The sequence below is a fragment of the Intrasporangium oryzae NRRL B-24470 genome, assembly GCF_000576595.1.
Taxonomy (GTDB): Bacteria; Actinomycetota; Actinomycetes; order Actinomycetales; family Dermatophilaceae; genus Intrasporangium_C; species Intrasporangium_C oryzae.
On record NZ_AWSA01000009.1, the window covers coordinates 1 to 56,061 of the forward strand.

Here is a 56,061-nt window from a genome sequence, read left to right on the forward strand (position 1 = left end):
CCGTCACACCCGCGGCGTCCGTCGTCAGCTCGCCCATCTCACTCCATCCCGGACTGCTCCCCGGCCGGCGCCCCGGCGTGCGGTCTCATCGTGCATTCGGTCCCTTTCGGGGGGACCAGTCTCGCCTATCCTGCAGGGGATGGCCCGACTGCTGCTGCTGACCAACGCGCTCGCACCCAGCGCCGAGGTCCTGCCTGCCCTCGGCCTCCTCAGCCACACCGTCCGGATCCTGCCCGCCGAGGCGACCGCGCTCGTCGACGCGCCCGAGTGCGACGTCATCGTCGTCGACGCGCGTCGCGAGCTCGCGAGCGCCCGGTCCCTCTGCCGGGTGCTGCGCACGACCGGCCTCGCGACACCGCTCCTTGCCGTCCTCACCGAGGGCGGCCTCGCCGGCCTCACCTCCGAGTGGGGACTCGACGACGTCCTGCTCGACTCCGCCGGCCCTGCCGAGGTCGACGCCCGGCTCCGGCTCGCGATGACGCGGGGCCAGGCCGAGTCGGCCGACCTCGACCTGCCGATCACCTCCGGTGAGCTCGTCATCGACGAGGCGAGCTACTCGGCGAAGTTCAGGGGGACCCCCCTCGACCTCACCTACAAGGAGTTCGAGCTGCTCAAGTACCTCGCGCAGCACCCGGGCCGGGTCTTCACCCGCGCCCAGCTGCTCCAGGAGGTCTGGGGCTACGACTACTACGGCGGCACGCGCACCGTCGACGTCCACGTGCGGCGACTCCGGGCCAAGCTCGGCCCCGACCACGAGTCGCTCATCGGGACGGTCCGCAACGTCGGCTACCGCCTCGTGCCCGACCGCCCGGAGCCCCTGCCCACCGGTTCCTGACCCCACCCGGCCACGCGCCGAGCGCACGTATGCCGCTGGGGCGGGCCCAGCGGCATACGTGCTCGTGAGTCTGGCGGTCGGTGACCGCTCAGGTCACTGCTTGGTGATGCGGTCGAGCGGGCCCGGGGTGTAGCCCCCCTGGCCGTCGAGGCTCGTCAGGTACGCCGCGAAGGCGTCGATGTCGAGACCGCCGAAGTACTTGCCCGTGCCGCTGCGGAAGGCCGGGAAGTTGTCGCCGCCGTCGGAGAGGAAGTTGTTCGTGACGATGCGGTACGTCGCCGCCTTGTCGATCGGCGTGCCGTTCAGGGCCACCGTGCCGTCGACGACGCTCGACCCGTTGTGGGTGTAGGTGAAGCCCCTGCTGATCTGCAGCACCTTGACCGAGGACGCGTTGGGCCCGCTCCACTGCTGGTTGAGGACGTCGTAGATCTGCTGGCCCGTCAGGGTCATCGAGACGAGGTAGTTGTTGAACGGCTGGACGGTGAACGCCTCGCCGAAGGTGACGTCACCCGGCGCCTCGAAGTACGGCGAGAACGCGTAGCTGAGGTCGGCGCGGATGCCACCGGGGTTCATGAACGCGATGACGGGCGTCTGGCCTCCGGTGACGACCGAGGGGTCGGCGAGCTGGGCGTCGGCGATGAGGTCACCGAGCTGCGACTCACCGGCGGCGCTCTGGGCGCGCGTCACGTCGGCTGTGATGTGGCCGATCACCTTCTCGGCGACCTTCTTGACGAGCCGGTTGTAGAGCGTGATGAGCGACGTCTGGTCGGGGTCCTTCGGGACGTCCTGCGTGACGATGCGGTTGGCCGAGGTGGCGTACGGGTCGGCCACGGCCGGGCGCACGAGGTCGTTGGTGCGACGGTCGAACGTCACGTCGGTCTCGGTGTAGAGCCGCCCGAAGGACGACGCCGAGGTCACGAGCCGCGGCTTGCCGGCCGGGTCGGGGATGTTGCAGACGTACGGCTGGTGCGTGTGTCCCGAGATGACCATGTCGATGGCCGGGCTGAGGTTGCGCGCGATCGGCAGGATCGGCGAGTCGGCGGCGAGCGCGCCGCTCTTGCAGGCGACGTCGTAAGGGCCGGCCGGCGGCGTGCCGCCCTGGTGGATGAGGACGACGATCGCGTCGACACCCTGCTCCTTGAGCACGGGGACGAGGGCGTTGGCCGTCGCGACCTCGTCCTCGAACTCGAGGCCGGCGACGCCCGACGCGGTGACGATCGAGGGGGTGTCCTTGAGCGTCATGCCGATGAAGCCGACCTTGGCGCCGTTGAAGTTCTTGATGGCGTAGGACGGGAGGATCGTCTTGCCGGTCGACTTCTCGACCACGTTGGCGGCGAGGTACTGGAACGTCGCTCCGGTGAACGTGTGGTCGGCGCAGGAGTTCTGGTTGTTGACGCCGTCGGGGCCGTCGTCGATGCAGCCGCCGGACTGGAGGCGCTGGAGCTCCCTGTAGCCCTCGTCGAACTCGTGGTTGCCGACCGCGGTGATGTCGAGGCCGAGCGAGTTGAGCGACTCGACCGTCGGCTCGTCGTGGAACGCGGCCGAGAGGAGCGGGGAGGCGCCGACCATGTCGCCGGCCGCGACGGTCACGGTGTACGGGTGGCCCACGCGGGCCTGCTTGAGGTGCGTTGCGAGGTACTCGACGCCACCGGCGAGCTTGTAGTTGATCAGCTCGGTCCTGTTGCCGTCCTTGTCGATGTCGTCGACGTCGACGTAGGGCGTCACCGTGATGCGGCCGCTCGACCCGGTGGGGGCCTCGAGGTTTCCGTGGAAGTCGTTGAACGACAGGATCTGGATGCCGAGCGTCGGCCCGGGCGGCGTCTTCTTGTCCTGGCTGACGGCCATGGCGGGCGCGGCGACCGCGGCAGCCGCGCACAGCCCGGCGACGGCGACGCCGGCGAGGCGTCTGGTGGATCGAGACATGGTCTCCCTCTGCTTCGTGGGTTGCTGTGGACGCCCCCGAGCGCCCTCTGCGGAGGCTAGCCGCTCGCGGCGACGTTCGGGTGGCTCACAGGGTGCTTGTGGTGAAATCTCGGTATGCCGTGCCCGAACATCGTCCGTCGCGACGCGACGAGCCCCCTCACCGCGGCCGAGGCCGAGGCGGTGCTCGCCCTCGCGGCCCGCTCCGAGGAGGCGGACGGCGGCGCGCCCCTGTCGGAGCAGTTCCGCCTCTCGGTCCGCGCCCGCGATGTCGACGGCGTGGTCCACGTCCTCGCGTTCGACGAGAAGGGTCCGTATGCCGCTGGGCCGGCTCTCCTCGGCTACGCGCAGTCCCGCGCCGGCGCCGGGGGCGAACCCCCGTCCGGTGAGCTCGTCGTCGCACCCGACGCCCGGCGCCGAGGGGTCGGCCGGGCGCTCGTCGAAGCGCTGCCCGAGCAGGTCCGACTGTGGAGCCACGCACGCGGAGCGGCCGGCGAGGGCGCGGCCCGGTTCGCCGAGGCCCTCGGGCTGCGGCCGGTGCGGTCCCTCCACGTCATGGGCCGGTCGCTCCGGTCCGGCCCCGAGTGGGGGCCTGCCATCCTGCCCGCCGACCTCGTGGCCCGGCACTTCGAGGTGGGGCGCGACGAGGACGCCTGGGTGCAGGTCAACGCCGCGGCCTTCGCCCACCACCCCGAGCAGGGGTCGCTGCGTCGGGCCGACCTGGAGCAGCGGATGGCCGAGCCGTGGTGGGACCCGGACGGGTTCATCCTCGTCGTCGAGGCGGCCGACCCCGCCCGCATCGCCGCCTTCCACTGGACGAAGGTCGACCCGCCGGAGGGCGACGTCGGCGAGGTCTACGTCGTCGGGGTCGCCCCGGCCCAGCAGGGCCGGGGGCTCGGCACCGCGGTCACGGTGCTCGGGCTCGACCATCTCGCCCGGCGGGGCCTGCGTGAGGTCGTCCTCTACGTCGACGAGGAGAACACCGCCGCCGTCCACACCTACTCCCGGCTCGGCTTCGAGGACGTCGAGGTGCACCGCCAGTACGCCCGCTGACCGCCGAGGTGAGGAGTCCCTCCAGGACTGCCCGCGACGGCCGTCCGGGTGTCACGATGGGCCTATGAGCACCGGCAGCCTCGAACGCACCGACCTGGACGAGCGCAACCAGCCCGGAAAGGGGGCCGAGTCCGGCGAGGGCGCCGAGGCCCCGGAAGCCGTGGGCGAGTCGGCCGAGGTCAGCTCGTTCACGAGCACGGTGCCGTCGCGGCGGATCCCGGCCCGCGCCCCCAACGGGCGCTTCGTCGGGCCGGGCAGCCAGCTGCCACCCGAGGCCGACGACCTGCCGACCGACCGCTACCTCGAGCGCGAGCTGTCGTGGCTGCAGTTCAACGAGCGCGTCATGCAGCTCGCCATGGACCCGACGATCCCGCTCCTCGAGCGCGCCCGGTTCCTCGCCATCTTCGCAAGCAACCTCGACGAGTACTTCATGGTCCGCGTCGCCGGCCTCAAGCGCCGCATCGCGACCGGACTCGCCGTGCGGACGGCAGCGGGGCTCGAGCCCCGCGAGCTCATCGAGCGCGTCGCCCGGCTCGCCCACGAGCTGATGAACCAGCACGCCGCGATCTTCCAGCACGAGGTCCGTCCCGCCCTCGAGGAGCAGGGCATCACCATCGTCCGCTGGGACGAGCTCGACGAGGAGGACCAGGAGCCGCTCCACTACTTCTTCGCCGAGCGCGTCTTCCCGGTCCTCACCCCGCTCGCGGTCGACCCGGCGCACCCCTTCCCCTACATCTCGGGGCTCTCGCTCAACCTCGCCGTCCTCCTGCAGAACCCCAAGACCGGGTCGGAGCACTTCGCCCGCGTCAAGGTGCCACCGAGCCTCCCGCGCTTCATCCGCGTCGACGAGTACCTGCTCGACATCCCGCTCGACGCGCCCCTCGACGCCGTGCTCGACAAGGACCGCGAGCGCCGCCGCTTCGTGCCGCTCGAGGACATCATCGCCTCGCACCTCGACCAGCTCTTCCCGGGGATGCTCGTGCGCGAGCACTTCAGCTTCCGCGTCACCCGCAACGAGGACGTCGAGGTGGAGGAGGACGACACCGAGAACCTCCTCACGGCCCTCGAGAAGGAGCTGACGCGCCGCCGGTTCGGCCCGCCGATCCGCCTCGAGGTCGAGGACGACATCGACTCGAAGGTCCTCGACATGCTGAGCCGCGAGCTGCAGATCAGCGACCGCGAGGTCTACCGGCTGCCGACCCCGCTCGACCTGCGAGGCCTGTTCACGATCGCCGACGTCGACCGCTCCGACCTCGCCTTTCCCACCTTCTTCCCGCGCACCCACCCCGACTTCGCGCCGACCGAGAGCGCCAAGCCGATCGACCTGCTCGCCGCGGTGCGCCAGAAGGACGTTCTCGTCCAGCACCCCTACAACTCGTTCTCGACGTCGGTGCAGGCCTTCATCGAGCAGGCGGCGGCCGACCCCAACGTCCTCGCGATCAAGCAGACGCTCTACCGGACCTCGGGCGACTCGCCGATCATCGACGCGCTCATCGACGCCGCCGAGGCCGGCAAGCAGGTCCTCGCCGTCGTCGAGATCAAGGCCCGGTTCGACGAGGTCAACAACATCTCGTGGGCGCGCAAGCTGGAGGAGGCGGGCGTCCACGTCGTCTACGGCGTCGTCGGCCTCAAGACCCACGCCAAGCTGTGCCTCGTCGTGCGCCAGGAGTCCGACGGCCTCGTGCGGTACTGCCACATCGGCACCGGCAACTACAACCCCAAGACCGCGCGCGTCTACGAGGACTTCGGCCTCTTCACGTGCGACCCGCAGGTCGGCGAGGACCTGTCGCGCCTCTTCAACCTCCTGTCGGGCTTCGCCCCCCGGAGCAGGTTCAAGCGGCTCCTCGTCGCCCCGCGGTCGGTCCGATCGGGCCTCGTCGAGCTCATCGAGGAGGAGGTCGCCCTCCACGAGGCGCGCGGCGAGGCCGGGCCTCCCGGGCGGATCGTGTTCAAGGCCAACTCCATCGTCGACGAGGAGCTCATCGACGCCCTCTACCGGGCGAGCATCGCCGGGGTCCACGTCGACATCTGGGTGCGCGGCATCTGCGCCGTCCGCCCGGGCGTCACGGGCCTCAGCGAGCACATCCGCGTGCGCTCCGTCCTCGGCCGCTTCCTCGAGCACTCGCGGGTGTTCTGGTTCGACCACGGTGGAGACCCGCAGGTCTACATCGGCAGCGCCGACCTGATGCACCGTAACCTCGACCGCCGCGTCGAGGCGCTCGTGCGGATCACCGACCCCGGTCACCTCGAGGAGCTGCGTGACCTCATCGACCTCGGCTTCGCCGAGACGACGTCGCGCTGGGACCTCGGGTCGGACGGCCGGTGGGTCCGCCACCACCAGACCGAGCTCGGCGAGCCCCTCGACGACCTCCAGGTCAAGCTCATGGAGCGGCACGACAAGAGGCGGCGCAAGGCACGCCGGCGCTGAGCTGCGGGGGACGGACCGGGTCCGTTTCCGGCAGACTGGCGCGCGTGGCCTCCCTCATCCCCGCAGCGGGCACCCTCCCCTGGCGTCGCCGCGGCGGTCAGCTGGAGGTCGCGCTCGTCCACCGGCCGAAGTACGACGACTGGTCGTGGGCCAAGGGCAAGCTCGACCCGGGCGAGGCGCCGTGCATCGCTGCCGTGCGGGAGACGTCGGAGGAGACCGGGCTGGACGTGCGCCTCGGCCCGCCGCTCCCCCTGTCCGAGTACCCCGTCCTCGATGCCGTGGGTGCGCCCGCGACGAAGCAGGTCCACTACTGGGCCGCGACCGTGACGGGCGGCTCGGGTCGGCTCGAGCACGAGATCGACGAGGTGGTCTGGGCCGACGTGCCGACGGCGAACGCCCGCCTCGACTACGCCCGCGACCGCGAGCAGCTCCTCGCCCTCGTCCGGGCCGAACGCGAGGGCGACCTCGACACCTGGCCGCTCGCGCTCGTGCGGCACGCGAAGGCGCAGCCCCGATCCCGCTGGACGGGTGACGACCGTCTGCGTCCGCTCGACGCGGTCGGACGCGCCCAGGCCGCGACCGTCGCGAAGGTGCTCGCGGCATACGGCGTGACGCGGGTCGTGTCCTCGACGTCGACGCGCTGCGTCACGACCGTCGAGCCGTATGCCGTCCGGCGCGGCGCGCGCCTCGTCACCCGCGCCAGCCTGTCCGAGGAGGGCTTCGCCGAAGACTCCTCGGGTGCTCCGCGGCAGGTCGAGAAGCTGCTCCGACGCGGCGAGCCGGCGGCCCTGTGCAGCCACGGGCCGGTCCTGCCGACACTGCTCGACACGCTGGCCGAACGGGTCCCGGCCGACCACCTCCGCGCCGAATGGCTCACCGAGCAGCTGCGGACGGCCGCCGACTCGGCCCTGCGCAAGGGCGAGGTCCTCGTGTGCCACCTCACCGGTCGCGGGGCCGAGGCCCGCGTCGTCCACCTCGAGCGCGTCGACACCTGACCATCCGGGCCCCAAGTCGTCGCCACCCGTTCACCTGGAGTTAACCGCACGGGGCGAAGTGGTCACCCTGCCCTCCTATGTTCGCGGTGGATGAACCATCCAGACGCGTCGCCGGACCCGCCGGCGACACCAAACGGTCCCACCCCCATCGAGAGGGAACACGCTCGTGTCTGTTTCGCGTATCGGCGCCATCGGCGCCATCGCCCTGTCCGGTGCCCTCGCGCTGTCCGCCTGCGCGTCCGAGAACCCCGCACCGGCCGCATCTGCCTCCAGCGGCGGCACCTCCGGGGCCTCGGCCGCCGACTGCTTCAGCGGCGACCTCAAGGCAGAGGGCTCCACGGCCCAGAAGAACGCCATCGACGAGGCCATCAAGGCCTACCAGACGGCCTGCGCCAACGCCAACATCGACTACCAGCCCACCGGTTCCGGTGCGGGCATCAAGCAGTTCATCGCCAAGCAGGTCGACTTCGCGGGCTCCGACTCCGCGCTCAAGACCGTTCCCAAGGACGGCAAGGTCGAGGCCACCGACGCCAAGAACGCCTGTGGCTCCGATGCCTGGAACCTGCCCATGGTCACCGGCCCGATCGCCATCGCCTACAACGTCAAGGGCGTTGACAAGCTCGTCCTCAACGCCGAGGTCGCCGCGAAGATCTTCGACGGCAAGATCACGACGTGGAACGACCCGGCCATCGCCGCGCTCAACAAGGGCGTCACGCTCCCGGCCACGCCCATCAAGGTCTTCTTCCGCTCGGACGAGTCCGGCACGACGGAGAACTTCACGAAGTACCTCCACGCCGCGGCTCCCAGCGCCTGGACGTACGACCCCGCCAAGAAGTGGACCGGCCAGGGCGAGGGCAAGGAGAAGTCCGCCGGTGTCGCCACCGCCACAAAGGGTCAGGACGGCGGCATCACGTACGTCGAGCTGAGCTACGCGCAGCAGAACCAGCTGCCGATGGCCCAGATCGACAACGGCTCCGGCCCCGTCGAGCTGACCCCGGAGGCCGCCGGCAAGACGATCGCCACGGCGAAGCAGACCGGCACCGGCAACGACCTCGCCCTCAAGATCGACTACGCGACGAAGGAGGCCGGGGCCTACCCGATCGTCCTCGTCACCTACGAGATCGTCTGCTCGAAGTACGCTGATGCCGAGACGGGCAAGAAGGTCAAGTCCTTCCTCAAGAGCTTCTCCTCGGACGCAGTCCAGAAGAGCCTCACGAGCCTGGGCTACGCGCCGCTCCCGACCGAGGTTGCCACCAAGGTCCAGAGCGCGGTCAACGCGATCTCCTGACCATCGGGAAAGGGGCGGGCGCCGCACCCGGCGTCCGCCCCTTCCCTGCTCCACCTGAACCCACTGGAAGGGGCCCTCACGTGTCCACCGTGACCGGTGTGTCCGCCACCGACGATCCCCCCGGCCCCGACGGCAGGACACCGCTTCGGGGCGTTTCCGCGTCAACCGGCCGCCTCGGCGACCGGCTCTTCGGCGGGGCTGCGACGGTCTCCGGGGTCATCGTCATCGCGACGGTCACCCTCATCGCCGTCTTCCTCATCGTCCAGGCCGTACCCGCCCTTCGGGACAACCAGGCGAGCTTCTTCACCTCACGCGAGTGGGCCCCCGGCGGGGACACGCCGCGCTTCGGCATCGTCGAGTTCCTGTGGACGACCGTCGCCGCCTCGACCATGGCCATGATCATCGCCGTGCCGTTCGGCGTCGCCGTGGCGCTCTTCCTCACGCAGTACGCCCCGCTGTGGATGCGCGGCCCCGCCGCGGCGCTCGTCGACCTGCTCGCGGCCGTGCCCTCGATCGTCTACGGCCTCTGGGGCCTGATCACGTTCGCACCGTTCTTCAAGCCGATCCAGGGGTGGCTGGAGAACACGCTGGGCTGGATTCCGCTCTTCTCCCCGACTGGCATCTCCGGTGGAACCATCCTCTTCATCGGCCTCGTCCTCTCGATCATGGTCCTGCCGATCGTCACCGCGCTCTCGCGCGAGGTCTTCGCGCAGACGCCGCTCGCCCACAAGGAGGGCGCCCTCGCGCTCGGTGCGACGCGCTGGGAGATGATCCGCACGGCTGTCCTGCCCTTCGGCCGCCCCGGCGTCATCTCGGCCGCCATGCTCGCTCTCGGCCGGGCCCTCGGCGAGACGATCGCCGTCACCTTCCTCGTCTCGTCGCTGCCCGACGGCGCGGCATGGACCTGGTCGCTCTTCAACGGTGGTGAGACCTTCGCCTCGAAGATCGCGAACAACGCCGCGGAGTTCAGCAACCCCAACAAGACGGGGGCCTACATCGCCGCCGGGCTGGTGCTCTTCGTGCTGACCTTCATCGTCAACAGCATCGCCCGCATCGTCATCGAGCGCAGGAAGGCCTTCACCGAATGAGCGCGCTCAAGACCGACCAGCGGGTGCCCGAGGACGAGAACATGACCGGCGACAGCCCCACCTCACCGCCGCCAAGCAACCGATCGGGCAACGAAGCGCTGCGCGAGATGAGCAACCCGCACCGCGGCCGCGCGATCAAGGACCTCATCGCCAGGATCGCGATGTGGGTGTCGTTCTTCGTCGCGATGGTGCCCCTCGCCTGGATTCTCTGGACGGTTGTGAGCAAGGGGATCCACCTGCTCCTCTCGGCGACGTGGTGGACGGGCAACCAGCGCAACATCAACTCGAGCGACGTCGGCGGCGGGGCGCGCCACGCCATCGAGGGCACCTTGATGATGGCCGGCGTCACGGCGCTCATCGCCGTGCCGATCGGCATCTTGACCGCCGTCTACCTCGTGGAGTACGGCAGGGGCGGCCTGGCCCGGGCGATCAGCTTCATGGTCGACATCCTCTCGGGCGTGCCGTCCATCGTCGCGGCCCTCTTCATCTACGCCGTCTGGGTGACGACCTTCGGGCTCGACCGGTCCGGCTTCGCGGCGGCCCTCGCCCTCGTCCTGCTCATGATCCCCGTCATCGTCCGCTCGACGGAAGAGATGCTCAAGCTCGTGCCCAACGAGCTGCGTGAGGCGGCCTACGCCCTCGGTGTCCCCAAGTGGGTGACGATCGTCAAGATCGTCCTGCGGACCGCCTTCTCGGGCATCGTCACGGGCGTCCTGCTGGGCCTGGCCCGCATCATGGGCGAGACGGCTCCGCTGCTGATCCTCGCCCCGTACACGAAGAACTTCCAGCATGACCTCTTCAACGGCAACTTCCCGACGTTGCCGATGATGATCAACCAGGACCGCGGCGACTTCGCCCTCGCCAGCGCTGCGGCGCGCATGTGGGGCACCGCCCTGACGCTGATTCTCCTCGTCCTCCTCCTCAACATCATCGGCCGGGTCATCGCGCACTTCGGCTCGGTCAAGAAGTAAGAAAGCGAACCACTCGACGATGGCAAAGCGAATCGACGTCTCCGACCTCAACGTCTACTACGGCGCCTTCAAGGCGGTCGAGGGTGTCTCGATGACCGTCGAGCCGCGCTCGGTGACGGCCTTCATCGGGCCCTCGGGCTGCGGCAAGTCGACGTTCCTGCGCACCCTCAACCGGATGCACGAGGTCATCCCCGGCGGTCGCGTCGAGGGCAAGGTCATGCTCGACGACCAGGACCTCTACGCCCCGTCGATGGACCCCGTGATGGTGCGACGGACGATCGGCATGGTCTTCCAGCGTCCCAACCCCTTCCCGACGATGTCGATCTACGACAACGTCGCTGCCGGTCTGCGCCTCAACGGCGTCAGGAACAAGAAGACCCTCGACGGCATCGTCGAGCAGTCCCTCAAGGGCGCCAACCTCTGGAACGAGGTCAAGGACCGACTGTCCAAGCCGGGCGCTGGCCTCTCCGGCGGACAGCAGCAGCGCCTTTGCATCGCCCGCGCGATCGCCGTGCAGCCGCAGGTCCTCCTCATGGACGAGCCGTGCTCCGCGCTCGACCCGATCTCGACGCTCGCGATCGAGGACCTCATCAACGAGCTGAAGTCGGACTACACGATCGTCATCGTGACGCACAACATGCAGCAGGCGGCACGGGTCTCCGACCGGACCGCCTTCTTCAACCTCAAGGCGACGGGCGAGCCCGGTCGTCTCATCGAGATCGACGAGACGACGAAGATCTTCAACAACCCCAACGAACAGTCGACCGAGGACTACATCTCGGGTCGATTCGGCTGACCGGTTCCCCCATGGACGACGACGCGAAGGGGATTCTCCCGTCTGGGACGGGAGGAGCCCCTTCGTGCGTGGCCGTGCCTCGTATGCCGCCGGGCCGGCTCGTCAGTGCCGGCTTCGCCGGCTCGTCAGTGGAAGAGCAGGGTGGCCCACCAGGCGATCGCCGCGACGAGCGCCGCGCCGGGGAAGGTGAGGACCCAGGCGCCGACGATGTTTCCGGCGACACTCCAGCGCACCGCCGAGAGGCGCTTCGTCGCGCCGACGCCCATGATCGCCGAGGTGATCGTGTGCGTCGTCGAGATCGGCGCGCCGAAGGCGAGGCCGGCGACGTAGAGGATCGACGCCGCGGTCGTCTCGGACGCGAAGCCCTGGGGCGGGGTGAGGTCGATGATGCGGCGCCCGAGGGTGCGCATGATGCGCCACCCGCCGGCATACGTGCCGAGGGAGATGACGATCGCCGAGAGGACGAGGACCCACACCGGGATCGAGTCGCCCGTGTGGTAGCCCGATATGTTGAGGGCGAGCACGACGACACCGGCCGTCTTGGCGGCGTCCTGCAGGCCGTGGCCGAAGGCCATCGCCGCGGCCGAGGCCGTCTGCGAGAGCCGGAAGCCGCGGGTGACCCGGCCCGGGTGGGAGTGCCGGAAGATCCACAGGATGGCCAGCATGATGAGGTAGCCGAGGATGATGCCGATGACCGGCGAGAGCACCATCGGGATGACGACCTTGGTCCAGATGACCTCCCACTGGACGGCGACGCCGGCCACGAGGGCGGCACCGCCGAGCCCGCCGATGAGGGCGTGCGAGGAGGAGGACGGCAGGCCGAACCACCAGGTCAGCAGGTTCCAGCCGATCGCGCCCACCAGGGCACAGGCGACGAGCCAGAGGCCGCTCGCGCCGGACGGCTGCTCGATGATGCCGGAGCCGATCGTCTTGGCGACCTTGCCGCCGAAGAACGCACCGGCGAGGTTGGCCACGGCAGCCATGGCGAGGGCGACCCGAGGCGTCAGCGCGCGCGTCGAGACCGAGGTCGCGATCGCGTTGGCTGCGTCGTGGAAGCCGTTGGTGTAGTTGAAGCCCATCGCCAACGCGATGACGAGGGCGACGGGGAGGACGTCCATCACCGGTCAGGACTCCTTGACGGCGATGCCCTCAACCGTGTGGGCCACCTTCTCGAACGAGTCAGCGGCGTTCTCGAAGCCGTCGATGATGCTCTTGACCTTGATCACGTGGAGGGCGTCCGTCGCGTTGTTGAACAGGTCGGCCATCATCGTCCGGTGGAGGGAGTCGGCCTGGTTCTCGAGGCGGTTGATCTCGATCCAGTAGTTCGAGAGGTCCTTGAGCGAACGCAGCTTGGGCATCGCCTCGGCGGTGACCTCGGCCATGCGGGCGAGGATCTCGAACTGGTCGGCCAGGCCCTTGGGCAGCTCGCCGATGCGGTAGAGCACGATGAGGTCGGCCGCTTCCTCGATGAGGTCCATGCAGTCGTCGAGGCGCGCGGCGAGGTCGTGGATGTCCTCGCGGTCGAACGGCGTGATGAACGAGCTGTTCACCTTGTTGATGAGCTCGTGCGTCGCGTCGTCCGCGGAGTGCTCGAGGTCTCGGAGGCGGTCGGCCACGGCCTGGCGGCCTGAGGGCTCGACCTCGAGGAAGCGGGTCAGCTCACGCGTCGCGTCGACGAGAAGGCCGGCGGTGGTGGCGAAGAGGGAGAAGAAACTGGTGTCCTGGGGCGTGAGGCGAAAACCCACGGGGCTGCTCCGAACGATCGACAGTTGGTCGGGACGATGCTACGGCTTCGCAGGCGCACGGATGGAACCGAAGGGATCCGACGAGATGGGCATTTCGGACAAAGAGTGACGCGGTTCACATCCAGCGCGCCGAATCGGGTCTTGACAGCCCAGGGCACGACGTTCAGATGTCGTAGGCGGAGCCGCCGGACCCCTCACCGTGCGCGACACCGCCATCGACACCGAGCAGGGCGTCAACCTCGGCAGGGGTGAAGTGCCGGGGGCTCGAGGAGGCGGCGACGACGAGGTCGCTCACCAGCTCGATCTCGTCGCGAAGGTCGCTGTCGAGCAGGTCCTCTGATCGGAGTTGCTCGGTCGTCATGATCCCAATCTAGGCCGGGAGCGGGCTCCGCGTGACGCTAAGGGCCCAACGTGACCGAGTTTTCCCCGCCCGGAGGCGCGGGGCATCATGGACGCATGTCCCTGCACGACGGGCCGGACGACGGCCCCCGCTGGACGTTCCTCGAGCGCGGCAGCTTCCTCATCGGCTGTTGCGAGGTCTGCGGGTACACCACCGCGGCACGCCGGGCCCGCTACACCGCCGAGTCCGACCTGGCCACGCACGACCTGACCTGCGTGGCACCGGACGACCTGGCAGCGGACGAACTGGCAACGGACGACCTCGTGGTGGAAGTCGTGGCGGAGGTCGTGGTGGCAGATGGCGTCGCGGGCGGCTCGTTGCCCACGCCCACCGCGCGAGAAGTCTGACGTCGGGCCGGGAGCGCCTCTCGGCACAGGGCCGCTCGGAGCGGCTGAATTTGGGACCCGGGGCTACCGCGGCCCGACGCGCCCTCAAGGATAGGTGCCCGGAGCGGGATCGCCAAAGGCTGCGGCCGCCCGCCAGGCCCCTTTGAGCGCAGATCCGGCCCGTATGCCGCCGGGCCGCGCTGGGTGCCCTGGCGAGGCTGGGTGCCGGCTCGGCGGCATACGCCCCGGTGTGGTGTCAGTCGAGCCCGCCCGATCGCCACAGGCGCGCGCAGGCGCTGAGGTCGTCGGCCATGGTGAGGACGTTGGCGGCCTGCTCGGCGCTCGCGTCGCCGACGGAGACGTCGGCGCGCCCCGCGGAGACGACGCGGCAGAAGGCGGCGGCACGCTCGAGCGCGACGGACAGGTCACCCTCGAAGACGCCGCGAAGGATCTCGTCGACGAGTCGGCCCATCTCCTCCGGCGAGGGCGGGTCGGCGGCTCCGGCGATGGCATGGTTGGGGCCGGTGAAGCGGATGCCGGCGGCGTACTCCCGGCTCGCCTCCTCCGGCGCGCGGCGGACCCATTCACGCAGCACGTAGAGGCGCCAGAGGGCGCCGGGCAGGCTCCGGGCCGGACGCTGCGACCACAGCTCGGCGAGGGTCGACAGGCCGATGTCGTCGACGAGGGCGACGAGGCGCGTCGTCAGCTCGGGGTCGGCAGAGGCGCGACCGGCGTGGACGAGGGCGGCGGCGGTCTCGTGTGCGACGTGGATCTCCTCGGTCGGGTCGTAGGCGCCCCCGTGCGCCTCGAGGGCCGACGGGCTGAAGAAGGCCGGCCGCCGGTGGTGGGGGCGCTCGCTCTCGCTCATCCCCGCAGGCTAACCCGAGACGCGGACAGCGGAGCGGCATGCGACGCCGGCGCCGAGGCCGCCGGCGGCGTCACCCTGCGGATCATCTGGCAGATCAGCTTGCAGGAGGTGTCGCTGGAGCAACCACGCGCGCCAGATGATCCGCACGTTGATCAGGGCCTAGCGCGATCCGCTCGAGGGTGACCGACTGGGGCTTGCGCGCCACGGCCCCGTCCGAGGGTCCGCAGCATCCGGATCCGGTGGCGGCCCCGGCCGCGAGCTCCTCGTCGGACAGGGCGTTGCTCGAGGAGCACACGCCGGTCTCCGGGAGGACGAGCCGGACCTCGTCCGCGGCCGCGTCGTCGCCCGCGAGGTGGGCAGCGATCGACCGGACCTGCTCGTTCCCCGTCGTGATGAGGAACGTCGGGGCGCGGCCGTAGGACTTCATCCCGACGACGTAGAAGTCGGGCTCGTTGTCGTGGGCCAGCTCGCGCCAGCCGTGCGGTGGGACGGTGCCGCAGGAGTGGAAGGCCGGGTCGACGAGCGGACCCAGCGCCCGCGGCGCCTCGAGGCCCGGGTGCAGGTCGAGCTGGAGCTCGGCGGTGACCGTGAGGTCCGGACGGAAGCCCGTCGCCGCCACGACCTGGTGGATCCCGTCGATGACGCGCTCCCCCTCGGGGGTATCGCCGATGACGGCGACCGACTTGGAGTCCTGCGCCACGTGGAGCTCCCGGGTCGAGAAGCCCGTGACGAGCTCGAGCGCGCCCGAACCGACGAGGTCCTCCAGGTCGGAACCGAGCCGACCGCGGTCGGCAAGCTGGTCGGACGCGCCACCGCCGAAGACGCGACGGGCGTTGCTGCCCCGGATGGCCCAGACGATGCGCGTGCCCGGCACTTCGCGGGCCAGCTGGGCGAGAGCCACGAGGGTGTTGGCGGCGGAGTGGCCCATCCCGACGACGAGGGTCGTGCGGCCGGCGAAGCGCTCCCGATCGCGGCCGAGGACGTCCGGCAACGGGCCGACGACCAGTCCGGCCCGGCGGGCCCGCTCCTCCCCGAGCGGGGGAAGACCCGCCGAACCGAGCGGGTTGTGCTGTGCCCACGTCCCGGAGGCGTCGATGACGGCTCGCGCGCGCAGGTCCTCGACGGGCCCGTCCCGACGCTCGATGCGCACGAGGAAGGGGCGCTCGGCGCGTCCGACCGTCCGCGAACGGTCGAGCCCGTCACGCGACACCGCGATGACGCGGGCGCCCGTACGGAGGGCGTCGCCGAGGGCGTCGGCGAGCGGACGGAGATACTGCTCGACGATCTCCGAACCGGTCGGGGACTGCCGCCCGGTCGGGCGGGCCCAGCCGGTCGGCTCGAGCAGCCTCTCGGCGGCGGCGTCGACGATGTACTCCCAGGGCGTGAAGGTGCGGATGTGCCCCCACTCGCTCATGGCGGCGCCGACACGCTCCCCTGCCTCGAGGACGACGACGGGTATGCCGTGCTCGCGGAGGTGCGCTGCCGCGGCGAGCCCGACCGGGCCGGCCCCGATGACGACGACGGGCCAGTTGTCCCGGTCGTTCACGCTGTCACTCGTCGGTTCGGCTGCGTGGTCTGGTGCTATGGACATCTCTGGATCTCCTCCGTCTCGGGCCGCCGACGCCGCGGCGGAACAGCATCGCATGTTTCGACGTTCATCAAAGCAGAACCTCGAAAGCCGTGGAAGCATTCCTTCGAAGTTCTTCGAACTTTGGTTCCGAGAGAGGTAGCGTGAGCGCGATGACCACCACGAGCCCGACCCAGCTGACCATCCTGTCGGCGTGCTGCTCCCCTGCCGAGCCGGCCGTGGCCGACGAGTCGGCGGAGGCGCTCGCGTCGCTGTTCAAGGCCCTCGCCGACCCGGCCCGGGTCAAGATCATGTCGATGCTGCTCAACGCCGACGAGGTCTGCGCGTGCGACATCGCCACGGCCATCGGCAAGAGCCAGGCGACGGCCTCGCACCACCTCGGCCTCCTCCGAAAGGCCGGCCTCGTGACGGGCGACAAGCGCGGCACGTGGGTCTACTACCGCGCGATCCCGGAGCGGCTCGCCTCGATCAGCGCGGCTCTGACCACGGACCTCTGACCACGGACCGCTGAGCAGAGCCCGCGTCAGACCGTGACGACCTGGACGTCGAGCGACTCGATGAGCTCGACGACGCGACGCCTGATCTCGTCGCGGATCGTGCGCACGGCCCCGACCCCCTGACCTGCGGGGTCGTCGAGCTCCCAGTCCTCGTAGCGCTTCCCCGGGAAGATCGGGCACGTGTCGCCACAGCCCATCGTGATGACGACGTCGGACTCCTTGACCGCCTCGGTCGTGAGGATCTTCGGCGTCTCGGCGGCGATGTCGATGCCCTCCTCGGCCATGGCGGCGACCGCGGACGGGTTCACCTGGTCGGCAGGCGCCGAGCCGGCGGACCGGACCTCCACCGCCCCGCCGGAGAGCCGCGCCAGGTAGGCGGCGGCCATCTGGGAGCGTCCGGCGTTGTGGACGCAGACGAAGAGGACGGACGGACGGTCGCTCATGCGGGACTCCTGGTGATGAGGGGGAGCGTGCGGGAGGTCGGTACGGCGTGGGACGGGGTGAGCGGCATACGAGGAGGTCTCACACGCCGGCATCGCTGAGCGATGCGCTCGGGCGTGGCCTCGCGGGTTGCTGGGTCAGGGCGGACAGGGCCGCCGCGCCGACGGGCTCACTGGCCAGCAGCGGCACGACGGCGACACGCGGGCAGAGCTCGGCGACCCGGGCGAGCGAGTCGTGCTCCGCCGCCGCCCGAGCCCGGAGGAACGCCGAGCCCGGGCGCGCGGCGGCGAGGCTGGCGTTGACGACCCAGGCATACGGGGTGATCCCGGCGCGCGCCAGGTCGTCCTGGAGCTCCTCGGCCTCGAGCACCGGCGTCGTCTCGGGGAGGGTGACGAGGACGACCTTGGTCTGGTGCGGGTCCTGCAGGCGCATCAGCGGCGTGGTGAAACGCGCGCCCTCGCTCATCTGGCGGGTGATCTCGCGATGGTAGGAGCCCGTGGCGTCGAGGAGCAGGAGCGTGTGCCCGGTCGGGGCCGTGTCGAGGACGACGAACTTCCTGCGCGACTGGAACACGACGTGCGAGAACTGCTGGAAGACGGCGACCTCGTCGGTGCACGGTGACTTGAGGTCCTCGGCGAGGACGGCACGGCCCGCCTCGTCGAGGGACCGGCCCTTGCCCGCCATGACGCGCTCGCGGTACTCCGTGATGGCCTCCGCCGGGTCGATGCGCGACACCGTGAGCCGTTCGACGTCGGCCCGCACCGTCTCGGCGAGGTGCGCTGCCGGGTCGGTCGTCGTGAGCAGCACGTCGTGACCGCGCTGGGCGAGCTCGAGGGCGATGGCGGCCGCGATCGTGGTCTTGCCGACACCCCCCTTGCCCATGCACATGACGAGACCCGGACCATCGGCCTCGATGTCGTCGACGAGGGCGCGGAGGCCGATGAAGTCCCTGGGGACCGTCGCCTCACCTGCCGGCTGCTCGCCGCCGGCGAGTGCCGCCGCGTCGAGGAGGGCCAGCAGCGCGGGGACTCCGACGGTGTTGACGGGCAGCAGGGGGATCGTCGTGCGTGGCAGTTCGCGCAGGCGAGGAGCCATGTCCGGCAGGGCTGCCCGCTCGCGCTCCTCGAGGGCGGCAGCGAGCGGATCGGGCCCGACGTCGTGCGGGAGCCGTCCGTTGACGACGAGATGAGCGTCGCTCATCCCGAGCTCGAGCAGCTCGTCGTAGGTCCGCGCCGCCTCCGCGAGCGACGAACGCTGGGGGCGCGTGACGATGACGAGACGGGTGCGGCTCGGGTCGGTCAGGGCGTCCAGCGCTCCGGCATAGTCGTGGCGGAGGCGGTCGAGCCCGGCCACCGGCCCGAGGCACGACACGTCGCCCTTGCCGTCGGAGAGGTATGCCGTCCACTCCCCCGGCAGCCGGAGGAGCCGGATCGTGTGCCCGGTCGGGGCGGTGTCGAAAAGGACGTGGTCGTACGCGGCAGTGAGGGAGTCGTCCGCGAGCAGGGACGTGAACTCGCTGAAGGAGGCGATCTCGGTCGTGCAGGCCCCCGAGAGCTGTTCGGTCATCGCCGCGACCTCCTCGGCGGGGAGGAGGTCACGCACGGGGTCGATGGCCTGCGCCCGGTAGGCCTCGGCGGCCAGCTGGGGGTCGATCTCGAGGGCGAACAGCCCAGGGACGTCCGGCACAGGCACGATCGTGTTGCCGATGGTGACCCCGAAGACCTGGCCGACGTTGGAGGCGGGGTCGGTGCTGGCGAGGAGCACACGCTTGCCGTCGGCGGCGAGCCTGACGGCGGTGGCACAGGCCAGGGACGTCTTGCCGACGCCCCCCTTGCCGGTGAAGAACACGAACCGGGGAAGGTCCGCGAGGAAGGTGGCGCCGGTCATCGCCGTCGACCCCCGGTCATCGCCGTCGACCACCTGTGACGGCGGACGCCGGCCCGGCCTCGTGCGGAAAGCGCCCCCGCAGCGCGAGGCTGACGTAGACGAGCCCGACGAGGACGGGCACCTCGATGAGCGGGCCGACGACGCCCGCGAGGGCCTGGCCGGAGGCGACGCCGAAGGTCGCGATGGCCACGGCGATGGCGAGCTCGAAGTTGTTGCCAGCGGCCGTGAAGGCCAGCGTCGTCGTCCGCTCGTAGGTCATGCCGAGGGCCTTGCCGAGGAAGAACCCGCCGCCCCACATGAGGGCGAAGTAGGCGAGGAGCGGGAGGGCGATCCTGGCCACGTCGAGAGGGTTGGAGGTGATGGCGTCGCCCTGGAGCGCGAAGAGGATGACGATCGTGAAGAGCAGACCGTAGAGCGCCCACGGCCCGACCCGGGGAAGGAAGCGCGTCTCGTACCACTCCCGCCCCTTGGCCCTCTCGCCGAACGTCCGCGAGAGGTAGCCGGCGAGCAGCGGGATCCCGAGGAAGATGACGACGGACTTCGCGATCTGCCACGGGGACACGGCGAGGGCCGCCTGCTCGAGCCCCAGCCAGCCGGGCAGGACCGAGAGGTAGAACCAGCCGAGGGCGGCGAAGGCGACCACCTGGAAGACCGAGTTGAGCGCGACGAGCACCGCGGCCGCCTCACGGTCGCCGCACGCGAGGTCGTTCCAGATGATGACCATGGCGATGCAGCGGGCGAGCCCGACGATGATGAGGCCGGCGCGGTAGGCGGGCAGGTCGGGCAGGAAGATCCATGCGAGCGCGAACATGAGCGCGGGCCCGACGATCCAGTTGAGCACGAGCGAGCTGGCGAGCATCCGCGTGTCGGCGGTTACCGTGTCGAGCCGGTCGTAGCGGACCTTCGCGAGGACGGGGTACATCATGACGAGCAGCCCGAGCGCGATCGGCAGCGAGACGCCGTCCACCTCGACGGCCCCGAGGGCGTCGCCGAGGCCGGGGACGACCCGCCCCAGGAGCAGACCGGCCACCATCGCGAGGCCGATCCAGACCGGGAGGAAGCGGTCGAGCGTCGAGAGCTGCCCGACGACGTGGGCCGTATCGGGCCCATCGGGCCGTATGCCGCTCGGCCGGCCGACGTCTGCGTGCTGGCTCATGCTGGGGCCTACCTCACTGCGCTGCTCGGTTCCGCCTGTCGTTCCTCCTCAACCCTGTCAGCATGAATCGATGTGTGTCAATATTGAGGGAGATCGATGAAACGCGACGTGACGGACGAGACACCGGGAGGTGAACGGCAGATGACCGAGCTGACCCTGCAGGCGGCCTCCCTGCTCGAGGACGCGATCGGCAAGTGCTGCGGGGCGCCGGTCCGAGCCCCGCTCGACCGGGCCGAGGCCGTCGAGCTGGCCGGGCTCCTCAAGGCGGTGGCCGACCCCGCGCGCCTCCAGCTCATCAGCATCCTGCGCACGGAAGTCGACTGCACCGCCTGCGTGAACGACCTCGTACCCCTCGTCGGCCTGTCGCAGCCGACCGTGTCCCACCATCTCAAGGTGCTGACCGACGCGGGCATCCTGGCCCGCGAGCGCCGCGGGACCCAGGCGCGCTTCACCCTCGTGCCGGAGCGGCTGGCCCAGATCGGCCAGATCTTCGCCTGAACTCAAACAGCTCGGCCGACGACCTCTGGTCCCGAACGAGCGACAGCCCCCGCCTGCTGAGGCGGGGGCTGCCGTGGATCGGGCGGGCGCCCTCACGGGCCGGCGTCGTGACCTCAGGCGAGCGTGAGGAAGAGCTTCTCCATGGCCGCGCGGGCGTCCTCGTCGACCCCGTCGGGGCCCATGAGGCACTCCCGCAGTCCGGACGAGACGATGGCGAAGCCGGCCTTGTCGAGGGCCCGGTTGACGGCCGAGAGCTGCGTGACGACGTCGGTGCAGTCACGCCCCTCCTCGAGCAGGCGGATGACGCCCCCGATCTGGCCCTGGGCGCGCCGGAGCCGGTTGATGACCGGCTTCATGTCGTCGGGATCGAGCGTGACCATAGGAGTCCTTCGGTGATCGGGTAAGGGTTGGGGGACGCCTCAGCGCGCTGCCGGCGCGCCCTGCTGCTGGCCCGCGATCTGGGAGCGGATGTCGTCCATGTCGAGCCCCCGCACGCCGGCGATGACCTGCTCGAGCGCCGCGGCCGGGAGGGCGCCGGGCTGGCTGAAGACGAGGATGCCGTCGCGGAAGGCCATGAGCGTCGGGATCGAGGTGATCCGCGCGGCCGAGGCGAGCGCCTGCTCGGCCTCGGTGTCGACCTTGCCGAAGACGATGTCGGGGTGCTCCTCGCTCGACGCCTCGTAGACGGGGGCGAACATCCGGCACGGGCCGCACCAGGAGGCCCAGAAGTCGACGAGCACGATGTCGTTGCTCGTGATGGTGGACTCGAAGTCCGAGGCGGTCAGGTTGCGCGTGGTCATTGCAGGTCTCCTTCGTCGGGTTCAGACTATACCCACTGGGGTATGCAACCACCGAACCCTCGCGAGCATTCCCCCGGCTCCACGGCATACCTCATGGGGTATGACGACGGCTCTCAACGTGCTGCTGCTCACGGATTGGCGGGAACAGATGGTCTCGGGTTACCGTTGCTCCAGCCAGATACCCCCATGGGTATCCTGACCGAGTCACCGAGCAACGAAGGAAGGCCCATGACCCACGCATCGATCGCCCAGCTCGCCGCCGCCCGCGCCGACGGCGCCGTCGTCATCGACGTCCGCGAACCGGGCGAGTACGTCGGCGGGCACGTCCCCGGCGCGATCCTCATGCCGATGGCCCAGCTGCCCTCGCGCGTCGCCGAGCTCGACCGGACCCGTCCCGTCTGGGTCATCTGCGCCAGCGGCAACCGGAGCCAGGCCATGGCGTCGTACCTCGCCCACGCCGGGTTCGACGCCCGGACGGTCGACGGCGGCACGTCGGAGTGGATCCGCAGCGGCCACCCCGTCGTGACCGGCCTGCGTGCCGACGCCGCCTGACCCCACCTCCCGGCTCCCCTCCCGGCTCGACTCCCCGCTGAAAGGACCGATCTCGATGGTCACCATCGTCTCGATCGACACCCCGTCGCTCGGCGACCGCAGCTACCTCGCCCACGACCGGAAGGTCGCGCTCGTCGTCGACCCGCAGCGCGACATCGACCGGGTCCTGGCCGTCGCTCGACAGGCCGGGGTGACGATCACCCACGTCTTCGAGACCCACATCCACAACGACTACGTGACCGGTGGGCTCGCCCTCGCGAAGGCCACGGGAGCGGCATACCACGTGAACGCCGACGACTCGGTGAGCTTCGAGCGCACCCCGGTCCGCGACGGAGACGTCATCGACGTCTCGCCCACCCTTCGGGTGCGCGTCCTGGCGACGCCCGGCCACACGTACACGCACCTGGCGTATGCCGTCGAGTCCGACCCGGGCGACGGTTTCGAGGCGGTCGGGGTCTTCACCGGCGGCTCGCTCCTCTTCGGCGCGACCGGTCGGCCCGACCTGCTCGGGGCCGCGCACACGCACGACCTCGTGCACCACCAGTTCGCGTCCGCCCGGCGGCTCGCTGACGAGCTCCCCGAGCAGGCCCGGGTCCTGCCGACGCACGGCTTCGGCAGCTTCTGCTCGGCAGGCTCGACCGGCGAGGCCACGGCCTCGACCATCGGCCGGGAGAGGATCGCCAACCCCGCCCTGACCCAGGACGAGGAGCGCTGGGTCGCCGAGACGCTCGCGGGCCTCGAGGCCTACCCGGCCTACTACGCGCACATGGCCCCGGCCAACACCGCCGGGCCGGACGCCCCCGACCTCAGCGCACCGGAGCACGCCGACCAGCGCGTCCTCGCGCGGCGGATCGCCGCGGGCGAGTGGGTCGTCGACCTGCGCAACCGGACCGCCTTCGCGGCCGGGCACGTCACCGGCACCCTCAACTTCGGCCTCGACGGCCAGTTCGCTACCTACCTGGGCTGGCTCATCCCGTGGGGGACCCCCCTGACCCTCCTCGGCGAGTCGGCCGAACAGGTCGCGGAGGCCCAGCGCGAGCTCGTCCGGATCGGCATCGACCAGCTCGAGGGCGCGGCCACCGGCACGCCGGACGCGTGGACGGATGCGCCTCTGCGGAGCTTCGAGCGGGCCCGGTTCGCCGATCTCGCCCAGGTCCGCCACCACCGTCCCGTCGTCGTCCTCGACGTCCGGCGCGCCTCCGAGTATGCCGCTGGGCACATCGAGGGGTCCGTCAACGTCCCCATCCACGAGCTTCTCGAGCGAGTCGGCGACGTGCCGGCCGGCGAGGTCTGGGTCCACTGCGCCGCGGGCTACCGCGCCTCGGTCGCAGCCTCCGTCCTGGCCGCGCGCGGCATTCATGTCGTCGCCGTCGACGACGCGTTCGACGAGCACGCCGCAGCCTCCGGGCTGCCCATCACCGTCGCCGCCTGACCACCCGGCCAGTCCGCGAACGACCAACACCCCACCCCCAGCGTCGGCCCGTGCCGACACCACCAGAAGGAGAAACACCATGTGCCGTCCCGCCAACTGCAGGACCTGCGGCAAGACCACGTGGGCCGGCTGCGGCCAGCACGTCGACCAGGTCATGCGCGGCGTGCCGCAGTCGCAGCGCTGCCCTGGCCACACCAAGGACGCCGGCGCCCCCGCCTCCGGTGGCCTCTTCGGCCGCATCTTCGGCCGCGGCTGACGGCCCCTCGAGCTCGGGTCGCCCCACCCCCCTGATGGGTGGCCCGAACGCGCCGGCCGCGCTCAACCCCCTGTAGCAGCGCGGCCGGCCCCCCGCCGGGGGTCCGCACCAGACCCCCTTCGGCCGGATCCCCGGCGGGACCTTCCCGTGCATCCCTTGCCCCCCGCGCGCGCCGCGCGCGCCGCGCGCGCCGCGTGGGGGCGCGCCCGCGCAGAGTCCAACCGAGGAGACCCACGTGCTGCTGCTCGCCATCCCGCTCGGGGTGCTCATCGGGCTGTCCCTCGGCGCGCTCGGCGGCGGCGGCTCGATCCTCACCGTCCCGGCCCTGGTCTACGCCCTCGACCAAGACCCGCGGACCGCGACGACGAGTTCGCTCCTCATCGTCGGCGTCACCTCGCTCATCGCCCTGTTGCCGCATGCGCGTGCGCGTCGGGTCCGCTTCGGGCAGGGCCTGCTCTTCGGGGCGCTCGGCACCGCAGGCTCGTTCGTCGGCTCGGCGCTCTCGTCCCGGGTCGCGCCCGCGGTGCTGCTCACCGCCTTCTCCGTGCTCATGCTGCTCGTCGCGTCCCTCATGATCCGCCGGGCGTTGCGGCCTGCCCTCCCGGGTCTCGAGCTCGACCCCACGGTCGACCCGATGCTGACCCTGCGGCCGTTCGCGTGCGCCTGCCCCCGGGTGGCGAAGGTGGTGGTCACCGCGACGGCGGTCGGGCTGCTCACCGGGTTCTTCGGCGTCGGCGGCGGCTTCGCGCTCGTGCCCGCCCTCGTGCTCGCGCTCGGGTTCCCGATGCCGATCGCCGTCGGGACCTCACTGCTCGTCATCGCCGTGAACAGCGCGACGGCCCTCGCCGCCCGGATCGGCTCCGGCGGCACCCACCTCGACTGGGCGCTGATCGGCACCTTCACGGTGGCCGCCGTGGCAGGCAGCCTCGTCGGGGGACGGATCGCCTCGCGCGCGAACCCGCGCCACCTGGCCATGGCCTTCTCAGTGCTGCTCGTCGCGGTCGCGCTCTACACGGCCGCGCGCAGCATCCCCGCCCTCATCTGAGCGCGCGCGGAAGGCGCCGGTGGGGCCCACACAGCAGGCGGGCCGCACAGTTGGCGTCAGCCGTGGGCCCTCAGCCGGCCTCGCGGAGCCGGTCCGCCTCGGCCCGGGCCTCGGCGGCGAGACGCTCGGCCTCGGCCGCGCGACGGTCAGCCTCGGCGACGGCATCAGGCACCTCCGCGGCGGGCGACTTCGACGTCGAGCCGTCCTTCTTCATCTCGTCGACCTCGGACTTGAAGATGCGCACCGAGCGTCCGACGCTGCGGGCCATGTCAGGCATGCGCTTCCAGCCGAACAGCAGGACGACGACGATCGCGATGAGGATGAGCTCCTGTGCACCCAGATCGGCCATGTGTACTCCTCACTCAGGACCGGACATCGACCGCTGGAGGCAGCGGTGGGTCAACGGCACCGTAAGACCCTCGGATGTGAGTCCGCTGGGACCCGTCTGGGTGGCGCCGGATGCGCAGGCGGCCGGGTTGCGGAGTGCCGTGGCGAGGCCCTGCCAGCTCCCGCGGGACCGGGGGCCTGAGCGGCACGTCGTCTGCGGCATACTGACGCTCAGGATTCCGGCATCAGCCGTCGGGGGCTCTCCAGGCTCCCGGCCTCCGATGGAGGGATCCACGGGCCTCTAGCTCAGTCGGTAGAGCATCGGACTTTTAATCCGCCGGTCGTCGGTTCGAGCCCGACGGGGCCCACCACCCGTTTGCGCAGGTCAGCGCCGGTTTTGCGCGACCGGAGAACCTATCCCGAGGGGGCGCATGGGGGCGCTGTGGCACATTTGTGGCACAGCGCGATCGCGGAGGGTGCGCCACTGGTTGCGGTTTCCGGTGGCGCAAGCCTCGGAAGCTGCCCCTCGACGGCTCACCTGGGGCCCCGGGGCCGCCTGAACCGCGCGGGCTCTCCCCCGTCGTCAAAGGCGACAGAACCCCGATCCAGCGTCGATCGCGTCAGACGCCAGTCTGCCCGGATCTGATCAGCTGAGACCTTGGGCGAGCAGTGTGCCCATGGCGTCGCCCACAGCGTCGAGGTCGTCCCCGAACAGGCCGGCGTAGACATCCAGGGTCATGGCTGCCGAGGCGTGCCCGAGCATCCGTTGAACCGCCTTGACGTTGGCCCCGGCCGCAATGGCCAGAGAGGCAGCCGTATGGCGCAGGTCGTGCGGAGAGACGCCGTCCAGGCCTGCTGCGCGGCAGGCCGGCTCGAACACGCGGGCTCGCCAGTTGCCGAGCCGGAGCACGCCGCCACCTGGAGCCGTGAAGATGAGGTCCTCCGGGCCCTTGGTGCGGACGACGTGGGCGATCCGCTCGGCCAATGGGCCGGCCACCGGAACAGAACGGGACTGGTGTGTCTTGGGGGTCGACCACACGATCTTGCCGCTCACCTCCGTGCACGACTCCGCAACCTGAAGGCGACGTCGGTCTGCATCGAACCGCTTGACCTTGAGGGCAGCGAACTCTCCAAACCGGAGACCGGTGAAAGCCAGTGTCAAGACGTTGGCGAGGATGCCGAGCTCGCGGTAGGCGACCCGCATCAGGGGGCCGACCTCCGGGAAGGGCCGGACGAGGGAGCGGCCGGGGTCGCCGGTGCCGTCGGTTGGGGTCGGCGGGTTCAGCGCCATGTCTCGGTGCTCTCTGGTGCGAGTCCCCGCCGGCGTGCCTCGGCCAGCGCGTCGGCGGCTCGAGCGGCCGGGGCGGGGGCGGTGCGGCGGGCGGTGGCCAGCTGCTCGCGGGCCCGGGCTTGGTCGGTCAGCAGGCGCCGGCCTTGCTTGCCGTCGATGCACCGTTTGAGGCGGGCGATGATCGGTCGGCCGTTCTCGGCTACGACAAGGGCGTGACGGTCGGGGATCTGGCGGATCTCCTCGGGGCGCAGGATCGGGATGTCCTCGCCGGAGGTGGACCGTCCGCCCCCGTTGCCGCTGCTGCCGCTCTGCCAGGTGGTGCGCCTGACGCGGGTGGTGCCGACGAGGTCGGAGACCTCCTGGTTGAAGGCGACGTCCTTGGAGCCGCCGAAGATGACCAGCACGTTGCTCAGGCCGAACAGGGCCCTGGCTTCCTGCTCGCCGAAGATCGCGGCGAGCTGCCGCCAGGTCTGCGCGGCGTAGATGAACGAGATGCCCAGCGCGCGTTCGTTGGCCATCCGGGTGCGCAGCGTCGGCAGCGGCGCGGTCGAGGGCAGTTCGTCGAGGCAGGCGAGCATCGGCGGGCAGAGCCGCCCCCACGGGGACTGGTTGGCCTGGGCGAGGGCGGTGTCGAGGACGTGCTCCGCCAGCGCCGTCATCAGCGGGGAAGCGGACGCGTAGGGGTCTTCGCGGCCGAGCAGGTAGATGGTGCCGCGGGCCTCGATAAGCTGGCTGATGTCGGTGGCCGGGTGGCCCGACCGGGGGACGCAGCGGCGGCGGATGTCCTCTTGGAAGAAGAGGCTCATCGCCTGCTGGACGGTGGTGATCGTGTTCCCGGCGGTCCGGTCGTCGCCGTGCAGGGCGCCATGGAGCAGGCCGTGCCAGAACGGTGCCGCGTGCGGGTGCTCACGCAGGATCTCGGACGGCTGCGCGGAGGCGTGCGGGTTCGCGACCCAGCGCAGCACGTCCTCAAGCGTCCGGCCGGTCAGGGCTGCAGCGTGAAAGTAGGCCTGCAGTACCTTCGCCGCCTCAGCCGCGTAGAACCTGGCCGCGTCATCGCCCTGGCCGACCTGCACGGCGCCCTTGACCGTGCCGGCGGTAAACGCCTTCGCACGCCGCTCGGCCACCATCGGGTCCACGCACCCGTCGATCGGGTCCCACACCAGCTCCGGCACCCCGGGCGCGAGGCCGAACGGGTCGAGCACCACACACGGCCGGCCCTCGCCGGAGCGGTCAGCGAGGGTCAGGAGCAGGTCGTCGAGCTTCGTGAGGGTGACCAGCGCAGCGCCGGGCGCGGCGAGCAGTGCCGGGGTGAGCAGATCGAGGGTCTTGCCCGAGCCCTGCGGACCGATGACCCCCGCGGTGCGATCCCACGGCACCCACAGGTCGCCACCGCGCGGTTCGTGGGCCCGTCCGAGCGGCCAGCCGATCGCGGCCGGGTCGATCCGTCGGACCAGGGTGACGGACTTCATGCTCGCCTCCGGCCCTTGCCGTACAGGTCGGGGCGGACGATCGCCGCGTGGCGGCGCAGCCGGGACCGGCCGAGCAGCCGCTCCGCCTCTTTCCGGGTCGCCACGCCCTGCACCCTCGTGGGGCCCCAGAGTCGAAGGCCGGCCCTGATCCCGGCGACGATCAGCCCCAGGACGACCAGCTCGACGGCGGCGATGCACACCCACAGCACGGTGGCCGGCGCAACCGTTGGGTGCGTCGCCGTCAAGCCAGCACTCGCGTCACCCTCAAGAAGACCGGGGAGGCTGATGAACAGGTCCGCCCGGTCCGGGAACTCCCACCAGCCGGCGCTGAGCAGGTTGGCGATCCCGCGGCCGAGGTGGGCGCCCACCACGAAGAGGAGAAGCGCTCCCACGACGATCGCGAGCGGAACCTCCCACGGGGTGGGGTGAGGATCGTGTCGACGAGCGCGTTGCATGGCCAAGCTCCCTTCCGTTCTTCTCCCCGGAAGGGGCGGCACACGCGGCCACGGTCACCCGACAAGCGAGCAAAGCAGCCTTGTCACCGGCAGGCCAGACTCAGCAATGCGGTCGATACGGGTGGCGGGGCGAAGCGGTCCTACCGTGCGGGTCGCAGCAGCGCCCCGTCCAGCCACTGCGTCACGACGACGGGGCTGCCCTGGTCGTCCACGACATAGGTCACGAGAGCCGACCACCCCTCGCTGCCCCGGCGCCACTCGATCACCAGCCCGGCATGAACGGCCTCATCGCCGGTGGCGCTGTCCACCCAGCAGTGCCTGGCCCGCTGGGCTCGGCCCGCGACCTCGGGCTGGGCTTGGCCCGCGGGCTTGGGCGGGGCTCCGGGCCCAGCAACGGGCCGATCCTTCGGGGGCACTCCTCCTCCTGACGGAGGTGTCGTGCCGCCGAGCGGCACGACGAGGCGTGGGTCGCCTACCAATGCGCCCAGCAGGTGCGGTCCGCCTACCACCAGACCAGCCACGCCGACGGGTGCAAGGTCGCCGAGAAGATCCTCGCCTCGTTCGCCTCGTGCCCGATCCCGGAGATCGCCCGCCTCGGCCGCCCGTTGTCCCAGTGGCGTGAGGCGTTCCCGGCCTACTTCACCACCGACGGCGCCAACAATGGCGGCACCGAAGCCATCAACGGCCTGATTGAGCTCCACCGACGCGTCGCCCGAGGCTTCCGCAACCGCGAGAACTACCGGCTCCGAATGCTCCTCATCGGCGGAGGGCTCAGCCTGTGACCCACCTCAGGTACGAAGAGCCGCTAAACCCGAGAACGGGAGGGAGGGGCCGAACAGGCTAACCGCCGGCCTGAACTCCGAGAACGGGCACCAACTTCAGGTGGGCCTACGGCTACAGCGACGTGGCCCGGGCGCTGATACCCGCCGATAGGGGCCCCACACAATGTAGGGTCCCCCTGCGCGGCGGTTTTATAGCGTGGTCATTCATCGAATGCGGCCCGCGCCAAGCCTTGTGACTAGCGACGACCCCTCAACAGAGGTGAAGGTCCATAAACAAATGGAGCGCTAGCTGCATCGCGAGACTTGGCCCTGGTCCCACAAATCAGGTCCCGCGGTGGCGCCAGGATAACGGGGTGCCGTCAACGCGAACCGCTAGTGGCGAGTGTGCAGGCATCGTCGCATGTACGTTGCTCCTGCCCCATGCACTAGATCACCCCGGAGTTCACGATCCGCATTAACTCTCCTCAAGGGACTCAGCGATGGCGGATACTCCGCGGGCAACCCTCCCATTCGGCCGCTTTCGAGAACCATACCCCCCCAGCAGGGCGAGAGCATGCGACTGACCCATTTCAGTCACGACCGGCGCCCACAGATAGGCGACGACCCGGAAATCCACAATCTCCGCCTGAACGTTCGTTATCGCGATTTTTCGGGTTCGCGTGAACCCGTGAATCGTAATCTCTTTCCCAACAACCACGACGCGCATGAGAAAGGTTCTGTACGCGCCGATGAAGAGCCCGAACCCAATAATGGCATAAGTGGCTGCTTCGCCAACTGACGGCCCACCCGGCGACCCCGCGATCAAAAGGAAAGAGGTGAAGGCCAGACCTCCAATCACCTGCATTGCCGCAGCGAAGTACAGCCACGGAGATCTTAGAACTATCCTTCGCGGGAAGGCTTTCGCAGTCTCGCTCACCAACCGAACCGCTCCCTAATCCTATTGGGATAGTGCCGATACTTCCATGCCGTATAGATTAGGCCGGCCTTGGTGCTCGCCGCAGCGTGCAATCTGAACGCGCCGGACATATCTTTCCACCCTTGGGAGACGGCTTTTCGACTGAAGCCGCTCATCCAGGCCCAACCAACCCTGCCGTACTGAAGGACGCGTAGCATCTGCCCCCCGCCGAAGGAGACTGCACTCATGATGCCGTCCTCTGCGATGCCTCGCCAATTCCGACTCCAACCACCGTTCGATTTGGCAGTCTGCTGGGAGCGGATCACCCATGCGGCTGCGGTCATCGCACCACACGCAGCCCATCCGACTGCGGGAATGATGCACGTGCCAAAGGCGAATCCTGTGGCAATCGCCCCTCGGTGGTTGTACGCCCACCTCGCCCCGCGCTTGATTCCGTTCCATGCGGCGCTCCCCCACCATTTGCCGTTCAGGTCGAACTGGTTGACCGGGTCGAAGGGGTAGGCGTAGGCGTTTGCGGACCCGCTTGGGACGGGGTCGGTCGAGGTGAAGAGGCCTCTCGCGTTGTTGTAGAGGCGGACGCCCATCAGGGTGAGGCCCGCAGTCCCGCTGCTGGTGGAGCGTTGTTTGGCTCCGAGCCAGCCGTAGCCGAGTGGGCCGTCGACCTGGTCGGTGGCGGTGGTGCTGGCGGGGTTGCCGTACTCGTCGTAGCTGGCCCACCCGCTGACGGACACCGCTGGGGTGCTGCTGGCCTGGCCCGGGTCGATCGTGACGGTGGTGCAGGTGTCTCCGTGGGAGTCGGCGAGGGACAGGCTGGTGGTGCCGTCCTGCCCGATCGTGGCCGACAGGTCGCCTCCGATCGATGCGGCGAAGCGGGTGACGGTCGGGTCCTGAGCGCCAGGTGGCGTGGTCTCGGTCCAGGCGGGGTTGTCGCCCTCGTCCGTGTAGCGGCGCACCGTCGTCGTGGTGCCGGCAGAGCTGCCGGCGCCAACGGTGGTGGTTTGGGTCGCCCGTCGGCCGGCCGCGTCGAGGGTGAACGTCGTGTTGGTGTCGCCCTGGGTGATGCTGCGGGGCAGGTCGTTGTCGTAGTAGCCGAGGGTGATGTCTCCCTTGGTCGTGTCGGGGGCGTCCGCGGACGGGAGTGTGGTCTGGCGGCCGAACAGGTCGTAGGCGTAGGTGCCGGCGCCGTTTCGTCCGGTGGTGGGCCGGTCGGCGGTGTCCCATCCGGTCGTGGCCGTGGTGGTGGTGGTCCCGGTGCTGGTGCAGTCGCCGTCTGAGTGCACCGTGACCGCTTGGCTGGTTGGCGGCCGTTCGCGTCGAACGCGTAGGTGCGCTCGGTGCAGGTGCTGGCCAGCGAGGCGGTGTCCGGGGTGGGGGTGGACTCGGCGCTGCGGGCGTAGGTGAGCCGTCCCGCCGGGTCGTACCGGTACTCACGGGCGTAGCTGGAGCCTTGGCCGACGGCATCAGCGGTCCAGGGTGCGACATCTTCGATGCTGGCGACGCCGGTGCCGTTGTCGAACGCGGCGCCGGTGCCGGTCTCCAGCAGCCGCGCCCGGCCGGTGATGTCGTTGACCGTGCTCCAGGACATCCATGGCTGGTCTTGTTGCGGCGTGCCGGGGGTGTATACGGTCTCGCCGGTGTCGGGGTCGGTGGAAGCAGTGACCGGAGTGACCTGCCCGAGGTAGGTCAGGCCGACCGGTTCCCCGCCCTCGTCGTAGCTGGTTACCTGGGTGATCCCGCCGGGCATGCCCTGGCGGGTCAGTTGACCGTCGGCGTCGTAGCCAGCGGCGTAGGTCAGCGCTCCTCCAGTTCCGGGCCGGGACACGGTCAGGGAGGTGACCAGGCCGCGGCGCTCGAGCTTGCCGGCTGCGTCGGTCCCGTCGTAGCCGTAGCTGCGGCTGCCCTTGGCGTCGGTGACCGTGTCCACCTTGCCGGCGGGGTTGTAGCTGGTCGTGACCGGCCCGGCGTCGCCGGTGACGGTGGTGGGGCGTGCCCATCGGTCGTAGTTGTAGGTGGTGCGCCCGGCGGTGTCGGCGTCGGTGCCGGAGCTGTTGAGCGCGCCGGTGTAGTCGACGAGGCCGTTGGGCCGGTACTTGGTGTAGCTGCCGGGTCGAGGGGTGGAGCCGGTCAGGCCCGTGGCAGTCAGCCTCGTCGAGACGGGCCGCTCGGCCGCGTCGTAGGTCGTGGTCGTGGTGCGGGTCGCGCCGCCTGAGGCCTCAACGACGGTGGATGGGTGCAGCCACATCGTGTACGTGGTGGTCTCGTCGGGCAGGCTCGGGCCCTGGTCAGGGGCGGCGGCCGGGTAGGTGCGGCAGGTCAGCCCCGCCCACTCCGGGTGTTCCCCGCAGTCGGTGTTCGGTGCGGACTGCGCGGCGGCCGTGTAGTAGGCGGTCTTGGTGGTGCCCGCGTCGGCGCCGCTGGAGAGGGGCTGGCGCTTCTCGATGACGCGCCCGAGGGTGTCGTAGCGCGTCGTGGCGGTGATCGCCCCGCTGCTGGACGTGGTGTTCGTCCATGTCGAGGTGGTGGTCGCGGTCCCGAGGGCCCACCCGTCGCCCTCGTTGGGGTCGGTGGAGTTGACCTTGCCGTACCCGTTCGTGCTGACCGAGATGGTCTCGGCGTCGGCGCCGACGGCAGTGGCTGCGGTGACCTTGATGGTCGTGGGCAGCGAGAACTGCTGTCCGGTCGCCGAGTTGATTCCGCCGTTGGGTGCGCCCTGGTCGTAGTCGGTGTGGGTGTGCGGGCGCAGGGGCGCCACAGTGCCGTCAGCCAGCACCACTGGGCGTGCGGGACCGTAGGTGTCCGTGACTCGGGAGCCGGCGGGCAGCACCACCGTGCCGCTGGAGTCCTTGACCTCGTTGTTGTACAGGGTCTGGGTGGAGAGCGTGTCCACCTGCGCCGGTGTCATGGCGGGGGTGGCCTTTGCTGTGGCTGCTGTCGCGGACGCGTCGAGCTGGCGCACGACGTTGTTTGTGGTGGTGTCGTAGTCGGTCGAGGTGATTTGCCAGGCGCCGGCGCCGTAGCTGGCGCTGTTGACGGTGTAGCCGAGGTCGTCGACGTAGGACAGGTCGGCGTAGGTCCAGTCGACGCTGGTTCCGGACACGGGGCCGGTGTAGTCCTGCCCGAAGACGGCGTACCCCGTCACTGGAGCTTTGGCCTGGTGCCAGGCTGTGACCCCGGTGGGTCCGGTGAGGTTGGGCAGCCCGGTCCCGCTCGTGGCGATGTCATAGACGTATCGGGCGACGGTGACGTCGGGCTGGCCCTCGACTGGGGCCTCGCGGGAGACCTGCGTCAGCCTGCCCGAGCCATATGTGAGCTTCGTCGCGGCCAGGGTGTTCTGGCGTACGGAAGCGATGCGGGTGCTGGCGCCGTCCCACGTGTAGTCGGTGCCCAGCCCGGTGCGCGGGTCGCGCTCGGTGACCATGCGCCCGGTGTCGTCGTAGGCGTAGGTGGCTACGGTGGTCAGGCTCATCGCCGACGTGTCCGGGTTCCACAGCCAGGCGCTGACCGTCTTGACCTGGCCGGTGATGTCGCCGGGGGTGGTCGAGGTTGAGGTCTTCTGCGTGCCGTCGCTCGCGCACCGATGGCGAAACCCGGGGCTCGAGGCGAGTGTTGGCCCGCTGATCCCGTTAGGTTTGGGCGCCTTGCAAGGGCTCATTGTTGAAGTCGTGACTGAAGGGGATCCCATCGTGGGTGCATCAGGTTGGTCCTACCGAACGCCGTTCATGGGCAGTGTGCAGGAGTCGTTCCTGGCCGTCCAAAGGCAGATCCTGGAGTCCGGCGACTACATCTGGCCGTGGGACGACTTCGATCCGGCCGAGACCGACGCGGAAGGCTTCGCACGGCCGGCGTCGCTGGATCAGCTGGCCGCGGCCAAGCAGACCGAGGACTTCTGGGAGAAGGGCACGCACACCATGCTGGACCTCGACCGGGTCTCGGAGGCTGACGATCCGGACGAGCTGGGCGCGGCCCGTGCGCTGAGCGACGCGGAGATGACCGAGGTCCTCGGCACCGACCAGCCGACGAGCGAAGACCTGGCCCGGGTCCACGACCCGGCCGGGGACCGCCCGTTGGAGGACCTCATCGGTCCGAAGTGGAGTGGGCGGAGCCTGCTCGTCTACCAGAACGACGCACCATCCGAGGTGTTCTTCTGGGGCTGGTCAGGCGACTGAGCAATGGACGCCTCAGCGCACAGCGGCGGCTACCCAGCGCAGGACGAGCGTTGCCGTCCTTCGCGCTTGTGGCCACGCGATCGTGATCCCGCTCAGAGCGGCATTCGCGGACGTTGGGACGCGATCGAGCTCATGGCTTATCGGAGGAAGTCCTACGGGATTGCAGCCCGGATCGAGTTCGCGATTTCGGCGAGTTCTTCTGCGAGGATCCACTGAGCTTGTTCCGAGGTCAGGTAGGTGAAGACCGCCGGCCCCATCGCCTCTCTTGGCTCAGTGGGCGATCTCGGCACCAGGTGTAGGTGAAGATGGCCGAACCCTTCGGCCTCCGAGAACTGCATGAGGTAGGTCTTGACGCACCCGGTGACGACCTCGAGGGCGGCGCTCAGACGTCGTATCACCCCGCCGAGCTCCTGCGCTTCGGCTGCCGTGAGCTCGGCGAAGTACGCTATGTGGCGGGTCGGAAGCAGGATGAGCCATCCGGGCAACGCGCTGTTGAAGGCGTGGGCGACGCGCCAGTGATTGGTGGCGAGGACTTCCTCGCGCGGCGGTCTTGGTGACGTCGCCTGCTGATCGCAGGGAGAGCACCCGGGTGCCAGATCACTCGTCCTCACCCGGCGGAGTGTATTGATGCACGTGAAGCGGCGGGCATCAGCCGTGCCGGCCAGCCTTCGACAGGCGATCGCCGGAAAGGCGGCAGCAATGTCACCCCGACGGGCAAGACGCGTCCAGGCAATGACGGTGTCGCAGTAGCTGTGCTGGACCCAGAACTTTGATGGACTCCGAAAGGCACGGAAGTTGTTGGCGGAGAATGCAATCCGATACTCATTGGGCAGCGCGTCCACCCTCTTGATCGACCGCCGTCGGTTCGTGCCCGACGGCGCGCAGCACAGGTCTGCGTTCAGCTCGCTGGAAAGCCACCGGCTCGGGCCAGAGCACCCGGCAACGTCTTCGCGAGCCGCTCCTCGAGCCATGCGACGGTGTCGGTCACCGACTCGAGGTCGAGCCCCGTCCTGACTCCCATCCGGTCGAACAGGTAGACCAGGTCCTCGGTGGCGACGTTGCCCGTCGCCTTGGGAGCGAAAGGGCACCCGCCAGCGCCGCCGATGCTGGCGTCGAGCGTGGTGACACCCACCTCGAGAGCGGCCACCGCGTTGGCGACGCCGGTGTGGCGGGTGTCATGCAGGTGCAACCGCAGCGGTATATCCGGTCCGGCGATCTCTCGAGCGATCTCCAGACGCTGCTTCACATCGGTGGGCACGGCCACGCCGATGGTGTCGGCCAAGGCCAGCTCGTCCGGTCCTGCATCGACGACGCGCTGGACGACCTCGCGGAGGCGCTCGATCGACACCTCACCCTCGAAGGGGCAGCCGAACGACGCCCCGACCGTGATGGTCGTGAAGACCCCGGCCGATCGCGCATCCGCGACCAATGCGGCCGCCATGTCACAGGCTTCTACCGTGCTCATTCCCTGGTTCCGACGGCAGAACGTGTCCGTGGCGACGACCACGACATCGATCTCGTCGACGCGCCCGGCCAACGCCCGCTCCAGCCCCCGGCGGTTCATGACGAGCCCGGCATACCTCAGGCCCGGCTGCCGTGGCAGCGCCGACATGACGTCGTCGGCATCGGCCATCTGCGGCACACGCGCGGGGTTCACGAAGCTCGTCACCTCGATGCGCCGGGCGCCGGAGCGCACCGCCCTTTCGACGAGCTCGATCTTGTCCTCCGTGGTCAGGATCGTCTTCTCGTTCTGCAGGCCGTCTCGCGGCGAGACCTCGAGAATCTCGACTGTCTGCTTCACCGCTGCTCCTCGAGGTAGGTCACCGCGGTCTCCTCGTCGACCACCTCGGCATACTTCGCCTGAAGGTCGAACAGGCTCGCCTCGTGGGTCTGCGCGGACCTGTCGCCGACGGCGTCCCGCACCACGAGCGGGATGAACCCGTGCTGGACGGCATCCACGCCGGTCGCTCGGACACAACCACTGGTGCTCGCCCCCACGATCACGACCGTGTCGGTACCTCGGGCGACGAGCATAGAAGCGAGCGAGGTGCCGAAGAACGCGCTGGCGTACTGCTTGGTGACCACCAGCTCATGCTCGATGGGGGCGACCTCCGGCATGAGCTCGCTCATCGGGCCGCCCCCGAACAGCTGCTTGAGCGCGGGCACCTTGCGGACGAAGACGCCGCCGTCGCGGCCGGCGGGCGCGTACTCCACGCGGGTGTGGACGACCGGAACGCCCCTGCGCCGAGCGGCCGCCAGCACCCGTGCTGCCGAGGCGAGGCAGTCCCGCGAGGGCAGGCACAGGGGGCTGGCCGGCTCGAAGTAGGCCTGCATCAGGTCCACGGCGATGACCGCCGGGCGACGACCCGGACTGAGCCTGCCGTCGAAGCCTTCGTCGAAGGTCGACACGTCCTCACCTGGCGATCGGCGGTCTGGGCGCCGGCAAGCCGGTCTCCTCCTCGCACCGCGCCAGGATGTCCTCCAGTGGCGGCCCCATGTTGAAGGTCGGGAGGACATCCGGCCGTTCCTTCTTCATCGTGTCGCGCAGCTGCTGGGTGGCTTCTCCGTCGACCTCCCCCTGCTCGTCGCACACGACGCCGTACCGGCGCGCACCCTCGACGGTGACCAGCCCGCGTCGTACCTCCAACCCGACGAGCTGCGGGTCACGTGCGAGCGGGTCGCCCCACCCGCCACCGCCCCAGGTGACGAAGTGGAGCAGGTCTCCGACGTTGACCGGGAAGTCGTGGATCTTGCTGGGCAGCACCTGCCTGGTCCCGTCCGCACGTTCGATCCACTTGCGTCCCCGTGCGCCGGGCTCGCCGCCGTTGACCCCCCAGGGGTAGGTGAGCCAGCGGTCGTCATGGATCGCGATCGTGCCCGGCTCGAGGAATCGGTAGGCGACGTCCACGCCGTTGCCTCCCCGGTGCACACCCGCACCCCCGGTGTCCGCGACGGTCTCCCACCGCTCGATTCGGAGCGGGTAGTACGACTCGAGGTACTCGCATGGAATGTTCACGAAGGACGGCCAGAGCGAGTGCCCATCCGGTCCGTCACCGATCGGCCGACCTGGAATGCCGCCGAAGCCGATGGAATACAACTGGAACCACTCGCCCTTCCGGTCGCCGGAACTGTAGTTACCGGAGTACATGAAATGGGGCGAGGACGAGAAACCGGCGGCGTTGAGGAGATCCGGGTTGGTCTGGCCCAGGAGCCCTCCGAACAGGTCGAAGACGCGGCCGATGCCGTGGTTACGGGCATTGAGGGCGGCTGGGTACTTCGGCTTCCAGAACGAGTCCTCCGGGATCTCGACGTCCACCAGCGGGTAGAACCCGTCGTTCCACAGGATCTGCGGGTCGGCCACGGTGATCATGTAGATCCCGAAGAACATCCGAACCAGGTTCTCGTTGATGTAGTAGTTGACGGGCCCTTGCGCCTGGGGGCTGCTGCCGGTGAAGTCGAGCAGCACCTTATCCCCGGTGCGGGTGAGGCTGAGCTTGAGCTCGTAGGGGCCGTAGCCGACCCCGTCGTCGCAGATGTAGTCGGCGAACGAGAGCGTCTTGCCCTCCTCGAACACCATCGCGAGCAGGGTCTTCATCGCCCGGTAGTTGCGGTCGAGCAGGGCGTCGAGCGCCGAGGTGTAGGTGTCGACGCCGAAGCGTGCGCACATCTCCTGCACGCGTCGCGAGGCGGTGCGGCAGGCGGCCACGATGCCGTTGAGGTCGGCCCGGTTCCAGTCGGGTTTGCGGACCTGGTTGAGGATGATCCGCAGCGCGTCGTCGTCCAGAACGCCCTTCTTGTAGAGCTTGAAGGGAGGGATGATCACGCCCTCCTCGAAGATCGTCTTCGCGTCTGTAGGCATCGAGGCAGGGGTCTTGCCACCGACGTCGGACATGTGGCCGAACATCGACGACCACCCGACGATGCGCCCCTCGAAGTAGATGGGCATCACGACCAGCCAGTCGTTCGCGTGGCTGATCGCCGCTCCACACGAGTACGGGTCAGAGGTGAGGAGGACGTCGCCCTCCTCGATGTCGCCGTCGAAGTTCTCCAGGAAGTCGGGGATCGACAGTCCGAACTGACCGACGACCATCTTGCCCCCGGGGTCCCCGATCAGCGGGAACTCGTCATGCTGCTCGCGGATGCCCGGCGAGAGAGCGGTCCGAAAGAGCACCTCGTCCATCTCGTAGCGGGCGTTGCGAAGCGCGTTCTCGACCAGATCCAAGGTCACCACGTCGACGTCGACGCTGCGAAGGGGCTCTGTCGCGGTCTCGATGAGGCGTGCCATGTCTCAGTTCTCCGGGTTCGAGTCGAGGGGACGAATGAGGAGACTGCCGGCGGGGTGCACCGTCGCGGCGTACCCGGGCAGAATCAGCGTGGTGGAGTCCATCTCCGTGACGATCGCGGGGCCATGCACGACGTTGCCCGCCTTCAGCAGCGCCCGGTCGTAGAGGTTCGCCTCGACCTCGCCCCCGTCGACCCAGATCCACTGGGTGCCTCTCAGGGCCGCGGCCGGGTCCTCGTCACCCTTCTCGAGCTCGATCACGGTGACATCAGGGCGCGGCCCATTGGCCGTGGCCCGGACGGTCACGAGCTCATGCTCGGCGTCGAGGACGAAGTTGAACAGCTGGTTGTGCTCAGCATCAAAGGCCTTCCGTAGGCTCTCGATACCGCCACCGCTACCGTCGAAGGCCTCGAGGTCGATCGTCACTGGGATCTCGAAGCCCTGACCGTGATAGCGCAGGTCGGCGGAGTACACCATCCGCTGCACGTCCTCGGGGACGCCCTCGCTGGTGAGGGTGGCCTTCGCGCTGTCGGCGAGCTCCGTCAGGATCTCCTTCAGCGAGTCGTCGCTGAGCTCGCTGAAGCGTCGCACGAGCGTGCGGACCGCCTCGTCCCGCATCACGGTGGTGGCGTCGCCATACGCGTTGAGCACGCCGGGTGACGGAGGGATGATCACCGGCCAGGCCCCGGTGAGCCTGCCGAGGGCATTGGCGTGGAGAGGGCCTGCACCCCCGAACGCGACGAGTGCGAAGTCGCGCGGGTCGAAGCCCTGCTGCACCGAGACCAGGCGAAGTGCGCCGAGCATGTTCTCGTTGACGATGTCGATGATTCCGGCGGCCGCGGCCTCCACCGATGGCAGACCCGTGGCGTCGGCGATCGACTTGACCGCGGCGTGGGCGGCGTCTCGGTCGAGGGTGATCTCCCCGCCCGCGAGGCGGTTGGGCAGGTAGCCGAGGACGACGTTGGCGTCGGTCACCGTCGGCTCGGCGCCGCCCGCGGCATACGACGCAGGTCCGGGCACGGCGCCCGCGGACTGCGGGCCGACCCGCAGCGCCTGAGTCAGCGGGGGCACGTGCGCGATCGAGCCACCACCGGCACCGACGGTTCGTACGTCGACGGAGGTGGCCCGGACCTTGAGGTCCCCGACCGTCGTCTCCCTGCCGATCCGCGGCTTGAGGTTCTGCACGAGCGCAACATCGGTTGACGTCCCGCCCATATCGAAGGTGAGGAAGTCCTTGAAGCCGGCCTGCTCGGCGGCCCACGTCGCACCCGTCACCCCACCCGCGGGACCGGACATGAGCATGTTCACCGGGTGCGCCGCTGCTGCGCTCGCGGAGACGAGGCCGCCGTCGCTGCGAAGGATGCACAGCTTGCCGTGGATGCCGGCGGAGGTCAGCTTGGCGTCGAGGTTCGCGACGTAGCGGGCCACATGCGGCTGCACGGCTGCGTTAGCGACTGTGGTGATGGTGCGCTCGTACTCCCTGAGCTCGGGAAGCACCGAGGAGGAGAGCGACACCGGAATGCCGGGAAGCTCCTGAGCGGCGATCTCCCCGACCCTGCGCTCGTGGTCCTGGTTGGCGTAGGCGTTGATGAGGCTGATGCTCAGCGCCTCGATGCCCTGGTGTGACAGGTGACGCAGCTTGGCGCGGACGTCGTCCTCGTCGAGCTCGGTGACGACTGATCCGTCGGCGGCGATCCGCCCTCGGACCTCGACGGTGTCTTAGAGCGCGGCGATCGGCTCGGGCTTGGGCCAGATGATCCAGCCGGCGAGACCTCCGGGCACGTAGGACCGGGCGATCTGCAGCACCTGGCGGAAGCCCTCGGTCGTGACGAGGCCGACACGAGCCCCCTTGCCCTCCAGGATCGCGTTCGTGGCGACGGTCGTGCCGTGGAACACCTCGTCGATGTCGCCGACCGTGATGCCGGCCGTCTCGCAGACGCGTTCGATGCCGCGAAGCACCCCGACGGACTGGTCCTCTGGTGTGGAGGAGGTCTTGGCGCGGTAGGTCGCGCCGGACTCCTCGTCGATGAGCAGGATGTCGGTGAAAGTGCCGCCGACGTCTACGCCCAACCGGTAGGCCATGCTTCTCCTCCTCAGATGACGCCGGCGGAACGCAGCGACGACATCGCGTCGTCGTCGAGTCCCAGCAGGCCCTGGTAGATCTCCTGGTTGTGCTCACCGAGCTCTGGGCCCACGTGGCGGACGCGTCCCGGGGTGTCAGACAGCTTCGGCGCCACGTTGTGCATGGCGAACTCGCCCAGCTCGGGATGGGCGAGCTTGACGATCGCCTCCCGCGCTGCGAAGTGCGGGTCGGCGAACATGTCCTTCGCCCGGTAGATCCGACCGGCCGGGACCCCGTTCCCGTGCAGCAGGTCGAGCAGATCGTCCGCCTTGATCGTCGAGCTCCACTCGGCGATCGTGCCGTCGAGCTCCTCCATGTACTGGCCGCGTGCACTGTGGGTCGCATAGCGCTCGTCGGTCGCCAGCTCCGCCTGACCCATGACCTCGGCCAAACGACGGAAGACCGTGTCCTGGTTGGCCGCGATGAGCACCATCTCCCCGTCTGATGTCGGGTAGACATTGCTCGGCGAGACGTTCGGCAGGGTCGTCCCGGTCCTTTCGCGTTGGTACCCGGCGATCTGCCACTCGGGCAACAGCGACTCCATCATCGCGAGCACAGCCTCGTAGATCGCGGAGTCCACGACCTGTCCGCGACCCGTCCGACCGCGCTGGTGAAGTGCCACCAGGGTGCCGAGCGCGGCAAACGTGGCAGCGAGCGAGTCGCCGAGCGAGATGCCGGCTCGCGCCGGGGGGCGGTCCGAGTCTCCGGTGACGTAGCGGATCCCCCCCATGGCCTCACCGATCGACCCGTAGCCGGCGCGGGCGGCATACGGCCCTGTCTGACCGAACCCCGTGACCCGCGTGACGATCAAGCCGGGATTGATCTCCCACAGTTGCTCCGGGGCCAGACCCCATCGCTCGAGAGTCCCGGGCCGGAAGTTCTCGATGAGGACATCGGCCGTTGCGATGAGGCGGCGCACGATGTCCTGCCCCGCTTCGGTCCGAAGGTTTGCCGTGACGGACTTCTTGTTGCGAGCAACGACCGGCCACCACAACGACTTGCCGTAGGGCTTCTCGCGACCCCACTGCCTCATGGGGTCACCCTGGCCCGGGTCTTCGACCTTGATCACCTCGGCGCCGAAGTCGCCGAGGAGCTGCCCACAGAACGGTCCGGCAAGGAGCTGGCCGAGCTCGACGACGCGCACGTCGTCCAACGGCAGCCGTGTATCCATGACATCCCTCCGAAGGGTGCAAGTTGCATACAACGTCTGCCACAGGTGTGATCCTGGTCGCATGACGCTTCGGGTGAACGTACGGCGAAGCTGGAGGCAAAGTCAATGGCTCGAAGCTTCATTGCATACAATTCTTGGCACGCTAGACTCTCTCGGACCATGAGCGAATCGACTGTCCCGCTCGAGCGGGACCTTCGCAACGCGTCGGACGACGCGTATCGGTTGATCCGCGCGCAGATCCTCTCCGGCGAGCGAACCGGCGGCGACTGGCTCCGCGAGGGCGACCTCGCCGACTCGATCGGAGTCAGCCGGACGCCGGTGCGCGAGGCGCTGCGGCGGCTCACCGCCGAGGGGCTGGTGCGCTACCAGCGCAACCGCGGAGTGCAGGTCACGGCCTGGACCGCAGAGGACCTTGATGAGATCTTCAGCCTCCGCTCCGTGCTCGAGCCCTGGGCCTGCCGACTGGCAGCCACGTCGGCGTCAGTGGACCTCGAGGAACTGGCCCGCCTCGCCCACGACATGGATGCGGCTACGCAGGGACCCGTCACCGACGTAGACCAGATCACCGAGCTCAACAACCGCTTTCACTGGCTGATCCTCGAAGGCTCGAGGAACCGGCGACTCGGCAGCGTCGTGTCGTCGGTCGTGCAGGTTCCCCTGGTGTGGCGGACGTTCTCGCACTACAGCGAGAGCGACCTTCGCCGCAGCCTCGCACACCACCACGAACTCGTGGCAGCGTTCGCGGCAGGTGACCCGGACTGGGCGGAGTCCGTGATGCGCAGTCATGTCAGGGCTGCCTGGAACTCACTGAACCTGCGCCGGGACGACAGCGAGACCTGACCGGCTCACCACTGGCTTAGCCCGCCAAAGGACATTCAGAGCGGGCGGACCGGGGCAGCGGTATCACGTCGACCGCGTCAGGCGCGCGAAGGCGATGACGGTCGTCGGTTCGAGCCCGACCGGGCCCACCACAGGTTTGTGCAGTTCAGACCGGTCCCTGTCCGTGACTCAACGTGTGGGCAGGCCCCACCGGGCGAACTCGTGCCTGAGCCTGTGGGAGGCCTGCCTTCCCAGAGTCATCTGGACAATGAAGATGAAGTTGGCTCGCCAGGCGTGGTGATGACCCCTGCTGCTGCTCGGGCCCTGAGCAGGCTCGCGCAGCTCGTTGCCCACCACACGGTCCGGGGTCACGATGTGTGCCAGCTCATGAAGACAGGCGTGCTCACACGTCTGGGCATCCCAACGATCGTCAGCGCCGATCCTCACCAGCCGCTGAGCGGCGTCAGCCTGGCTGACGCCCGGGCCGCCGACGACCGCGACCGGCTCGGCATGTGCGGTGAACGCAGCCGTGAACCAGTCACTCTGCTGGATCGCATGGAGGTACTCCGCGCACATCCCCATGCCGATCGGCCCCTCGTGCCGCGTCAGCAGGGACGCCGCCAGCTCACTGACAGGCAAGCCGGCGGCCAGCTGCGCGTCATACGCAGCCTCTTGAAACCTGGTCATCTCCGACCCACGCTGCGGTTTCGACCTTTCGTCACCCGCCCGTGGCGCCGACGAACCCGAATCAGCTTGTTCGTGTTCATCCGGCTGGGTGGATCCGAGGCCGCGCGCTGGCGTCACCCCTGCGGCGCTACTGCCTGGGTGCGCCGGCGGGTGCGGAGGAGCCACACGACGAAGACAATCGCCGCGAAGGCGTTGACGTAGCCCAACACCGAGGCAACCAACAACACACCATCGCTGGTGAGGAGGTCACGCCCGGCAGCCCCGGTCAGGTTGTGCACGAGATAGAACACCGCCTCGACCACGAGGAAGGACACCATGACCGGAACCCCTCCGCGACGTCGAGTCACAAGGAGCGCCGCGCCGACCCCGAACCAGACGAACGTCAACAGCAACGGCACCGTGAGGCCCCCCGGACTCTTCCCGAAGCGCGCGTAGAAGTGGAGGTAGTAGGGGACCTGCCACACATAGTTGGCGACGGTGACCGCGACCAGAGCCATCAACTGCCACGGCGCCCACCACGGCGACGTCTCGGACCGAGCATGCGCTAGCCCGGGTGTGCCCTTTTCACGAACCATGTCTCCTCTTCCGTGGACGATCCTGATGTGAACACACCCGTCGGCGATCCGAACAAGACGACTATCACCATCGCGCCACTCGCGGCTACTGAATTCCACTGTGTCACCACGATGCAGAGGTCGGCGCCCATGCATGATGGCGGAGTGACCGGGGAAAGTGGAGCGTGCGCAGGTTCGCCGCTCTCGACCTGTACGGAACGTCCGGAACGCTGAGGCGGCGACGTATCGTCCTGGCCGAGTTCGTGGTCGGAACCGCGGCACTGATGGCACTTGGCGCCGTCATCTGGAGGCACGGGAGCTGGCAGTGGGGCGTCTGGTTGATGGGATGCGGCCTGAGCTACGGTGCCCTGGCCGCGCATGCCGTCACCCTCTTTCCGACGGCCAGCCTCGAGGCCGAACTCTCCGGGGTCGACACCGCAGCAGAAATCCGCCGATACAGCCTCGCCCAGCTGCTGCTGTTCGTCCCTGGAGTCGTTGCCGTGGCCGCCCTGGTCGAAGCCCTTCACCCGGCATACCGCGGGCGGGCACGACGGGCCAACAGGAAATCCTGATCGGCGCCCGGGCTACCGTCTTCACCGGCCGTGCCCTGAGCGGCAACCACACGCTCGCCGTATTCGATAGGCAGCCTCCATCGCACGGAGTGCCGACGGGCCATCGGCTCCAGCCCCGCCTGGAGCTGGTCCACGACGACCCCGGGTGAGCGTGTCCTGCACAGTCTGAGCGATTCCGAGAGCCCCGCCGCCCTTCTCGGGACGGGAAGGTCAGGGGACGCCCAGTCGGCCACGGATGAAGGCCCTCTCACTGGGGCTCGGGTCCAGCTGCAGGGCCGCGCGGAGGGCGGACTGGCTCTCCTCGCGGCGACCAAGCCGGTCGAGAAGGTCGGCGCGCGCGATGTGAAAGCTCGGCCAGCGCGCCAGGCGCGGGTGGTGCGCTACCGCGTCGAGAACAACCAGCCCGGCCGCCGGGCCCTCCGCCATGGCGACGGCGATCGCCCGGTTGGCTTCGAACACTGGGCTCGGGTCGTAGCGCAGTAGCTCGCCGTACAGTGCGGCGATCTCCCGCCAGTCGGTGTCTACGGCTTCCTCAGGGACGGAGTGGCAGGCGGCGATGGCTGCCTGGATCTGGAAGGGGCCGGGCGGTCCGCGACGTAGCGCCGCCTCGAGCCGCCGCTCGCCCTCCGCAATCATGGCGCGGTCGTAGAGCGCGCGGTTCTGCGCCGCCAGCAGCACAGGCGAACCGTCGGGCGCGATCCTGGCCGGGCGTCGGGCGTCGGTGAGGAGCAGCAGCGCGAGCAGGCCCTCGCCCTCGGAGTCGTCGGGCAGCAGCCGGTGGAGCTCCCGGGCCAGATCGACAGCCGTGGTGCACAGCTCACCGCGGACGGCCTGCGGGTTCACGGACGCCTTGTGGCCCTCGGTGAAGAGCAGATACACCACCGCCAGCACGGCAGGGATGCGCTCGCTCCAGTCCTCGGGCAGCGCGAAGGTCATCCCGGTGTCGCGGATCTTGCGCCGGGCGCGGACCAGGCGCTTGGCAACGGTTGGTTCGGCGAGAAGCAGTACGGCAGCGATTTCGGCCGTCGAGAGTCCGCACACCGACCGCAGGGTCAACGCGACCCGCGTCTGCAGGTCGAACGCCGGGTGACAGCACATGACGATGAGGGACAGCTCGTCATAGGCCTCTGCCGCCGGCCCCAGCCGGCCTTGCTCACACATGGCCCTGGCCTCCTTCCCCGGGCGCGCCAGCTCTCGGCGGAGGGCGTCAAGAGCCTTGTGGCGGGCTGTGCGGATGAGCCAGGCGCGAGGGTTGTCCGGCAAGCCCTCGCGGGGCCAGGAGAGCATCGCGACCAGAGACGCTTCTTGGACCGCTTCTTCAGCCAGCTCCAGATCGCCCACTGCTCGAGCGACCGATGCGACCGCCGGCCACCAGCAGGCCCGGAGCTCGGCCTCGATCAGCGCGACCTACCCGTGTCGAGGACCACCCGAACCTCCACCGAGCCGACCTTCGCGGTGGGGATGGTCGCAGCCCACTTCAGCGCGTCGTCCAGGTGCGCGCAGTCGATCAACGTGTACCCGCCGACCTGCTCACGGATCTCCGCGGCCGGCCCATCGGTGATCAACAGCTCGCCGTCGCGCACACGCACGGTCGTTGCCACGGATGCGCCCGTCAACGGGGCTGAGTCGATCAACACGCCGGCGGACTGCATGCCTTCCAGGGCCGTCGCCCACTCCTGGAAGAGCCGCTGACCCTCAGGGGTGTCGCTCGCAGGTATCCCGTCCTCAGGCGAAAGCAGCAACAGCATGTACTTCATGACTCCTCCTTCGTGCGGTGGCGACCACTCGCCGCCCCGTCACTTACTAGTCGAATGGCGACGCCACCAGAGGACACCAAGGGCCTGCCGCCGACACGCTGAAAGCCGCCCTCGTGGTCCGCGGTCCGCTGTGGGGATCGTGGGGGATCTTCGACGCCGATCACGCCGCCCCGTACACCGAGTCACGCTTGGGCGGACTGCGCGGGAAGCTCACCGCGGACCTTTCCGTACTCGCGCCAGATCAGCCAGAGGATGAAGGCGTCGAAGACGGTCAGGACAATCATGCCGATCGATGCTCTGACGAAGAAGATCGAGTACGTCTGGTAGAGCATGAGCACGCCCAGGGTGATGAGCGAGAAGGGGTAGGCCCACAGCTGATTCCGCAAGATGCCGACGACGGCGACGAGCTTGATCACCGCGTGGATCCAGAGGTACGCGATGGCGAACGCTCGACCGCCCGACGCCAGGTGGGACGTGGCATTCAGGAGAAGGTTGGCCACCTTGTCGTTCGGATCCTCGAGAAGCTCCCGCTGCGTGACGAGGGCGATGAACTGGTGCATCTGCGCGGGGCTGACGAAGAAGAGCAGCACGCCGCCCAGGAACTCGAGCGCCCCCGTCACACCCTTGATGATGATGCCGCCCTCGAACACCTTGTCCAGGACGGATGTCGGGTGGAACCAGCTCATCTCTTCCTTCCGACCCATCAGCTCGAAGGGGACAACGTCCGAAGCGGACGGTGACATGGGCGACGTGACTGGGCACTCGACGCCGCGCCGCGGCGTCGAGTGCCCAGTCTGTCAAGAACGCAGTCTCAGTTGTGAGAGCTGCCGTGCACCGAGTCGACCGAGACGACCGTGCCGTCGAGCGGGTCGAGCAGGACTTCGGGCGCCTTGGCGTTCGGGAAGTGGAACAGGCCGTCGAGCGGGCCGGCGACGGCGTCGGCCGAATGGTCCCCGATCTGCCCGACGTTCCAGTTGTCCTCGATGAAACGCAGGATCGACGTCTGATCGGTCTGGGTGTGGTCGACCCAGTTGGTCCGGGCGTAGGGGGAGATGACGAGCAGCGGCTGGCGAGGGCCGGGCCCGCACCGGTCCTGGTAGCCGCCAGAGACCGGCACGCCCCGGGTGGCGGCGTCCCTGCACCACGCCGCGTCGTCGGGGCTGTTGGAGGCGTTCGTGAGGGTGGCGGCGCGATGGTCGTACCAGCCATCCGAGTCGTCATAGGCCAGGACGATCGCCGTGTCCTTCCAGTTCGGCGACTGCTCGATGGCGTTGATCTCCTTGACGACGAAGTGCTGCTCGTCGACCGGGTCGGAGTAGTCGGCGTGGCCGTCCTGGTAGTTCGCCGCCTTGAGGAAGCTCACGGCCGGCAGCTGGTCGGTGTTCACGACCTGGTCGAAGGCGGACAGGTCGTACTGGTGGTTGGCCCGGCCGTCGTGTCCGATCTCGGCGACGGAGGCCGGGGCCAGGTGGTGCGGGTTGGCCGTCGTGGCGTAGTACTGGAACGGCTGGTGGTGCGGGTTGTAGTCGGTCGATGTGATGCCTGCGACGTTGCTGTGGGTCGCCTTGCACTCGGCCGGCGCACCGGTGGCGGGGTCGTAGGGCTTCGTCGGAGCGAACCCGCCCTGGAACCAGCCCCAGCTGACGCCCTTGGCGCCGAGCAGGTCACCGACGTTCTTGTTCGAGGGCTGCATCCCGGCGAGCGTGTAGCTCGTCGTGTGGCTGCTGTTGGAGCAGTCATCGTAGACCGGGTCCGGGTCGCCCGTCATCGTGCCGACGCCGTTCGCGTCTGGGACGCGGACCGTGTAGTCGCTCGAGGCCGGGATGATCTGGGTCGGGTGCTCGGGAACGCTCGCGGCGGCATACTCCTGAACGCCGTGCGTCTGGCCCGAGACGAGGTTGATCGCGCCCGGTGACGAGGGGCCGAACGTCGTGCTGTACGAGTTGTCGCTCATGGCGTACTTCTGCGCGTAGTTCCACATGGCCGTGACGGTGTTGCCGTCGAAGTAGTCCATCGTGAGCCCGGCCCGCGAGAACCGGCCCGGCTTGCAGGCGTCCTTGCTGACGTGCTCGACGAACTGGTCCATCGCGCCGCCGTTGTAGGCCTTCTGCTCGTTCGTGTAGGTGTGGTCCTGGTCGCAGGTGACGGCCTGCCCGGGGGTCAGCCGCTCCGGCTGGACCGAGTTGGGGTTGTTCGGGGCGAGCAGATCGTCGTGCGCGAGGGTCGCGATGTTGCGCGGCGTGTTCGGGGCCGCCGTGAAGGCGGGGGCCGGCGTCGACCCGCCCTGCAGGGTCTCGCCGGCGACGTTGGCTGCCTGGGGGTACGTGGCGAAGTAGTGGTCGAACGAGATGTTCTCGCCGAAGATGACCACGACGTGCTTGATCGGGGTCCTCGTGGCGGACGCCTCGGGCAGTGCACCGGCCTGGCCGGCCGTGAGGGCCGCCCCGGCAAGCGCCAGCGCGGCAACCCCTCCGCCGGCTACGGCGACTCGGGTGGAACGAGACATGGTTCTCCTCGGACGTTCGGGACGTGGCCCTGACGTCTCGGCCACGACTGGCAACGTACGTCGCGGGGGCGCCGAGGGAGTGGTTTGCGTGGGTCCGTTCGCCCAGATTTCCCCCAATTGCCAGCCTTCCCCCAGATGCACCGAAGGTTGCACCCAGCCTCGAGCATCGGCCGGGTGGGTGGGTGGCTGCTGCCCGCCGTGCACGACCAGCCCAACGCCGGGTCTGTGACCGGCCAGACGGTGTTCGTATGCCGCTGACCTCAGCCGCGCCGCCTCCCTCGGCCCAGCGACGGACAGTCCGAAGGGACGGAGGTGCAGCGACATCACCTCGACGGCGCCAGGCGCGCGAAGGCGATGACATTGTCGCGGTAGCTGTGCCGGACCCGGTCATAGCTGCCGCCACACGTGACCAACCGGAGTTGCGGGTCTGGGGTCGGCCCGTAGACGTCGGCGGTCGGGAAGTCCACCTTGGCGACCAGCACTACCCGGGTGACGACGAACCGAGCGACGATGCCGTCGGCGCGGGTCACGTCGATCGGGTCCCCCGGTCGCAGCTCGCCCAGACGGTAGAACACCGCCGGACCGTCCCGAGCCGTGTCGACGTGGCCGAGGATGACCGCGGGTCCGACTTCTCCGGGTGAGGCGAGGTAGCGGTACCAGCCGGCTGGAGCATCCCCACGGAGCGGTGGGGTCTCGACGGTGCCGTCGGCGTTGAGCCCCACCCCGACCAGGCTCGTCTGCACACCGATGCGCGGGATCACGAGGCGCACCGGCCGGGAGCGCGGCAAGCCGACGTCAGCCGCCGGATCTGCGGCGCCTTCAGCGGACATCCTGCTGCGCGCGGCGCGGGCGTCGCCCCCGTCGTCGCCCCCGTCGTCGCCCCCGGCCGGGGTTGAGCCAGGGTGGGACGCCCCGGCGATCGCATCAGCCGAAGCGGGCGGCGTGGCGGGGGGTCCCGGCTGCTGGGCCGCCGCTGAGAGAAAGGCCGCACCCGACACCCCGAACAGGACGGCCGCGACAGTCGCCGTGCGACGCGGCCTACGACCGGTGGTGCACGCGCTGAACATGCGGGTCACGCTGCCGCAGGGCGAGTCCAGAGATTCCCAGCGCGAGAACCAGGGACACCACGCCGCCACCGACCAGCCAGGGACTGGGGCCAGCCGCCGTGCTGCCGCCACCCAGCTGGGGAGCACCCACGGGCGTCGTGCTGCCACCGCTTGCGGACCGCGTAGTGGTCGTTGGGGCCGACGGGGTGACTGTCACCGTGGTGGTTGCATACGCGGTGGTCGTGGCACCCGCGCCGGGGACGGTGACCGTCGCAGTAGCGCCGGGCACGGTGACCGTCGCGGTAGCGCCGGGGACGGTGACCGTCGCGGTAGCGCCGGAGACCGTGGTGGTGGCAGCGGCTGCCTGGGTCACGGTTGCGGGGGACGAACTCACAGAGAACAGCAGCAAGCCGAGGAACAGCAGTGCCAGCAGGCCGAAGATCAGTGCGAGCGGCCGCCAACGGTTCCTGGCTTCGCCGCCTCCCTGGCCGCCGCCGCTCTGGCCGCCTCCGCCGTAGCCTCCGCCGCTCTGGCCGCCTCCGCCGTAGCCATCGCCTTCACCACCGCCACCGCCACCGCCACCTTCGCTGGCCCCACCGCCCTCGTAGCCGCCTGGCTGCCCGCCCTGGTAGGTCGGCTGCTCAGGCCCCGGCTGGCCATAGCCACTCGCCCCGGTCTCATTCGACGACATCGGAACACCTTCGTTCTCATCGGCCCGCCAGATGCGGGCGTGGCGGATCCCACGCGATGACCTCCGGCGCACCTCGTTCGCCGGCTCGAGAGCGCGGACTTTCGCCCCGGAACTGTTCCTCCGGGTAGCGAAGGGCCGGATGGGACCGATCGTGCTGCACGGCTCGGCCGGAGACATCACTCGATCGAGCGATGCACCGATACCGAGCCATACCGCCTATGAGACGGTGCCCGCCACGACGCTCCCATCAGCGCGCACGCCCAACTCGGGTTCATGCACCGCGGCCAGGGCCCAAGCGTTCGCACACTGGTCGTTGGCCCGACACCTCATACTCATCTGCGCGCGCCCGGGACGTTGGTGTACTACCCGCATGAGGGTCGCCGTGGTGTCCGAGTCGTTCCTCCCGCACATCAATGGTGTGACCGGTTCGGTGCTGCAGGTGCCGAGGCACCTGCGCAGGACCGGTCACGACGCCCTGGTCGTCGCGCCAGGCGACCCACCTCCCATCTGCGAGGGCTTCGAGGTTGTGGCGCTGCCATCGGTGGGTCTGCCTGGCTACTCCCAGGTCCGCCTGCCGCTGGTCGTCACCGGGATGATCGTCCGCGAGCTCTCCCGATTCGCCCCGGACGTCATTCACCTGGCCTCCCCCTTCGTCCTCGGCGGACCGGTGGTACGGGCCGCGGCTTCGCTGAACGTCCCGGTGGTCGCCATCTACCAGACGGACGTCGCCGGCTTCGCGCGCCGGTACGGACTCACCGCAGCATCCAACGCCGCGTGGCGACGGATCCGCTCGATCCATGAACGCGCCCACGTCACTCTGGCACCTTCGCCGACCGCCGCCCGCGACCTCGAGGAGCACGGAGTTCCTCGAGTTCACGTCTGGCCGCGCGGTGTAGACACCACGCTCTTCTCCCCCGCGCACCGTGACCCGGGCTGGCGGGCTCAGGTGGCTTCCGCGGGTGAGCTCCTTGTCGGTTTTGTCGGCAGGTTGGCGGCCGAGAAGCAGGTCGAGGACCTCGCGGTCCTCGCCGACCTGCCCGGCGTCCGGCTCGTCGTCATCGGGGACGGACCAGAGCGGGATCGGCTTAAATACCGCCTTCCCGGGGCCCACTTCGCGGGCGTGCTGACCGGCCGTGAACTGTCGAGGGCGGTCGCGAGCTTGGATGTCGTGGTCCACCCCGGGCCGCACGAGACCTTCTGCCAGGCCGCCCAGGAGGCGATGGCGAGCGGTGTCCCGGTTGTAGCCGTCGGGGCGGGTGGCCTGGTCGACCTCGTCCACAGCGGCCGAACCGGGTGGCACTACCGGCCCGGCGACCTGCAGGCACTGCGCGCGCACGTCGCGCACCTGGCTGGGGACCCGGTCAGACGGCTGGCGATGGGCGTCGCTGCCCACCGTTCAGTCCGATCGCGCACCTGGCCGGTGGTGTGCGATCGACTCCTTGACCACTACGACGAGGCCGCCCGCAGCATGGTCGTCGGCGGTCGCTGAGTGCGCATCGTCCACGTCGCAGGCATCGGGAACGTGGTGAAGACCCTCATCTCGCAGCGGTTCGCGACAGCGCTCGTGTCCCCGAGATCATCCCCCACGGACCCCGACTACGAGGGAGCCCTTTTGGCCACCGGCAGGTCCTAGTCACCGGCTGTGTGCTTGGCGCGCATCACGATCGTCGGGTCGGGTGCGAACACGACATCGGGATCCTTGTCCGCGTAGTCGAACTGATTCAAGAAGGCACGCAAGGCGTTCACGCGCGCCCGCTTCTTGTCGTTGCTCTTCACGGTCAACCACGGCGCGTACTTCTTGTCGGTGTGCTCGAACATCGCCTCCTTGGCAGCCGTGTAGGCCTCCCACCGGTCGAGGCTCTCCAGGTCCATGGGCGAGAGCTTCCAGCGCCGGACGGGATCGATCTGACGGATCGCGAATCGGGTGCGCTGCTCGTCCTGGGTCACCGAGAACCACAGCTTCGTGACCGTCGTGCCCGACTCGACGAGCATCCGCTCGAATATCGGCGCCTGGGCTGTGAAGACCGCGTACTCCTCGTCCGTGCAGAAACCCATGACTCGCTCCACGCCGGCCCGGTTGTACCAGGAACGGTCGAACATCACGATCTCGCCCGATGTGGGGAGGTGGTTGACGTAGCGCTGGAAATACCATTGTCCGCTTTCGGTCGACGTCGGCTTGGTGAGGGCCACCACTCGCGCCGCCCGAGGGTTGAGGTGCTCGGTGAACCGCTTGATCGCCCCGCCCTTTCCGGCGGCATCGCGCCCCTCGAAGACGACGACGTGCTTGGCGCCGGAGTCCATGGTCCAGTACTGGAACTTCAGCAGCTCGATCTGCAGCAGGTATTTCTCGACCTCATAGCTGTTGCGCGACATCAGCTCGTCATACGGATAGCCTTCTCGCCACGTCTCGACAGCCATGCCGTCCGGGGCGATGAGAATGGGGTCGTCTCCATGGTCATCGCGGACGGTGTACCCCTCGGTGCGCAGCTGGTCGATGTAGGTACGCAGGGCCATCTTCTGTGTCATGAGCCCATTCCAGCGTCCAGCCCCCTTCATTGCCAGCGTCGGTCAGGGCCACCACAAGCCTTCCTCCGCGCCGCACGAATAGCCTCGGCAGCCGACGAACCAGCCCCCCTTTTGCAGCATTTCTCGGAGAACGTGCAGGGCATTCCCATAAATCACTACAAAATGCGCGAATCCACCTAGCATTCGCTCGCCGTTACCTGTCCCGTCGCCCACCCTCACTGGACGATCTCTAGCGTCGTTCCTGCATGACGCTGGCAGGTCCCCAGGCCCGACGCGAGGGCGACAACGGTTGCCGACGTGGTCGCTCACCTGGGGCTCAGCTCGGCTTCGCCAGTCATTGGCGGCCGAACCGAAACTCGGAACCGGATGACCGCGGCAGCGGTTGATCCCGTTCGAGAGCTCATCTCACGCAGGCATCTCGGAAGGATGATCATGCCCGTCTCTCGTATGAGACTTACCGTGGCGGCTGCCGTCACTCTTACTATCGCTGGGGCCGGCGCCGCTTTCGCCGGCGATCCCCTCGGCTGGGGTACCCGAACAGTCGGGACGACGTACGCCGATGGCCTCCAGGTCTCGGACAACCAAGTCATCAAGCCCATCGGCACCCGGGTCATGACCGAGTACGGCAAGTTCATGGGCTCGGCCGTCAGCCCCGACGGCCGCTATCTCGCTGCCAGCAGCGCCGACAAGGGCGTGGTGCTGCAGCTGTTCGACCTCGATGCGCACAAGCTGGTCTATCGGGTCGGCGTCGCGGCCGGAGTCGACCAGGTCCTCAAGGACCGCAGCGTCGGTCAAGAGGGTCCGACCTACTCCCCCGACGGCAAGTTCCTCTGGCTGTCCCAGGCCACCGCCCTGACCCGGTTCCCGGTCAATGCCGACGGGACCCTTGGCACGCCCGCCCGGTTCGCGCTACCCACCGTTGATGGCAAGCTCCCGTTGCCGGCGAAGTCGACGTACTCTCCTGACGGCAAGACGCTCTTCGTCGCGGTGAACGGCCAGAACACCGTGGTGGCCCTCGACCCCGCGACCGGTGTGGTGAAGCAGTCCTGGGACGTCGGGATCGCGCCTCGACAGCTGCAGTTCGTCGGCAACAAGCTGTACGTCAGCAACGAAGGGGGGCGCCGGGCGAATCAGGGCGACGCCACGATGGACTCTTACGGCGCCGCCGTGCCCTCCGACACCTTCCTTGGCACCTCCACGACTGGAACCGTCAGCGTCATCGACCCGACGTCCTCGTCCGCGCCCGACTCGATTGACGTCGGTCTCCACCCGACCAACCTGTATGCCGCGGGCACAGCGCTGTTCGTCGCGAACACCAACAGCGACACCGTCTCTGTGATTGACACCAAACTGGACAAGGTCGTCCAGACGATCGCCACGCAGCCGTACGCGGGGTCCAAGATCGGTTACGCACCGGACGGCATCGCGCTCACCAAGGACGGCCATCTGCTTGTCGCCCTCGGGCGGGCCAACGCCGTCGCCGTCTACCGCTACGCGGGCGACCCGCAGGAGCCGGTGAGCTTCATCGGCCTGCTGCCGACCGACTACTACCCGTCCGAGGTCGCCGCCGTCGGCTCCGAGATCGTCGTGACGAACACGCGCGGCATCGACGCGCGTGGACCGGCCATCACCACGGACAAGGGCTACGGCGCGCCGGTCGTGAGCGGCCATGACACGCACAGCACCACTGCGTCACTGACCACCTTCGAGCTGCCCAGCGAGAAGGAGATCAGCCGGTACACCGCGACGGTGTTCGCGCAGAACGCCTGGGGCGGCGAGGCCCCGAAGGAGGCCGAGGGCAACCGGCAGGCCGCGGTCCCCGTCCCGGCGCGGATTGGGGACCCCTCGACGATCAAGCACGTGTTCATGATCGTCAAGGAGAACAGGACCTACGACCAGATCCACGGCGACGACCCGCGTGGCAACGGCGACCCCTCGCTCGTCCAGTTCGGCAAGACGGTCACCCCGAACCTCCACGCACTGGCCCAGAAGTTCGGCCTCTACGACAACGTCTACGACATCGGCACGAACTCTGCCGAGGGCCACAACTGGATCATGCAGGGCGACAACCCCGAGTACACCGAGACGAGCGCCGGGGAGTACGTGCGCAGCTACGACACCGAGTCCGACGTCCTCGGCCACCAACGCTCCGGGTTCCTGTGGACCTCGATCGAGTCCGCGGGCAAGACCGCCAAGAACTACGGCGAGTTCGCCCTCGAGATCACCAAGCCTGCGGGCGCGACCTGGCAGAAGTACTACTGCGCCACGAAGGCTGTCCAGGGCGGAGCCGACCCGAACACGCTCACCGACCCCTCGCTCAAGTCGGACACCACCTCGAAGATCCCGTCCCTGAACGCGATCACCGACCACGCCTACCCGAAGTTCGACATGGACATCCCGGACATCTATCGGGTCCAGCTGTGGAAGCAGGCCTTCGAGAAGGGTGGTCCGGCGGACTTCAACATGCTGTGGCTCTCCAGCGACCACACCGGCGGTCCGCCTGACGCCCGGGCCATGGTGGCCGACGGCGATCTGGCGACCGGCCAGATCGTGGACGAGATCTCGCACAGCAAGTACTGGAAGGACTCCGCGATCTTCGTGGTCGAGGACGACAGCCAGGACGGTGCCGACCACGTCGACGGTCACCGCGCCCCGATCCAGGTCATCAGCCCTTGGGCCGCGCACGGCGCAGTGATCAACACCTACTACTCGCAGATCAACCTGGTCCGGACCATCCAGCAGATTCTCGGCGCGCAGCCACTGAACCAGAAGCTCGCCGCCGCGACGCCGATGTACGACGCGTTCCAGTCCAAGCCGGACTTCACGCCGTTCACGGCTGTCCCGAACCAGATCTCGCTGACCGAACACGTCACGCCCGCCCCCACGTGTGGCGCCGACACCCCAGCCGGCGCGAACGGCACCCCCGCGGCACAGGCGGCGGAGACAGCTGTCCCCGCCTCCCGGCAGAAGGTCGCGGCCCAGTGGGCGGACTGGAACAAGGCGCAGGGCTACAACCTGCCCAACGGGCAGCAGGACTCGGCCAACCCGGCCTTG

At 69.2% G+C, this 56,061-nt stretch carries 53 protein-coding genes, 1 tRNA gene and 2 pseudogenes (1 of these 56 only partly in view); 22 read left to right on the forward strand and 34 right to left on the reverse strand.

Annotated features, from left to right (window positions below; all coding sequences use genetic code 11):
* Positions 1-139 precede the first annotated feature (139 nt).
* Positions 140-835, forward strand: coding sequence for a response regulator transcription factor (locus N865_RS05430; RefSeq protein WP_034802535.1), 696 nt, complete (start codon positions 140-142; stop codon positions 833-835).
* A 93-nt stretch (positions 836-928) separates the two neighbouring features.
* Here the strand turns inward: N865_RS05430 and N865_RS05435 are convergent, their stop codons facing one another.
* Positions 929-2,758 carry a bifunctional metallophosphatase/5'-nucleotidase gene (locus tag N865_RS05435; RefSeq protein WP_034802537.1) on the reverse strand — a complete coding sequence of 610 codons (1,830 nt, stop codon included), beginning with the start codon at positions 2,756-2,758 and terminating at the stop codon, positions 929-931.
* Between the two features lie 114 nt (positions 2,759-2,872).
* Here N865_RS05435 and mshD point away from each other — a divergent pair, with 114 nt between their 5' ends.
* The 7 genes from mshD to pstB all read left to right on the forward strand — a co-directional run bounded on the left by mshD (position 2,873) and on the right by pstB (position 11,374).
* Positions 2,873-3,808 carry a mycothiol synthase gene (gene mshD / locus N865_RS05440; RefSeq protein ID WP_051510240.1) on the forward strand — a complete coding sequence of 312 codons (936 nt, stop codon included), beginning with the start codon at positions 2,873-2,875 and terminating at the stop codon, positions 3,806-3,808.
* A 64-nt stretch (positions 3,809-3,872) separates the two neighbouring features.
* A complete protein-coding gene (locus tag N865_RS05445; protein ID WP_034802539.1) occupies positions 3,873-6,236 on the forward strand; it encodes an RNA degradosome polyphosphate kinase in 2,364 nt (787 codons plus the stop codon).
* A gap of 44 nt (positions 6,237-6,280) precedes the next feature.
* Positions 6,281-7,231: an NUDIX hydrolase gene (locus tag N865_RS05450; protein WP_034802541.1), complete on the forward strand. Its 951-nt coding sequence runs from the start codon at positions 6,281-6,283 to the stop codon at positions 7,229-7,231.
* Between the two features lie 166 nt (positions 7,232-7,397).
* Positions 7,398-8,519, forward strand: coding sequence for a phosphate ABC transporter substrate-binding protein PstS (gene pstS / locus N865_RS05455; RefSeq protein ID WP_034802543.1), 1,122 nt, complete (start codon positions 7,398-7,400; stop codon positions 8,517-8,519).
* 80 nt (positions 8,520-8,599) lie between these two features.
* Positions 8,600-9,607: a phosphate ABC transporter permease subunit PstC gene (gene pstC, locus N865_RS05460; RefSeq protein WP_034802545.1), complete on the forward strand. Its 1,008-nt coding sequence runs from the start codon at positions 8,600-8,602 to the stop codon at positions 9,605-9,607.
* Complete coding sequence (pstA, locus tag N865_RS05465) at positions 9,604-10,578, forward strand: phosphate ABC transporter permease PstA (protein WP_034802548.1); 975 nt, start codon at positions 9,604-9,606, stop codon at positions 10,576-10,578. The genes pstC and pstA overlap by 4 nt, the downstream gene beginning before the upstream one ends.
* A gap of 19 nt (positions 10,579-10,597) precedes the next feature.
* A complete protein-coding gene (gene pstB, locus N865_RS05470) occupies positions 10,598-11,374 on the forward strand; it encodes a phosphate ABC transporter ATP-binding protein PstB (protein WP_034802550.1) in 777 nt (258 codons plus the stop codon).
* A 125-nt stretch (positions 11,375-11,499) separates the two neighbouring features.
* Here the strand turns inward: pstB and N865_RS05475 are convergent, their stop codons facing one another.
* From N865_RS05475 to N865_RS05485, 3 genes are all read right to left on the reverse strand, one after another.
* On the reverse strand, positions 11,500-12,492 hold the full coding sequence (locus tag N865_RS05475; RefSeq protein ID WP_034802553.1) for an inorganic phosphate transporter: 993 nt from the start codon (positions 12,490-12,492) through the stop codon (positions 11,500-11,502).
* 6 nt (positions 12,493-12,498) lie between these two features.
* A complete protein-coding gene (locus N865_RS05480; RefSeq protein ID WP_034802555.1) occupies positions 12,499-13,119 on the reverse strand; it encodes a DUF47 domain-containing protein in 621 nt (206 codons plus the stop codon).
* A gap of 163 nt (positions 13,120-13,282) precedes the next feature.
* Positions 13,283-13,480, reverse strand: coding sequence for a hypothetical protein (locus N865_RS05485; protein ID WP_034802558.1), 198 nt, complete (start codon positions 13,478-13,480; stop codon positions 13,283-13,285).
* 95 nt (positions 13,481-13,575) lie between these two features.
* Here N865_RS05485 and N865_RS05490 point away from each other — a divergent pair, with 95 nt between their 5' ends.
* Positions 13,576-13,866 (forward strand): hypothetical protein, encoded by a 291-nt coding sequence (locus N865_RS05490; protein ID WP_034802561.1) that lies wholly within the window; start codon positions 13,576-13,578, stop codon positions 13,864-13,866.
* Positions 13,867-14,101: 235 nt separating this feature from the next.
* On the opposite strand, the gene N865_RS05495 is transcribed toward N865_RS05490, so the two are convergent.
* Both N865_RS05495 and N865_RS05500 read right to left on the reverse strand, forming a co-directional pair.
* Positions 14,102-14,713, reverse strand: coding sequence for a hypothetical protein (locus N865_RS05495; RefSeq protein WP_034802564.1), 612 nt, complete (start codon positions 14,711-14,713; stop codon positions 14,102-14,104).
* 94 nt (positions 14,714-14,807) lie between these two features.
* Positions 14,808-16,259: an NAD(P)-binding domain-containing protein gene (locus N865_RS05500; RefSeq protein ID WP_245603673.1), complete on the reverse strand. Its 1,452-nt coding sequence runs from the start codon at positions 16,257-16,259 to the stop codon at positions 14,808-14,810.
* 194 nt (positions 16,260-16,453) lie between these two features.
* Between N865_RS05500 and N865_RS05505 the strand changes: the two genes are divergently transcribed.
* On the forward strand, positions 16,454-16,798 hold the full coding sequence (locus N865_RS05505) for an ArsR/SmtB family transcription factor (RefSeq protein ID WP_034802568.1): 345 nt from the start codon (positions 16,454-16,456) through the stop codon (positions 16,796-16,798).
* A 26-nt stretch (positions 16,799-16,824) separates the two neighbouring features.
* On the opposite strand, the gene N865_RS05510 is transcribed toward N865_RS05505, so the two are convergent.
* From N865_RS05510 to arsB, 3 genes are all read right to left on the reverse strand, one after another.
* A complete protein-coding gene (locus N865_RS05510) occupies positions 16,825-17,241 on the reverse strand; it encodes an arsenate reductase ArsC (protein ID WP_034802571.1) in 417 nt (138 codons plus the stop codon).
* A gap of 79 nt (positions 17,242-17,320) precedes the next feature.
* On the reverse strand, positions 17,321-19,126 hold the full coding sequence (gene arsA, locus N865_RS05515) for an arsenical pump-driving ATPase (RefSeq protein WP_034802784.1): 1,806 nt from the start codon (positions 19,124-19,126) through the stop codon (positions 17,321-17,323).
* A 16-nt stretch (positions 19,127-19,142) separates the two neighbouring features.
* Complete coding sequence (arsB, locus tag N865_RS05520; RefSeq protein ID WP_084327972.1) at positions 19,143-20,282, reverse strand: ACR3 family arsenite efflux transporter; 1,140 nt, start codon at positions 20,280-20,282, stop codon at positions 19,143-19,145.
* Between the two features lie 141 nt (positions 20,283-20,423).
* On the opposite strand from arsB, the gene N865_RS05525 reads away from it, so the two are divergent.
* On the forward strand, positions 20,424-20,780 hold the full coding sequence (locus N865_RS05525) for an ArsR/SmtB family transcription factor (RefSeq protein ID WP_034802572.1): 357 nt from the start codon (positions 20,424-20,426) through the stop codon (positions 20,778-20,780).
* A gap of 113 nt (positions 20,781-20,893) precedes the next feature.
* Here the strand turns inward: N865_RS05525 and N865_RS05530 are convergent, their stop codons facing one another.
* Together N865_RS05530 and trxA are read right to left on the reverse strand one after the other, a co-directional pair.
* Positions 20,894-21,160, reverse strand: coding sequence for a metal-sensitive transcriptional regulator (locus N865_RS05530; RefSeq protein ID WP_034802574.1), 267 nt, complete (start codon positions 21,158-21,160; stop codon positions 20,894-20,896).
* 39 nt (positions 21,161-21,199) lie between these two features.
* Positions 21,200-21,580, reverse strand: coding sequence for a thioredoxin (gene trxA / locus N865_RS05535; RefSeq protein ID WP_034802577.1), 381 nt, complete (start codon positions 21,578-21,580; stop codon positions 21,200-21,202).
* A gap of 228 nt (positions 21,581-21,808) precedes the next feature.
* Between trxA and N865_RS05540 the strand changes: the two genes are divergently transcribed.
* The 4 genes from N865_RS05540 to N865_RS05550 all read left to right on the forward strand — a co-directional run bounded on the left by N865_RS05540 (position 21,809) and on the right by N865_RS05550 (position 24,865).
* A complete protein-coding gene (locus N865_RS05540; RefSeq protein ID WP_034802581.1) occupies positions 21,809-22,132 on the forward strand; it encodes a rhodanese-like domain-containing protein in 324 nt (107 codons plus the stop codon).
* A gap of 55 nt (positions 22,133-22,187) precedes the next feature.
* Complete coding sequence (locus N865_RS05545; RefSeq protein ID WP_034802790.1) at positions 22,188-23,564, forward strand: MBL fold metallo-hydrolase; 1,377 nt, start codon at positions 22,188-22,190, stop codon at positions 23,562-23,564.
* Positions 23,565-23,643: 79 nt separating this feature from the next.
* On the forward strand, positions 23,644-23,820 hold the full coding sequence (locus tag N865_RS22995) for a hypothetical protein (protein WP_169735704.1): 177 nt from the start codon (positions 23,644-23,646) through the stop codon (positions 23,818-23,820).
* A gap of 235 nt (positions 23,821-24,055) precedes the next feature.
* Positions 24,056-24,865, forward strand: a complete 810-nt coding sequence (locus tag N865_RS05550; RefSeq protein ID WP_034802583.1) for a sulfite exporter TauE/SafE family protein — start codon at positions 24,056-24,058, stop codon at positions 24,863-24,865.
* A 70-nt stretch (positions 24,866-24,935) separates the two neighbouring features.
* Here the strand turns inward: N865_RS05550 and tatA are convergent, their stop codons facing one another.
* Positions 24,936-25,214, reverse strand: coding sequence for a Sec-independent protein translocase subunit TatA (gene tatA, locus N865_RS05555; RefSeq protein ID WP_034802586.1), 279 nt, complete (start codon positions 25,212-25,214; stop codon positions 24,936-24,938).
* 273 nt (positions 25,215-25,487) lie between these two features.
* On the opposite strand from tatA, the gene N865_RS05560 reads away from it, so the two are divergent.
* Positions 25,488-25,563, forward strand: a tRNA-Lys gene (locus tag N865_RS05560).
* Positions 25,564-25,838: 275 nt separating this feature from the next.
* Here the strand turns inward: N865_RS05560 and N865_RS05565 are convergent.
* From N865_RS05565 to N865_RS22615, 4 genes are all read right to left on the reverse strand, one after another.
* Positions 25,839-26,483 (reverse strand): site-specific integrase, encoded by a 645-nt coding sequence (locus tag N865_RS05565; RefSeq protein WP_084327973.1) that lies wholly within the window; start codon positions 26,481-26,483, stop codon positions 25,839-25,841.
* Positions 26,474-27,955 carry a type IV secretory system conjugative DNA transfer family protein gene (locus N865_RS05570; RefSeq protein WP_034802588.1) on the reverse strand — a complete coding sequence of 494 codons (1,482 nt, stop codon included), beginning with the start codon at positions 27,953-27,955 and terminating at the stop codon, positions 26,474-26,476. The genes N865_RS05565 and N865_RS05570 overlap by 10 nt, the downstream gene beginning before the upstream one ends.
* Positions 27,952-28,410: a hypothetical protein gene (locus tag N865_RS05575; protein ID WP_157557571.1), complete on the reverse strand. Its 459-nt coding sequence runs from the start codon at positions 28,408-28,410 to the stop codon at positions 27,952-27,954. The genes N865_RS05570 and N865_RS05575 overlap by 4 nt, the downstream gene beginning before the upstream one ends.
* 140 nt (positions 28,411-28,550) lie before the next feature.
* A complete protein-coding gene (locus N865_RS22615) occupies positions 28,551-28,718 on the reverse strand; it encodes a hypothetical protein (protein ID WP_157557572.1) in 168 nt (55 codons plus the stop codon).
* 132 nt (positions 28,719-28,850) lie between these two features.
* Here N865_RS22615 and N865_RS05580 point away from each other — a divergent pair.
* Positions 28,851-29,192 (forward strand): annotated as a pseudogene (locus N865_RS05580) (ISL3 family transposase); the annotation flags it as partial.
* Between the two features lie 454 nt (positions 29,193-29,646).
* On the opposite strand, the gene N865_RS05585 reads toward N865_RS05580, so the two are convergent.
* Both N865_RS05585 and N865_RS22620 read right to left on the reverse strand, forming a co-directional pair.
* Entirely contained in the window at positions 29,647-30,108 is a 462-nt protein-coding gene (locus tag N865_RS05585; protein WP_157557573.1) for a hypothetical protein, read from the reverse strand.
* 583 nt (positions 30,109-30,691) lie between these two features.
* A complete protein-coding gene (locus N865_RS22620) occupies positions 30,692-33,574 on the reverse strand; it encodes an RHS repeat domain-containing protein (protein WP_157557574.1) in 2,883 nt (960 codons plus the stop codon).
* Between N865_RS22620 and N865_RS05605 the strand changes: the two genes are divergently transcribed.
* On the forward strand, positions 33,561-34,274 hold the full coding sequence (locus tag N865_RS05605) for a hypothetical protein (protein WP_034802618.1): 714 nt from the start codon (positions 33,561-33,563) through the stop codon (positions 34,272-34,274). The genes N865_RS22620 and N865_RS05605 overlap by 14 nt on opposite strands.
* Before the next feature lie 152 nt (positions 34,275-34,426).
* On the opposite strand, the gene N865_RS05610 is transcribed toward N865_RS05605, so the two are convergent.
* The 7 genes and pseudogenes from N865_RS05610 to N865_RS05635 all read right to left on the reverse strand — a co-directional run bounded on the left by N865_RS05610 (position 34,427) and on the right by N865_RS05635 (position 41,849).
* Positions 34,427-35,116, reverse strand: a complete 690-nt coding sequence (locus tag N865_RS05610) for an HIT family protein (RefSeq protein WP_245603674.1) — start codon at positions 35,114-35,116, stop codon at positions 34,427-34,429.
* A 56-nt stretch (positions 35,117-35,172) separates the two neighbouring features.
* Positions 35,173-36,075, reverse strand: a complete 903-nt coding sequence (locus tag N865_RS05615; protein WP_034802621.1) for a hydroxymethylglutaryl-CoA lyase — start codon at positions 36,073-36,075, stop codon at positions 35,173-35,175.
* Positions 36,072-36,683, reverse strand: coding sequence for an isochorismatase family protein (locus N865_RS05620; RefSeq protein WP_034802624.1), 612 nt, complete (start codon positions 36,681-36,683; stop codon positions 36,072-36,074). The genes N865_RS05615 and N865_RS05620 overlap by 4 nt, the downstream gene beginning before the upstream one ends.
* 4 nt (positions 36,684-36,687) lie before the next feature.
* Positions 36,688-38,559 (reverse strand): hydantoinase B/oxoprolinase family protein, encoded by a 1,872-nt coding sequence (locus tag N865_RS05625; protein ID WP_034802630.1) that lies wholly within the window; start codon positions 38,557-38,559, stop codon positions 36,688-36,690.
* Between the two features lie 3 nt (positions 38,560-38,562).
* A complete protein-coding gene (locus N865_RS05630; RefSeq protein ID WP_211244862.1) occupies positions 38,563-40,071 on the reverse strand; it encodes a hydantoinase/oxoprolinase family protein in 1,509 nt (502 codons plus the stop codon).
* Positions 40,072-40,098: 27 nt separating this feature from the next.
* Positions 40,099-40,638: pseudogene (locus tag N865_RS23230) on the reverse strand (hydantoinase/oxoprolinase N-terminal domain-containing protein); the annotation flags it as partial.
* An 11-nt stretch (positions 40,639-40,649) separates the two neighbouring features.
* Positions 40,650-41,849, reverse strand: a complete 1,200-nt coding sequence (locus N865_RS05635) for a CaiB/BaiF CoA transferase family protein (protein WP_034802633.1) — start codon at positions 41,847-41,849, stop codon at positions 40,650-40,652.
* A gap of 159 nt (positions 41,850-42,008) precedes the next feature.
* On the opposite strand from N865_RS05635, the gene N865_RS05640 reads away from it, so the two are divergent.
* The gene (locus N865_RS05640; RefSeq protein ID WP_051510242.1) at positions 42,009-42,689 is read left to right on the forward strand and encodes a GntR family transcriptional regulator; all 681 of its coding nucleotides are present in this window, start codon (positions 42,009-42,011) and stop codon (positions 42,687-42,689) included.
* Positions 42,690-42,857: 168 nt separating this feature from the next.
* Here N865_RS05640 and N865_RS05645 read toward each other — a convergent pair whose 3' ends face one another.
* Together N865_RS05645 and N865_RS05650 are read right to left on the reverse strand one after the other, a co-directional pair.
* Positions 42,858-43,355 (reverse strand): hypothetical protein, encoded by a 498-nt coding sequence (locus N865_RS05645; RefSeq protein ID WP_034802636.1) that lies wholly within the window; start codon positions 43,353-43,355, stop codon positions 42,858-42,860.
* A gap of 113 nt (positions 43,356-43,468) precedes the next feature.
* A complete protein-coding gene (locus N865_RS05650) occupies positions 43,469-43,930 on the reverse strand; it encodes a hypothetical protein (RefSeq protein ID WP_157557576.1) in 462 nt (153 codons plus the stop codon).
* A 164-nt stretch (positions 43,931-44,094) separates the two neighbouring features.
* Between N865_RS05650 and N865_RS05655 the strand changes: the two genes are divergently transcribed.
* On the forward strand, positions 44,095-44,481 hold the full coding sequence (locus tag N865_RS05655) for a hypothetical protein (RefSeq protein WP_034802642.1): 387 nt from the start codon (positions 44,095-44,097) through the stop codon (positions 44,479-44,481).
* Between the two features lie 210 nt (positions 44,482-44,691).
* Here the strand turns inward: N865_RS05655 and N865_RS05660 are convergent, their stop codons facing one another.
* From N865_RS05660 to N865_RS23240, 6 genes are all read right to left on the reverse strand, one after another.
* Positions 44,692-45,882 (reverse strand): RNA polymerase sigma factor, encoded by a 1,191-nt coding sequence (locus N865_RS05660; RefSeq protein WP_051510243.1) that lies wholly within the window; start codon positions 45,880-45,882, stop codon positions 44,692-44,694.
* Positions 45,879-46,238, reverse strand: a complete 360-nt coding sequence (locus N865_RS05665; protein WP_034802648.1) for a YciI family protein — start codon at positions 46,236-46,238, stop codon at positions 45,879-45,881. Before N865_RS05665 ends, N865_RS05660 begins: the two co-directional genes overlap by 4 nt.
* 182 nt (positions 46,239-46,420) lie before the next feature.
* Positions 46,421-46,924: a DUF2127 domain-containing protein gene (locus N865_RS05670; protein WP_034802651.1), complete on the reverse strand. Its 504-nt coding sequence runs from the start codon at positions 46,922-46,924 to the stop codon at positions 46,421-46,423.
* Between the two features lie 125 nt (positions 46,925-47,049).
* Positions 47,050-48,744, reverse strand: coding sequence for a phospholipase C (locus tag N865_RS05675; protein WP_034802654.1), 1,695 nt, complete (start codon positions 48,742-48,744; stop codon positions 47,050-47,052).
* A gap of 323 nt (positions 48,745-49,067) precedes the next feature.
* Positions 49,068-49,811 (reverse strand): class F sortase, encoded by a 744-nt coding sequence (locus N865_RS23235; RefSeq protein WP_084327977.1) that lies wholly within the window; start codon positions 49,809-49,811, stop codon positions 49,068-49,070.
* Positions 49,783-50,481 carry a hypothetical protein gene (locus N865_RS23240; protein ID WP_084327978.1) on the reverse strand — a complete coding sequence of 233 codons (699 nt, stop codon included), beginning with the start codon at positions 50,479-50,481 and terminating at the stop codon, positions 49,783-49,785. The genes N865_RS23235 and N865_RS23240 overlap by 29 nt, the downstream gene beginning before the upstream one ends.
* Before the next feature lie 370 nt (positions 50,482-50,851).
* Between N865_RS23240 and N865_RS05690 the strand changes: the two genes are divergently transcribed.
* Positions 50,852-51,970 (forward strand): glycosyltransferase family 4 protein, encoded by a 1,119-nt coding sequence (locus N865_RS05690; protein ID WP_034802660.1) that lies wholly within the window; start codon positions 50,852-50,854, stop codon positions 51,968-51,970.
* A 140-nt stretch (positions 51,971-52,110) separates the two neighbouring features.
* Here N865_RS05690 and ppk2 read toward each other — a convergent pair whose 3' ends face one another.
* The gene (gene ppk2, locus N865_RS05695; protein ID WP_051510245.1) at positions 52,111-53,007 is read right to left on the reverse strand and encodes a polyphosphate kinase 2; all 897 of its coding nucleotides are present in this window, start codon (positions 53,005-53,007) and stop codon (positions 52,111-52,113) included.
* Between the two features lie 432 nt (positions 53,008-53,439).
* On the opposite strand from ppk2, the gene N865_RS05700 reads away from it, so the two are divergent.
* Positions 53,440-56,061 carry the 5' portion of an alkaline phosphatase family protein gene (locus N865_RS05700; protein ID WP_245603675.1) on the forward strand. 117 nt of this gene lie beyond the right edge of the window, so the window shows 2,622 of its 2,739 coding nt (coding positions 1-2,622); its start codon is at positions 53,440-53,442; the stop codon falls past the right edge of the window.

Excerpts from the sequence above, each read along its gene's own strand:
- N865_RS05670 (WP_034802651.1), bottom strand. The coding sequence starts at position 46,924 with ATGAGCTGGTTCCACCCGACATCCGTCCTGGACAAGGTGTTCGAGGGC.
- tatA (WP_034802586.1), bottom strand. The coding sequence starts at position 25,214 with ATGGCCGATCTGGGTGCACAGGAGCTCATCCTCATCGCGATCGTCGTC.
- N865_RS05530 (WP_034802574.1), bottom strand. The coding sequence starts at position 21,160 with ATGGTCACGCTCGATCCCGACGACATGAAGCCGGTCATCAACCGGCTC.
- N865_RS05490 (WP_034802561.1), top strand. The coding sequence starts at position 13,576 with ATGTCCCTGCACGACGGGCCGGACGACGGCCCCCGCTGGACGTTCCTC.
- N865_RS22620 (WP_157557574.1), bottom strand. The coding sequence starts at position 33,574 with ATGAGCCTGACCACCGTAGCCACCTACGCCTACGACGACACCGGGCGC.
- N865_RS05545 (WP_034802790.1), top strand. The coding sequence starts at position 22,188 with ATGGTCACCATCGTCTCGATCGACACCCCGTCGCTCGGCGACCGCAGC.
- N865_RS05505 (WP_034802568.1), top strand. The coding sequence starts at position 16,454 with ATGACCACCACGAGCCCGACCCAGCTGACCATCCTGTCGGCGTGCTGC.
- N865_RS05510 (WP_034802571.1), bottom strand. The coding sequence starts at position 17,241 with ATGAGCGACCGTCCGTCCGTCCTCTTCGTCTGCGTCCACAACGCCGGA.
- arsB (WP_084327972.1), bottom strand. The coding sequence starts at position 20,282 with ATGAGCCAGCACGCAGACGTCGGCCGGCCGAGCGGCATACGGCCCGAT.
- N865_RS05485 (WP_034802558.1), bottom strand. The coding sequence starts at position 13,480 with ATGACGACCGAGCAACTCCGATCAGAGGACCTGCTCGACAGCGACCTT.
- arsA (WP_034802784.1), bottom strand. The coding sequence starts at position 19,126 with ATGACCGGCGCCACCTTCCTCGCGGACCTTCCCCGGTTCGTGTTCTTC.
- N865_RS05565 (WP_084327973.1), bottom strand. The coding sequence starts at position 26,483 with ATGGCGCTGAACCCGCCGACCCCAACCGACGGCACCGGCGACCCCGGC.
- N865_RS05635 (WP_034802633.1), bottom strand. The coding sequence starts at position 41,849 with ATGGATACACGGCTGCCGTTGGACGACGTGCGCGTCGTCGAGCTCGGC.
- N865_RS05625 (WP_034802630.1), bottom strand. The coding sequence starts at position 38,559 with ATGGCACGCCTCATCGAGACCGCGACAGAGCCCCTTCGCAGCGTCGAC.
- N865_RS05495 (WP_034802564.1), bottom strand. The coding sequence starts at position 14,713 with ATGAGCGAGAGCGAGCGCCCCCACCACCGGCGGCCGGCCTTCTTCAGC.
- N865_RS05645 (WP_034802636.1), bottom strand. The coding sequence starts at position 43,355 with ATGACCAGGTTTCAAGAGGCTGCGTATGACGCGCAGCTGGCCGCCGGC.
- N865_RS05435 (WP_034802537.1), bottom strand. The coding sequence starts at position 2,758 with ATGTCTCGATCCACCAGACGCCTCGCCGGCGTCGCCGTCGCCGGGCTG.
- N865_RS05430 (WP_034802535.1), top strand. The coding sequence starts at position 140 with ATGGCCCGACTGCTGCTGCTGACCAACGCGCTCGCACCCAGCGCCGAG.
- mshD (WP_051510240.1), top strand. The coding sequence starts at position 2,873 with ATGCCGTGCCCGAACATCGTCCGTCGCGACGCGACGAGCCCCCTCACC.
- N865_RS23240 (WP_084327978.1), bottom strand. The coding sequence starts at position 50,481 with ATGTCGTCGAATGAGACCGGGGCGAGTGGCTATGGCCAGCCGGGGCCT.
- N865_RS05690 (WP_034802660.1), top strand. The coding sequence starts at position 50,852 with ATGAGGGTCGCCGTGGTGTCCGAGTCGTTCCTCCCGCACATCAATGGT.
- N865_RS05650 (WP_157557576.1), bottom strand. The coding sequence starts at position 43,930 with ATGGTTCGTGAAAAGGGCACACCCGGGCTAGCGCATGCTCGGTCCGAG.
- N865_RS05475 (WP_034802553.1), bottom strand. The coding sequence starts at position 12,492 with ATGGACGTCCTCCCCGTCGCCCTCGTCATCGCGTTGGCGATGGGCTTC.
- N865_RS05540 (WP_034802581.1), top strand. The coding sequence starts at position 21,809 with ATGACCCACGCATCGATCGCCCAGCTCGCCGCCGCCCGCGCCGACGGC.
- pstA (WP_034802548.1), top strand. The coding sequence starts at position 9,604 with ATGAGCGCGCTCAAGACCGACCAGCGGGTGCCCGAGGACGAGAACATG.
- N865_RS05575 (WP_157557571.1), bottom strand. The coding sequence starts at position 28,410 with ATGCAACGCGCTCGTCGACACGATCCTCACCCCACCCCGTGGGAGGTT.
- N865_RS05640 (WP_051510242.1), top strand. The coding sequence starts at position 42,009 with ATGAGCGAATCGACTGTCCCGCTCGAGCGGGACCTTCGCAACGCGTCG.
- N865_RS23235 (WP_084327977.1), bottom strand. The coding sequence starts at position 49,811 with ATGTTCAGCGCGTGCACCACCGGTCGTAGGCCGCGTCGCACGGCGACT.
- ppk2 (WP_051510245.1), bottom strand. The coding sequence starts at position 53,007 with ATGACACAGAAGATGGCCCTGCGTACCTACATCGACCAGCTGCGCACC.
- pstB (WP_034802550.1), top strand. The coding sequence starts at position 10,598 with ATGGCAAAGCGAATCGACGTCTCCGACCTCAACGTCTACTACGGCGCC.
- N865_RS05675 (WP_034802654.1), bottom strand. The coding sequence starts at position 48,744 with ATGTCTCGTTCCACCCGAGTCGCCGTAGCCGGCGGAGGGGTTGCCGCG.
- N865_RS05570 (WP_034802588.1), bottom strand. The coding sequence starts at position 27,955 with ATGAAGTCCGTCACCCTGGTCCGACGGATCGACCCGGCCGCGATCGGC.
- N865_RS22995 (WP_169735704.1), top strand. The coding sequence starts at position 23,644 with ATGTGCCGTCCCGCCAACTGCAGGACCTGCGGCAAGACCACGTGGGCC.
- N865_RS05665 (WP_034802648.1), bottom strand. The coding sequence starts at position 46,238 with ATGAAGTACATGCTGTTGCTGCTTTCGCCTGAGGACGGGATACCTGCG.
- trxA (WP_034802577.1), bottom strand. The coding sequence starts at position 21,580 with ATGACCACGCGCAACCTGACCGCCTCGGACTTCGAGTCCACCATCACG.
- N865_RS05525 (WP_034802572.1), top strand. The coding sequence starts at position 20,424 with ATGACCGAGCTGACCCTGCAGGCGGCCTCCCTGCTCGAGGACGCGATC.
- N865_RS05445 (WP_034802539.1), top strand. The coding sequence starts at position 3,873 with ATGAGCACCGGCAGCCTCGAACGCACCGACCTGGACGAGCGCAACCAG.